This is a genomic window from Arthrobacter sp. FW306-1B-F12A (assembly GCF_058781865.1).
Map to the genome: position 1 here is coordinate 1 of NZ_JBYSXD010000022.1, position 53,353 is coordinate 53,353.

At 64.8% G+C, this 53,353-nt stretch carries 64 protein-coding genes (1 of these 64 cut by a window edge); 35 read left to right on the plus strand and 29 right to left on the minus strand.

What is annotated here, in order from left to right; all coding sequences use genetic code 11:
- Positions 1 to 67 precede the first annotated feature (67 nt).
- From AC3WJU_RS12170 to AC3WJU_RS12195, 6 genes are all read right to left on the minus strand, one after another.
- Positions 68 to 754: an IS3 family transposase gene (locus AC3WJU_RS12170; protein ID WP_492260013.1), complete on the minus strand. Its 687-nt coding sequence runs from the start codon at positions 752 to 754 to the stop codon at positions 68 to 70.
- Between the two features lie 17 nt (positions 755 to 771).
- The gene (locus tag AC3WJU_RS12175; RefSeq protein ID WP_492259972.1) at positions 772 to 1,071 is read right to left on the minus strand and encodes a transposase; all 300 of its coding nucleotides are present in this window, start codon (positions 1,069 to 1,071) and stop codon (positions 772 to 774) included.
- Positions 1,072 to 1,198: 127 nt separating this feature from the next.
- Positions 1,199 to 1,804, minus strand: a complete 606-nt coding sequence (locus tag AC3WJU_RS12180; RefSeq protein WP_284989115.1) for a DUF1326 domain-containing protein — start codon at positions 1,802 to 1,804, stop codon at positions 1,199 to 1,201.
- A 79-nt stretch (positions 1,805 to 1,883) separates the two neighbouring features.
- Positions 1,884 to 2,222: a YciI family protein gene (locus AC3WJU_RS12185; RefSeq protein ID WP_492259973.1), complete on the minus strand. Its 339-nt coding sequence runs from the start codon at positions 2,220 to 2,222 to the stop codon at positions 1,884 to 1,886.
- A complete protein-coding gene (locus AC3WJU_RS12190) occupies positions 2,219 to 3,562 on the minus strand; it encodes an RNA polymerase sigma factor (protein ID WP_492259974.1) in 1,344 nt (447 codons plus the stop codon). The genes AC3WJU_RS12185 and AC3WJU_RS12190 overlap by 4 nt, the downstream gene beginning before the upstream one ends.
- Before the next feature lie 40 nt (positions 3,563 to 3,602).
- Positions 3,603 to 3,929 carry a YciI family protein gene (locus AC3WJU_RS12195; protein WP_113990748.1) on the minus strand — a complete coding sequence of 109 codons (327 nt, stop codon included), beginning with the start codon at positions 3,927 to 3,929 and terminating at the stop codon, positions 3,603 to 3,605.
- Between the two features lie 212 nt (positions 3,930 to 4,141).
- On the opposite strand from AC3WJU_RS12195, the gene AC3WJU_RS12200 reads away from it, so the two are divergent.
- The 9 genes from AC3WJU_RS12200 to AC3WJU_RS12240 are packed head-to-tail and all read left to right on the plus strand — an operon-like array spanning position 4,142 to position 14,255.
- Positions 4,142 to 5,020 carry an FAD binding domain-containing protein gene (locus AC3WJU_RS12200; RefSeq protein ID WP_476909973.1) on the plus strand — a complete coding sequence of 293 codons (879 nt, stop codon included), beginning with the start codon at positions 4,142 to 4,144 and terminating at the stop codon, positions 5,018 to 5,020.
- A gap of 5 nt (positions 5,021 to 5,025) precedes the next feature.
- Positions 5,026 to 5,562, plus strand: coding sequence for a (2Fe-2S)-binding protein (locus AC3WJU_RS12205; RefSeq protein WP_492259975.1), 537 nt, complete (start codon positions 5,026 to 5,028; stop codon positions 5,560 to 5,562).
- Positions 5,559 to 7,952, plus strand: a complete 2,394-nt coding sequence (locus AC3WJU_RS12210) for an aerobic carbon-monoxide dehydrogenase large subunit (RefSeq protein WP_492259976.1) — start codon at positions 5,559 to 5,561, stop codon at positions 7,950 to 7,952. The genes AC3WJU_RS12205 and AC3WJU_RS12210 overlap by 4 nt, the downstream gene beginning before the upstream one ends.
- A 1-nt stretch (position 7,953) precedes the next feature.
- Positions 7,954 to 8,907, plus strand: coding sequence for an XdhC family protein (locus AC3WJU_RS12215; protein ID WP_441437491.1), 954 nt, complete (start codon positions 7,954 to 7,956; stop codon positions 8,905 to 8,907).
- Positions 8,894 to 9,835, plus strand: coding sequence for an AAA family ATPase (locus tag AC3WJU_RS12220; protein ID WP_284989122.1), 942 nt, complete (start codon positions 8,894 to 8,896; stop codon positions 9,833 to 9,835). Before AC3WJU_RS12215 ends, AC3WJU_RS12220 begins: the two co-directional genes overlap by 14 nt.
- Positions 9,828 to 11,114: a vWA domain-containing protein gene (locus AC3WJU_RS12225; protein ID WP_492259977.1), complete on the plus strand. Its 1,287-nt coding sequence runs from the start codon at positions 9,828 to 9,830 to the stop codon at positions 11,112 to 11,114. The genes AC3WJU_RS12220 and AC3WJU_RS12225 overlap by 8 nt, the downstream gene beginning before the upstream one ends.
- On the plus strand, positions 11,111 to 12,049 hold the full coding sequence (locus tag AC3WJU_RS12230; RefSeq protein ID WP_492259978.1) for an ABC transporter ATP-binding protein: 939 nt from the start codon (positions 11,111 to 11,113) through the stop codon (positions 12,047 to 12,049). The genes AC3WJU_RS12225 and AC3WJU_RS12230 overlap by 4 nt, the downstream gene beginning before the upstream one ends.
- Positions 12,046 to 13,155 (plus strand): ABC transporter permease, encoded by a 1,110-nt coding sequence (locus AC3WJU_RS12235; RefSeq protein ID WP_306960016.1) that lies wholly within the window; start codon positions 12,046 to 12,048, stop codon positions 13,153 to 13,155. The genes AC3WJU_RS12230 and AC3WJU_RS12235 overlap by 4 nt, the downstream gene beginning before the upstream one ends.
- Positions 13,155 to 14,255, plus strand: coding sequence for an ABC transporter permease (locus AC3WJU_RS12240; protein WP_492259979.1), 1,101 nt, complete (start codon positions 13,155 to 13,157; stop codon positions 14,253 to 14,255). The genes AC3WJU_RS12235 and AC3WJU_RS12240 overlap by 1 nt, the downstream gene beginning before the upstream one ends.
- A gap of 47 nt (positions 14,256 to 14,302) precedes the next feature.
- Here AC3WJU_RS12240 and AC3WJU_RS12245 read toward each other — a convergent pair whose 3' ends face one another.
- Positions 14,303 to 15,229: a LysR family transcriptional regulator gene (locus AC3WJU_RS12245; protein ID WP_492259980.1), complete on the minus strand. Its 927-nt coding sequence runs from the start codon at positions 15,227 to 15,229 to the stop codon at positions 14,303 to 14,305.
- 152 nt (positions 15,230 to 15,381) lie between these two features.
- Here AC3WJU_RS12245 and AC3WJU_RS12250 point away from each other — a divergent pair, with 152 nt between their 5' ends.
- A complete protein-coding gene (locus AC3WJU_RS12250; RefSeq protein ID WP_307053787.1) occupies positions 15,382 to 15,681 on the plus strand; it encodes a muconolactone Delta-isomerase family protein in 300 nt (99 codons plus the stop codon).
- Between the two features lie 21 nt (positions 15,682 to 15,702).
- Here AC3WJU_RS12250 and AC3WJU_RS12255 read toward each other — a convergent pair whose 3' ends face one another.
- Entirely contained in the window at positions 15,703 to 15,969 is a 267-nt protein-coding gene (locus AC3WJU_RS12255) for a GlsB/YeaQ/YmgE family stress response membrane protein (RefSeq protein WP_059388932.1), read from the minus strand.
- A gap of 95 nt (positions 15,970 to 16,064) precedes the next feature.
- Entirely contained in the window at positions 16,065 to 16,964 is a 900-nt protein-coding gene (locus AC3WJU_RS12260; RefSeq protein ID WP_284989128.1) for a diacylglycerol/lipid kinase family protein, read from the minus strand.
- Between the two features lie 290 nt (positions 16,965 to 17,254).
- Between AC3WJU_RS12260 and AC3WJU_RS12265 the strand changes: the two genes are divergently transcribed.
- Positions 17,255 to 18,154 (plus strand): transglycosylase domain-containing protein, encoded by a 900-nt coding sequence (locus AC3WJU_RS12265; protein ID WP_059388934.1) that lies wholly within the window; start codon positions 17,255 to 17,257, stop codon positions 18,152 to 18,154.
- Positions 18,155 to 18,180: 26 nt separating this feature from the next.
- Here the strand turns inward: AC3WJU_RS12265 and AC3WJU_RS12270 are convergent, their stop codons facing one another.
- From AC3WJU_RS12270 to AC3WJU_RS12280, 3 genes are all read right to left on the minus strand, one after another.
- Positions 18,181 to 18,825, minus strand: coding sequence for a hypothetical protein (locus AC3WJU_RS12270; RefSeq protein WP_148667581.1), 645 nt, complete (start codon positions 18,823 to 18,825; stop codon positions 18,181 to 18,183).
- A 77-nt stretch (positions 18,826 to 18,902) separates the two neighbouring features.
- Positions 18,903 to 19,934, minus strand: coding sequence for an aldo/keto reductase (locus tag AC3WJU_RS12275; protein ID WP_284989246.1), 1,032 nt, complete (start codon positions 19,932 to 19,934; stop codon positions 18,903 to 18,905).
- Between the two features lie 8 nt (positions 19,935 to 19,942).
- On the minus strand, positions 19,943 to 20,815 hold the full coding sequence (locus AC3WJU_RS12280) for an NAD-dependent epimerase/dehydratase family protein (RefSeq protein WP_284989130.1): 873 nt from the start codon (positions 20,813 to 20,815) through the stop codon (positions 19,943 to 19,945).
- A 392-nt stretch (positions 20,816 to 21,207) separates the two neighbouring features.
- Between AC3WJU_RS12280 and AC3WJU_RS12285 the strand changes: the two genes are divergently transcribed.
- Genes AC3WJU_RS12285 through arfB form a run of 3 tightly spaced genes read left to right on the plus strand, consistent with a single transcriptional unit; the run spans position 21,208 to position 22,566 of the window.
- Positions 21,208 to 21,462, plus strand: coding sequence for a hypothetical protein (locus AC3WJU_RS12285; RefSeq protein WP_059388936.1), 255 nt, complete (start codon positions 21,208 to 21,210; stop codon positions 21,460 to 21,462).
- A gap of 45 nt (positions 21,463 to 21,507) precedes the next feature.
- Positions 21,508 to 22,092: an HhH-GPD-type base excision DNA repair protein gene (locus AC3WJU_RS12290; RefSeq protein WP_492259981.1), complete on the plus strand. Its 585-nt coding sequence runs from the start codon at positions 21,508 to 21,510 to the stop codon at positions 22,090 to 22,092.
- A 51-nt stretch (positions 22,093 to 22,143) separates the two neighbouring features.
- On the plus strand, positions 22,144 to 22,566 hold the full coding sequence (gene arfB / locus AC3WJU_RS12295) for an alternative ribosome rescue aminoacyl-tRNA hydrolase ArfB (protein ID WP_492259982.1): 423 nt from the start codon (positions 22,144 to 22,146) through the stop codon (positions 22,564 to 22,566).
- Between the two features lie 5 nt (positions 22,567 to 22,571).
- On the opposite strand, the gene AC3WJU_RS12300 is transcribed toward arfB, so the two are convergent.
- From AC3WJU_RS12300 to trxA, 4 genes are all read right to left on the minus strand, one after another.
- Entirely contained in the window at positions 22,572 to 22,952 is a 381-nt protein-coding gene (locus tag AC3WJU_RS12300; protein ID WP_332602263.1) for a carboxypeptidase-like regulatory domain-containing protein, read from the minus strand.
- A 10-nt stretch (positions 22,953 to 22,962) separates the two neighbouring features.
- Positions 22,963 to 23,334, minus strand: coding sequence for a hypothetical protein (locus AC3WJU_RS12305; RefSeq protein ID WP_307053780.1), 372 nt, complete (start codon positions 23,332 to 23,334; stop codon positions 22,963 to 22,965).
- A gap of 46 nt (positions 23,335 to 23,380) precedes the next feature.
- Positions 23,381 to 23,770, minus strand: a complete 390-nt coding sequence (locus AC3WJU_RS12310; protein WP_492260014.1) for a heavy metal-responsive transcriptional regulator — start codon at positions 23,768 to 23,770, stop codon at positions 23,381 to 23,383.
- A 65-nt stretch (positions 23,771 to 23,835) separates the two neighbouring features.
- On the minus strand, positions 23,836 to 24,162 hold the full coding sequence (gene trxA / locus AC3WJU_RS12315) for a thioredoxin (RefSeq protein WP_307053779.1): 327 nt from the start codon (positions 24,160 to 24,162) through the stop codon (positions 23,836 to 23,838).
- Between the two features lie 410 nt (positions 24,163 to 24,572).
- On the opposite strand from trxA, the gene AC3WJU_RS12320 reads away from it, so the two are divergent.
- Positions 24,573 to 25,133, plus strand: coding sequence for a hypothetical protein (locus AC3WJU_RS12320; RefSeq protein ID WP_492259983.1), 561 nt, complete (start codon positions 24,573 to 24,575; stop codon positions 25,131 to 25,133).
- A gap of 2 nt (positions 25,134 to 25,135) precedes the next feature.
- Here AC3WJU_RS12320 and AC3WJU_RS12325 read toward each other — a convergent pair whose 3' ends face one another.
- Entirely contained in the window at positions 25,136 to 25,783 is a 648-nt protein-coding gene (locus AC3WJU_RS12325; RefSeq protein ID WP_492259984.1) for an SDR family oxidoreductase, read from the minus strand.
- Positions 25,713 to 26,348 carry a dihydrofolate reductase family protein gene (locus tag AC3WJU_RS12330; RefSeq protein WP_492259985.1) on the minus strand — a complete coding sequence of 212 codons (636 nt, stop codon included), beginning with the start codon at positions 26,346 to 26,348 and terminating at the stop codon, positions 25,713 to 25,715. Before AC3WJU_RS12330 ends, AC3WJU_RS12325 begins: the two co-directional genes overlap by 71 nt.
- Positions 26,349 to 26,600: 252 nt before the next feature.
- Between AC3WJU_RS12330 and AC3WJU_RS12335 the strand changes: the two genes are divergently transcribed.
- The 3 genes from AC3WJU_RS12335 to AC3WJU_RS12345 are packed head-to-tail and all read left to right on the plus strand — an operon-like array spanning position 26,601 to position 28,792.
- Positions 26,601 to 27,029 (plus strand): hypothetical protein, encoded by a 429-nt coding sequence (locus AC3WJU_RS12335; protein WP_492259986.1) that lies wholly within the window; start codon positions 26,601 to 26,603, stop codon positions 27,027 to 27,029.
- Between the two features lie 51 nt (positions 27,030 to 27,080).
- Complete coding sequence (locus AC3WJU_RS12340; RefSeq protein WP_492259987.1) at positions 27,081 to 27,707, plus strand: dihydrofolate reductase family protein; 627 nt, start codon at positions 27,081 to 27,083, stop codon at positions 27,705 to 27,707.
- Complete coding sequence (locus AC3WJU_RS12345) at positions 27,704 to 28,792, plus strand: DNA polymerase IV (protein WP_492259988.1); 1,089 nt, start codon at positions 27,704 to 27,706, stop codon at positions 28,790 to 28,792. Before AC3WJU_RS12340 ends, AC3WJU_RS12345 begins: the two co-directional genes overlap by 4 nt.
- A gap of 9 nt (positions 28,793 to 28,801) precedes the next feature.
- On the opposite strand, the gene AC3WJU_RS12350 is transcribed toward AC3WJU_RS12345, so the two are convergent.
- The gene (locus AC3WJU_RS12350; RefSeq protein WP_492259989.1) at positions 28,802 to 29,608 is read right to left on the minus strand and encodes an MGH1-like glycoside hydrolase domain-containing protein; all 807 of its coding nucleotides are present in this window, start codon (positions 29,606 to 29,608) and stop codon (positions 28,802 to 28,804) included.
- Between the two features lie 129 nt (positions 29,609 to 29,737).
- Here AC3WJU_RS12350 and AC3WJU_RS12355 point away from each other — a divergent pair, with 129 nt between their 5' ends.
- From AC3WJU_RS12355 to AC3WJU_RS12390, 8 genes are all read left to right on the plus strand, one after another.
- Entirely contained in the window at positions 29,738 to 30,334 is a 597-nt protein-coding gene (locus AC3WJU_RS12355) for a sulfite oxidase-like oxidoreductase (protein WP_216363205.1), read from the plus strand.
- A gap of 10 nt (positions 30,335 to 30,344) precedes the next feature.
- Entirely contained in the window at positions 30,345 to 31,082 is a 738-nt protein-coding gene (locus AC3WJU_RS12360; RefSeq protein WP_172465595.1) for a ferredoxin reductase, read from the plus strand.
- Positions 31,079 to 31,426 (plus strand): DUF6510 family protein, encoded by a 348-nt coding sequence (locus AC3WJU_RS12365; protein WP_492259990.1) that lies wholly within the window; start codon positions 31,079 to 31,081, stop codon positions 31,424 to 31,426. Before AC3WJU_RS12360 ends, AC3WJU_RS12365 begins: the two co-directional genes overlap by 4 nt.
- 90 nt (positions 31,427 to 31,516) lie before the next feature.
- A complete protein-coding gene (locus AC3WJU_RS12370) occupies positions 31,517 to 32,506 on the plus strand; it encodes an MTAP family purine nucleoside phosphorylase (RefSeq protein ID WP_492259991.1) in 990 nt (329 codons plus the stop codon).
- A complete protein-coding gene (locus tag AC3WJU_RS12375; RefSeq protein ID WP_307053770.1) occupies positions 32,503 to 33,567 on the plus strand; it encodes an NAD-dependent epimerase/dehydratase family protein in 1,065 nt (354 codons plus the stop codon). The genes AC3WJU_RS12370 and AC3WJU_RS12375 overlap by 4 nt, the downstream gene beginning before the upstream one ends.
- Before the next feature lie 116 nt (positions 33,568 to 33,683).
- Entirely contained in the window at positions 33,684 to 34,457 is a 774-nt protein-coding gene (locus AC3WJU_RS12380) for a glycosyltransferase family 2 protein (protein WP_492259992.1), read from the plus strand.
- Positions 34,454 to 35,158 carry a TIGR04282 family arsenosugar biosynthesis glycosyltransferase gene (locus AC3WJU_RS12385; protein WP_492259993.1) on the plus strand — a complete coding sequence of 235 codons (705 nt, stop codon included), beginning with the start codon at positions 34,454 to 34,456 and terminating at the stop codon, positions 35,156 to 35,158. The genes AC3WJU_RS12380 and AC3WJU_RS12385 overlap by 4 nt, the downstream gene beginning before the upstream one ends.
- The gene (locus AC3WJU_RS12390; RefSeq protein WP_284989143.1) at positions 35,155 to 35,904 is read left to right on the plus strand and encodes a methyltransferase domain-containing protein; all 750 of its coding nucleotides are present in this window, start codon (positions 35,155 to 35,157) and stop codon (positions 35,902 to 35,904) included. Before AC3WJU_RS12385 ends, AC3WJU_RS12390 begins: the two co-directional genes overlap by 4 nt.
- Here the strand turns inward: AC3WJU_RS12390 and AC3WJU_RS12395 are convergent.
- Positions 35,865 to 36,377 (minus strand): hypothetical protein, encoded by a 513-nt coding sequence (locus AC3WJU_RS12395; RefSeq protein WP_284989144.1) that lies wholly within the window; start codon positions 36,375 to 36,377, stop codon positions 35,865 to 35,867. The two genes, AC3WJU_RS12390 and AC3WJU_RS12395, sit on opposite strands and share 40 nt — an antisense overlap.
- Positions 36,377 to 37,585 carry a molybdopterin-dependent oxidoreductase gene (locus AC3WJU_RS12400; protein WP_492259994.1) on the minus strand — a complete coding sequence of 403 codons (1,209 nt, stop codon included), beginning with the start codon at positions 37,583 to 37,585 and terminating at the stop codon, positions 36,377 to 36,379. The genes AC3WJU_RS12395 and AC3WJU_RS12400 overlap by 1 nt, the downstream gene beginning before the upstream one ends.
- Before the next feature lie 121 nt (positions 37,586 to 37,706).
- Between AC3WJU_RS12400 and AC3WJU_RS12405 the strand changes: the two genes are divergently transcribed.
- Positions 37,707 to 39,101 (plus strand): glycosyltransferase 87 family protein, encoded by a 1,395-nt coding sequence (locus tag AC3WJU_RS12405; protein WP_492259995.1) that lies wholly within the window; start codon positions 37,707 to 37,709, stop codon positions 39,099 to 39,101.
- Positions 39,102 to 39,125: 24 nt separating this feature from the next.
- Here the strand turns inward: AC3WJU_RS12405 and AC3WJU_RS12410 are convergent, their stop codons facing one another.
- A complete protein-coding gene (locus AC3WJU_RS12410; RefSeq protein ID WP_059388955.1) occupies positions 39,126 to 39,608 on the minus strand; it encodes a MarR family winged helix-turn-helix transcriptional regulator in 483 nt (160 codons plus the stop codon).
- Between the two features lie 144 nt (positions 39,609 to 39,752).
- Between AC3WJU_RS12410 and AC3WJU_RS12415 the strand changes: the two genes are divergently transcribed.
- Positions 39,753 to 40,448, plus strand: a complete 696-nt coding sequence (locus AC3WJU_RS12415) for a maleylpyruvate isomerase family mycothiol-dependent enzyme (RefSeq protein ID WP_492259996.1) — start codon at positions 39,753 to 39,755, stop codon at positions 40,446 to 40,448.
- A gap of 92 nt (positions 40,449 to 40,540) precedes the next feature.
- Here AC3WJU_RS12415 and AC3WJU_RS12420 read toward each other — a convergent pair whose 3' ends face one another.
- Entirely contained in the window at positions 40,541 to 41,002 is a 462-nt protein-coding gene (locus AC3WJU_RS12420) for a GyrI-like domain-containing protein (RefSeq protein WP_284989148.1), read from the minus strand.
- A gap of 11 nt (positions 41,003 to 41,013) precedes the next feature.
- Positions 41,014 to 41,319 (minus strand): hypothetical protein, encoded by a 306-nt coding sequence (locus AC3WJU_RS12425; RefSeq protein ID WP_059388952.1) that lies wholly within the window; start codon positions 41,317 to 41,319, stop codon positions 41,014 to 41,016.
- A gap of 224 nt (positions 41,320 to 41,543) precedes the next feature.
- Here AC3WJU_RS12425 and AC3WJU_RS12430 point away from each other — a divergent pair, with 224 nt between their 5' ends.
- The gene (locus AC3WJU_RS12430; RefSeq protein ID WP_492259997.1) at positions 41,544 to 42,662 is read left to right on the plus strand and encodes an alanine racemase; all 1,119 of its coding nucleotides are present in this window, start codon (positions 41,544 to 41,546) and stop codon (positions 42,660 to 42,662) included.
- A 733-nt stretch (positions 42,663 to 43,395) separates the two neighbouring features.
- Positions 43,396 to 43,716: a hypothetical protein gene (locus AC3WJU_RS12435; RefSeq protein ID WP_307053762.1), complete on the plus strand. Its 321-nt coding sequence runs from the start codon at positions 43,396 to 43,398 to the stop codon at positions 43,714 to 43,716.
- Positions 43,717 to 43,868: 152 nt separating this feature from the next.
- Here AC3WJU_RS12435 and AC3WJU_RS12440 read toward each other — a convergent pair whose 3' ends face one another.
- Together AC3WJU_RS12440 and AC3WJU_RS12445 are read right to left on the minus strand one after the other, a co-directional pair.
- Complete coding sequence (locus tag AC3WJU_RS12440) at positions 43,869 to 44,216, minus strand: UBP-type zinc finger domain-containing protein (protein ID WP_306960054.1); 348 nt, start codon at positions 44,214 to 44,216, stop codon at positions 43,869 to 43,871.
- Positions 44,217 to 44,271: 55 nt separating this feature from the next.
- Positions 44,272 to 45,225: a DUF5996 family protein gene (locus AC3WJU_RS12445; RefSeq protein WP_441437512.1), complete on the minus strand. Its 954-nt coding sequence runs from the start codon at positions 45,223 to 45,225 to the stop codon at positions 44,272 to 44,274.
- 90 nt (positions 45,226 to 45,315) lie between these two features.
- Between AC3WJU_RS12445 and AC3WJU_RS12450 the strand changes: the two genes are divergently transcribed.
- Positions 45,316 to 46,575, plus strand: coding sequence for a phosphatidylserine decarboxylase family protein (locus AC3WJU_RS12450; RefSeq protein WP_492259998.1), 1,260 nt, complete (start codon positions 45,316 to 45,318; stop codon positions 46,573 to 46,575).
- A gap of 28 nt (positions 46,576 to 46,603) precedes the next feature.
- Here the strand turns inward: AC3WJU_RS12450 and AC3WJU_RS12455 are convergent, their stop codons facing one another.
- Complete coding sequence (locus AC3WJU_RS12455; RefSeq protein WP_306960061.1) at positions 46,604 to 47,098, minus strand: hypothetical protein; 495 nt, start codon at positions 47,096 to 47,098, stop codon at positions 46,604 to 46,606.
- Positions 47,099 to 47,343: 245 nt separating this feature from the next.
- On the opposite strand from AC3WJU_RS12455, the gene AC3WJU_RS12460 reads away from it, so the two are divergent.
- Positions 47,344 to 48,099, plus strand: a complete 756-nt coding sequence (locus tag AC3WJU_RS12460; protein ID WP_492259999.1) for an SDR family NAD(P)-dependent oxidoreductase — start codon at positions 47,344 to 47,346, stop codon at positions 48,097 to 48,099.
- A 173-nt stretch (positions 48,100 to 48,272) separates the two neighbouring features.
- Positions 48,273 to 49,181: a prephenate dehydratase gene (locus AC3WJU_RS12465; protein WP_307053756.1), complete on the plus strand. Its 909-nt coding sequence runs from the start codon at positions 48,273 to 48,275 to the stop codon at positions 49,179 to 49,181.
- 3 nt (positions 49,182 to 49,184) lie between these two features.
- Here AC3WJU_RS12465 and AC3WJU_RS12470 read toward each other — a convergent pair whose 3' ends face one another.
- On the minus strand, positions 49,185 to 50,075 hold the full coding sequence (locus AC3WJU_RS12470) for a nuclease-related domain-containing protein (RefSeq protein ID WP_492260000.1): 891 nt from the start codon (positions 50,073 to 50,075) through the stop codon (positions 49,185 to 49,187).
- 158 nt (positions 50,076 to 50,233) lie between these two features.
- Positions 50,234 to 51,082, minus strand: coding sequence for an esterase/lipase family protein (locus AC3WJU_RS12475; RefSeq protein ID WP_492260001.1), 849 nt, complete (start codon positions 51,080 to 51,082; stop codon positions 50,234 to 50,236).
- A 283-nt stretch (positions 51,083 to 51,365) separates the two neighbouring features.
- On the opposite strand from AC3WJU_RS12475, the gene AC3WJU_RS12480 reads away from it, so the two are divergent.
- Positions 51,366 to 52,475 (plus strand): fatty acid desaturase family protein, encoded by a 1,110-nt coding sequence (locus tag AC3WJU_RS12480; RefSeq protein WP_492260002.1) that lies wholly within the window; start codon positions 51,366 to 51,368, stop codon positions 52,473 to 52,475.
- Between the two features lie 279 nt (positions 52,476 to 52,754).
- A protein-coding gene (locus tag AC3WJU_RS12485) for a hypothetical protein (RefSeq protein ID WP_492260003.1) crosses the window boundary here: on the plus strand, positions 52,755 to 53,353 show its 5' portion. Its footprint extends 493 nt past the window's final position; only the first 599 of its 1,092 coding nucleotides appear in the window; its start codon is at positions 52,755 to 52,757; the stop codon falls past the right edge of the window.

Genomic DNA, 53,353 nt, shown 5'->3' on the forward strand with positions numbered 1-53,353 from the left:
CCAGCTCACAAGGAAAGTCCCATGGCATGGCGTGTCGCCGACCTGCAGAAACGACCGCATTAGCCGGTTAAGAGGGACACCCCCACCTTGCCCATGGACTGGGTGACCCCGTTCTGGGCGCACCATCGTTGGAATTCCTCCGAGGTGTACTGGACGTGCCCCGGTCGGAGTGGAAGACGACTGGGCCGCCGATGAGGTGGCCGTGGTTCCGGGCCATCCGCAGGGCCGCGGTGCACAGGCTGGCGCGCATGTGTTCGGCCATGGCCCAGCCGATGACCATCCCGGAGAACAGGTCGATGACCGTGGCCAGGTAGAGCCAGCCCTCGCCGGTGCGCAGGTAGGTGATGTCCCCGACCAGCCGGGTCCCGGGCACCGCGGAGGTGAAGTCGCGCCTGCCCTGGTCATCGAGCATGTGGTTCTGGATGTGGGCGGTCTTGGCCTGCGGGTCCTGGAGCGTGGTCTTTTTCCAGGCCTGGGTGCGGATGGCCCGCAGGCCGTGCTCGCGCATGATGGCCCCCACGGTCGGGGCGGAGACCTTGGTCCCGGCCGCGTTCAGGAGCCGGGTCAGCTGGTCCCGCCCGGCACGCCCGGACTCCTTCGTGTAGAGCTTGGTGACCGCGGTGACCAGCTCCCCGTGCCGCACGGTGCGCGGTGAAGGGCCGGCAGGTTTGCGCCACCGGTAATAGGAGGCCCGGGAGACGTTCAATTTCCGGCACAGCCACACCACGGGATGGTTGGCCTTCTCCGCTTCGATGAATTCGTAGAAGTCCTCTACTTTTGCTTCGCGGCAAAGAAGGCGCTGACTTTTCCCAGGAACTCGACCTCGGCCTTCAACCTGGCGTTTTCGGCCAGCGCTTTCTGGTGTTCATCCCACGCCACCGGGCCCCGGTCCTCGGGCTGGGCAGGGGTGTCTGGTTGCTTGTCCCGGGACTTGTGTACCCAGTTTCCCAGCGTGCTTTCCTTCACCCCGATCTCCTGCGCGATCTGCTTCACCGGCCGGTCCGAAGACAAAACCAGTCGAACCGATTCCTCCCGGAACGCGGCGTCGTATGTCTTTCTGCGGGTGGTCATCTGAAACTGAGGCTCCCATCAAGCTGTCTCACAAAACCATACGGCCGCACCCGGAATTTGACGACATATCAGAGCGAGCGTCGTGGAATTTGACCGTATAAGCGAGCGAGCGTCCAGGAAGCGGCACCTAGGCCGACCAGGCAAAGGGAGCGGAGAAGGAGTTCTTTCCGGCGTTGTCCCAGGTCATCCCGAACACGTCCACGCGGGCCGTGCTGGCTGTGCCCGCGGCCAAGGTGTCCGCCGGGAATCCTACCCCGCTGACTTTCACTCCCAGCCCTGTGGCATCCATCGGAGACACGAAGTCCTCAACGGCCAAGTCGACGGCACTGCCGACGCGGACCTGGTGCGAACGACCGTCTTCGGTGTAGGCGATTTCCAGGGATTCCATTCCCGCCATTTCACCGATCAGGGGTGTGAGGCCCTCCATTGGTCCGCCGAGCTGGCCACCGAAAACAGCGCCGAGCGCTTCGGCTTGCTCGGGTGAGGCGGCGGCGTCCATCAGCACGCCGAGTTTCCATCCCCCGTCGCTCATGAGGGCAGGCGTATCGGCGACGACGCAGACCGTCAGGCCACCGACGTCGACGCCGTTTACCTCACCTGTGTCCACATGAAAGGCCAGGGCCACGTTGCATCGATCGTTATCCGCCGGTGCGGTCAGCCCTGAAGTGGAACACGGGCAGACCATGTCGCAGTTGCAATTCTCAAAATACGTACCCTCGACGTGCCACGACATCTGGGGCTCCTTTCGGCGAGGCATCCCCAGAAAAAAGTCTCCTCGCGGCCCGGAACAGTGTCAACGCTCTCCGGATCGCTCACGGGTCCATGGGTCGTACCTCGATAGGCCACAGCCTGGACTCTCCGAACTTGCCGGCGATCTCCACAGCCCTTGCCATGTCCACGCAGTCAACCACGTAGTAGCCGGCCACGATTTCCTTTGTCTCGATGAACGGGCCGTCCGTCACCGTAGGCCCGCTGCCGTTGTTTCTCACGAACTTCGCTTCTTCACCGAGTTCATGAGCCTCCACAAATTCTCCGGAGGCCCTGAGTTCCTGCTGCAAGGAGGTGTGCGCCTCCATGATCGCGTCGATCTCGGACTCCGGAAGGGCGTTCCAGGCGTCGAAATTGTTTTGAATCAGCAAGAGATGTTTCATTTCTTCTCCTTGACGGCGGATGTCGCATTGCTATTCGGCGTGGATTCAGATGAGGACGAGGACGCAGAACCAGTCTCCGCCAGGCGTTTGCCAAGGTAGCGGCGTTCCGCCTCGGATGGTGCGAGTTCGCGGGCCCGCTGGTATTCGTCCCTCGCCTCCGACCTTCGGCCGAGCCGCCTCAGGAGGTCCGCTTTCGCGGCGGGCAGAAGGTAGTACCCCTCGAGCGAGCGGGATCGGTCCAGTTGCTCGATGAGGGCCAGCCCGGCCTCCGGACCTTGGGACATTGCGACGGCGACAGCGCGGTTGAGTTCGACAACCGGCGACGGCGCAATCTGCGCAAGGGAGTCGTACAGCGAGGCCACCCGGGCGAAGTCTGTACTTCCTGGGGTGCGGGCGGTCATATGGCATGCCGCAATAGCGGCCTGGACACGGTAGCTCCCTGGCCGGGATCGGTGTGAAATGCCAAGCCGTTCGGCAGTGGCAAGGAGCGCAACGGCCTCGGCAACCTCAGCGTGGTCCCACGATTCGCGGTCTTGCTCCTCCAACGTCACCAAGTCCCCCGCCGCGTCCGTTCGAGAGCTTCGCCGGGCATGGTGGAACAGCATGAGCGCGAGGAGGCCCATGGCCTCCGGTTCCTGCTGTGAACCGGCAAGCAACGAAACGAGCAAGCGGTTGAGGCGAATCGCTTCCCGCGCAAGGGACTCCCGGATCAAGGAATCGCCGCCCGTGGCGGAATAGCCTTCGTTGAACATGAGATAGAGCACCGCCAGGACCCCGGACGTGCGTTCGGCTCTCAGCTCCGGGGGCGGTACCCGATACGGGATTCCTGCGTCACGTATCTTGGCCCGTGCGCGGACCAGCCGCTTTGACATGGTTGCCTCCGAGACGAGGAACGCACGCGCAATCTCACCCGTCGTCAGCCCTGCGACGGTGCGCAGCGTCAACGCAACCCTTGCGTCGAGCGGGAGGGCAGGGTGGCAACAGGTGAAGATCAGCCGCAGCCGGTCGTCTTCCGCACCCGGATCATTGCTGCCCCCATCCCCCAGGCCTTCGAGTTGGGCGATGATCGCGAGTTCACGGACAGCCCTCTTTTCACTGGCCGCACTCCGCATGCGATCGATCGCCCTGTTCCTCGCCACTGTGGTCAGCCAAGCCCCGGGGTTCCGCGGAACGCCGTGCTCCGGCCAGTCGACCAATGCCTTTGCGAACGCGTCCTGGACGCAATCCTCCGCCAGGCTCCAGTCTCCCGTCACCCGGATGAGGGTTGCGGTGATCCGGGCGTTCTCCTCGGCGGAGGCAGCCTCGACGGCGGTCCGGGCATCCGTCAGTTCTCTCGCCATTTCATCTCCCCGCTCAAGACGCCGGACGCCGGGCGAACCGCTACAGCCCGAGCGGCCACACTGGCCTGATCTCGATCTTGCCGAATCGTGCCATGGGATGCTTGGACGCCACCTCGATGGCCTCATCGAGATCGGCACACGCGATGACGTCGTAGCCCGCGATCCACTCTTTCGTCTCCGCAAACGGCCCGTCCGAGACAACCACTTCGCCCGCCCGCACCGTGACGGTGGTGGCGTCCTCGACGGGACGCAGCCGGTCACCGTGACGGGTTACGCCGCGGGCTTCCATCTCGGCCACCCATTCAACGATATTGTCCTCGGCGGCGACGTATTCCGGCGCTGCCGGGTCGTTGCAAATGAAAAGCATGTACTCCACGATGACTCCTTCTTCTCGGTTGATACACCATGACGACGGGCGGGACGTCGCGAAAAGGACACTGCCTGGGAAATTCTTTTTCGGGTCAAAATGGCTGTGATCTTGCCCCTTGACTATGTTGACACCCACAATGACGCGGGCAAGACTGATCATAGGTCCGCGTCCTACGAGGTGCAGGACGTCTGGCCCCTAAGGGGTGGACAATGCAGATTCCGGCTCCATTTGATTATGAGCGCGCGAGCGACGTCGCAAACGCGCTGTCCCTCCTCGAACGCCACGGTCCCGAGTCGCGCATCATCGCCGGCGGGCACAGCTTGCTGCCGATGATGAAGCTCCGCCTGGCGCGTCCGGAGTGGCTGATCGACATCAACGACCTGACGGAACTGGAATTCATCCGCAGGGAAGGCGAGCAGTTGCGTGTGGGCGCGTTAACCCGCCACACGGCGCTCCTCGAGTCAGCCGAAGTCGCCGAGCTCTTTCCGATAATCCGCGACGCCGAGCAGGTGATCGCGGACCCTGTGGTCCGCAACCGTGGAACGATCGGCGGCTCGCTCTGCCAAGCGGATCCGGCCGAAGACCTGTCTACCGTTTGCGATGTCCTGCGCGCCGAGGCCGTGATCCGCGGGCCCGACGGCGAACGGATCGTCGCGATGTCGGATTTCCACCGCGGCCCTTACGAAACCGCCGTGGCGCAAAACGAACTGTTGTACGAAGTCCGCTTCACGATCCGCCCGCGCTCGGGCAGCGCCTATGAAAAAGTGGAGCGCCGGGTGGGTGACTGGGCAGTCGTCGCGGCCGGGGCCGCCGTCGGGCTTTCCGCAGACGGCACGGTAGAGGAGGCCGCCATCGGGCTGACGGCGGTCGGGCTGGACGGCACTATCCCCGAGGCCGAAGCCGTGCTCCGCGGACAGCAGCCGCAGGAAGACCTGTTCGCCGAGGCTGCCCGCATCGCAGCAGCCGCTTGCCACCCGGTGGACGACCAGCGCGGGCCGGTCGACTACAAACGGCACTTGGCCGATGAACTCACACGCAGGGTCCTGCGCCGTGCTTGTGCACGCGCGGCAGGCGCACAGGAAGGCTGAAAGCAATGCAGGTCAGCATGACGGTCAACGGGGACAAGGTGACCCGGGAGATCGAACCCCGCGTGTTGCTGGTCCACTTCATCCGCGAAAACCTTGGATTGACCGGCACGCACTGGGGATGCGACACGAGCAACTGCGGAACCTGCGTGGTCCTGATGGACGGACAACCGGTGAAATCATGCACCGTGCTGGCAGCCATGGCCGACGGGCACGACATTCGGACCGTCGAGGGACTGGCCGTCAATGGCACGCTCGATCCGGTGCAGCAGGGGTTCATGGAGGAGCACGGCCTGCAATGCGGATTCTGCACTCCAGGCATGATGCTCACGGCCAGGGCCCTGCTGGACCGCAACCCGCATCCCGACGGCGGCGAGATCCGCCAAGCCATTTCCGGCCAGATTTGCCGGTGCACCGGTTACGCGACGATCGTCCGCTCGGTGAAGTGGGCCGCAGCCCACCCGCCCGGTTGGGACGCTGAGACGGACGCCCAGGCGGACGACGGCGGTGCCGGAGGGACCATCGAAAAAGAGGTGACGGCATGACCACCGTCCAGGAGCATGCACCCAACCCGGCGGCCGGAGACCCGGGCCGCCCGATCGGGTTCGGCCGCCTCCAGCGCAAGGAGGACCCGCGGTTCGTCCGCGGCAAGGGCAATTACCTCGACGACATCGTGCTGCCCGGCATGCTGCATGGGGCCATTCTGCGCGCTCCCGTTGCGCATGCCCGACTGGTTTCCATAGACACGTCCGAAGCATTGGCGCATCCCGGGGTCCTCGCCGTCATCACCGGCAAGGACCTGCAGGCCCTCAACCTCGCGTGGGCGCCCACCCTGTCCGCGGACGTCCAGGCAGTCCTCGTCACGGACAAGGTCCGCTTCCAGGGCCAGGAAGTCGCCTTCGTGGTCGCGGAGGACCGCTACGCTGCCCGGGACGCCTTGGAGCTGATCGACGTCGAATACGACATGTTGCCTCCGGTGATTGATGCCCGCCGCGCCCTCGATCCCGGCGCGCCGGTCATCCGCGACGATATCGAGGGCCGGACGGACAACCGGATCTTCGACTGGGAGATCGGCGATGCGGCCGAAACCGAGGCGGTGTTCGCCGCTGCCGACGTCGTCGTCGCCCAGGAGGTTGTGTACCCCCGAGTGCACCCGGCGCCCATGGAAACCTGCGGCGCCGTGGCGGACTTCGATCCGATCGACGGCAGGCTGACCCTCTACGAAACGACCCAGGCCCCGCATGCCCACCGGACGCTGTATGCGATAGTCGCCGGCATTCCGGAGCACAAGATCCGGATCGTCTCCCCCGATATCGGCGGAGGCTTCGGCAACAAGGTGGGCATCTATCCCGGCTATGTCCTGGCCGTCGTCGGCTCGATCGTCACCGGGAAGCCGGTGAAATGGGTGGAGGACCGCTCGGAGAACCTGATGTCCACGTCGTTCGCCCGCGACTACATCATGCAGGGCGAGATCGCAGCCACCAAGGAAGGCAAGATCCTGGCAGTCCGGACCAGCGTGCTGGCAGACCACGGCGCCTTCAACGCGACCGCACAGCCCACCAAGACCCCGGCCGGCTTCTTCTCCATCTTTACCGGGAGCTACGACCTGAAGGCGGCCTACTGCAAGGTCACTGGTGTCTACACCAACAAGGCCCCCGGTGGCGTCGCCTATGCCTGTTCCTTCCGCGTGACGGAAGCGGTCTACCTCGTGGAGCGCATGGTGGACATCCTGGCCCGGAAACTCGAGATGGATCCGGCAGAGCTCCGGCTCAAGAATTTCATCAAACCCGAGCAGTTCCCCTACGCCAACAAGACTGGCTGGATCTACGACTCCGGCAACTACGAGCCTGCCATGCGGCTGTCCATGCAAATGGCCGGGTACGAGGATCTCCGGCGCGAGCAACTCGAAAAGCGGGAGCGCGGCGAGCTGATGGGCATCGGCGTGTCCTTCTTCACTGAGACCGTCGGCGCCGGGCCCCGTAAGCATTTTGACATCGTGGGACTCGGCATGGCCGACGGCGCGGAACTCCGCGTCCATCCCACCGGCAAGGCCGTCGTCAGGATCTCGGTGCAAAGCCAGGGGCAGGGCCACGAAACCACGTTCGCCCAGATCGTGGCGGAGGAACTTGGCATCCCGCCTGAGAGCATCGACGTCGTCCACGGCGACACCGACCAGACGCCCTTCGGTCTGGGCACCTACGGGAGCCGCTCGACGCCGGTCAGCGGCGGCGCGGTAGCGCTGGTGGCGCGGAAGGTACGGGACAAGGCGAGGTTCATTGCCGCTGCGATGCTTGAGACCCGGCCCGAGGACCTCGAGTGGGAAAAGGGCCGCTGGTTCGTCAAGGGCGATCCAAGCGCCGGCAAGACGATCGCCGAGATCGCCTTCGGCGCCCACGGCACGGTGGCCCTCCCGGAGGGCATCGACGGTAACCTCGACGCGGAGGTGACGTATGACCCTCCCAACCTGACGTTCCCGTTCGGCGCCTATATCTGCGTGGTGGACGTCGACGCCGGTACCGGCCACGTCAAGGTCCGTCGCTTCATCGCGGTGGACGATTGCGGGACCCGGATCAATCCGATGATCATCGAAGGCCAGGTCCACGGCGGGCTGACAGACGGCGTCGGGATGGCGCTCATGGAAATCATCGCGTTCGACGAGGAGGGCAACTGCCTCAGCGGCTCGTTCATGGACTACCTCATCCCGACGGCGATGGAAGTCCCCGACTGGGAGACCGGGTTCACCGTCACGCCATCGCCGCACCACCCCATCGGCGCCAAAGGCATTGGTGAATCCGCCACGGTCGGGTCCCCGCCGGCCATCGTCAATGCGATCGTGGATGCCTTGACGCCATATGGAGTGACCCACATGGATATGCCGTGCACGCCGGCCCGGGTGTGGGAGGCCATGCAGGGCCGGGCCAGGCCACCGGTGTGACATGCCGCTGCACGGAGAAGCCTTGGCCGCTAAGGTGCAGGAACTTGTGGAGCGCCGGGAACCGTTTGTGCGTGCCACGGTAGTCCGCGCGCAGCACCCCACCAGCGCCCACGCCGGGGACACCGCCCTGGTGCTGGCCAACGGGGACATCGACGGGTTCCTGGGTGGCACGTGCGTCGAGGCGTCCGTGCGCGAATACGGCCTGCAGACGCTTTCCAAGCACGAACCCCTGTTGCTGCGCGTCGTCCCCGGTGAACCGTCCCGCACCCGCGAGGAGGGCGCCGTCGAGGTTTCAAACCCCTGCCTCAGCGGCGGCGCCGTGGAGATCTTCCTCGAGCCGCAAATGCCCGCTCCCCGGGTGGTGGTGGTCGGCGCGACCCCCGTGGCACAAGCGTTGGGTGCCTTGGGTGCCATCCTCGACCTGGACATGGAACTCAGCGACGGAGCCACGGCGGAACCGCGGGCCGACGACGCCGCCCTCATCGTCGCGTCGCAGGGCCGGGACGAAGAACCCGCATTGGAGGCCGCGCTCCGGCTAGGGGTGCCGTACGTCGCCCTTGTCGCAAGCCGCACGCGCGGCGCCGCCGTCCTGGCCTCGCTCGACGTCGACGACGGCCAGCGTGCGCGCGTGCACAGCCCGGCGGGGCTGCTGCTGGGCGGCCGGACTCCTGCCGAGATCGCGCTGTCGATCTTGGCCGAGCTAGTGTCCGTGCGCCACCTCGGCCGGACTGCGGACACGACGACTCCGGAGGCTGCGACCGTAGAGGCTGCGACGGCGGATCCGGTGCCGGCGAGCGCCGAACCTGCGAGCGCCGTGGATCCCGTTTGCGGCATGAGCGTCGCGGCCGTGGAGTCGACGCTGCACGCCGAATATGCCGGAACGACGTACTACTTCTGTTCCCCTGGATGCAGGAGGGCCTTCCTCGCCGATCCGGAACGATATGCCGCGTCCTGAGCCCCGGACCTCCGGGCCGGTGCGGGCAGGCGCGGAAGACGAGGTGCGGCGTCTTGTCCCGGACGTTTCCGCGCTCACGTCCGCGCTCGACGACGGCGACTATCTTGCCGACGTCGGACTGGCGACCGCACTGTTCCTGTCCGTCCGCTTGCCGCAACCCATCCTGCTGGAGGGTGAGGCCGGCGTCGGGAAGACCGAGGCGGCGAAGGCACTGGCGAAGGTGCTCGACACTCCCCTGTATCGTTTGCAGTGCTACGAGGGCATCGACGTGGGCGAGGCGCTCTACGAGTGGAACCATCAACGCCAGCTCCTGGGCATCCGATTGGCGGAAGTCCGGGACGTCCGTATGGAGGAGGCCGACCTCTTCGGGGAACAGTACCTCCTGCGTCGCCCGCTACTGAAGGCGATCGAGCATCCGGGCCCGCGTCCCGCCGTCCTGCTACTGGATGAGATCGACCGGGCCGACGCGGAGTTCGAGGCCTTCACCTTCGAGCTGCTGGCCGAAGCCGCCGTGACTATTCCCGAGCTGGGCACTATCCGCGCCACGCACCCGCCCGTCGTCGTCCTGACCTCCAACCGGACCAGGGACCTGCACGACGCATTGACCCGGCGCTGCCTGTACCACTGGATTGACTACCCCCGGCCGGAGCGGATCGCCGCGATTGTTCGCCGTAGGGTGCCTGGGAGCGCCGAGCCACTCGCCCTGGATGCCGCAGCTGCAATCACCAGGCTGCGATCCTTGGACTTGGCCAAACCTCCGGGGATCGCGGAGGCAATCGACTGGGTGTCCGCCCTCACTGTGCTTGGTGTCGACCGGCTGGATCCGGTTGCGGTGAATCAGACCTGGGGTTCGGTCCTGAAGAATCGCGATGACCTGGACCTTGCGTGGGCCCGCGGCCCAGGATGGGTGGCGGGCGGCAATGCCTGAGTACGCGCCGAGTGATGGCCTGGCGGGCGTCGATGCGGCGGCTTTGGCGGTGGGGTTCAGCATGGCCCTGCGCCGTGCAGGGCTGCCGAGTTCCCCGGACCGTGCCGGCTGGCTGGCCCAGGCGCTCCGGATCGTTCCTCCTACTGCGCGTGAGCCGCTGTACTGGACCTGCCGGGTGGCGCTCGTCTCCTCGCATGAGCAACTGCCGGCATTCGATGCCGTCTTTTCGGCGGCATTTGACGGGATGCTCGATCCGGCAGACACCCGCGGTGATGCCAACAGTCCTCCAGCAATCGGCGCGGCGGAGCACGCCCGGGCCGCTGTAAGCGAGCGACGCCTGGCACGTGCCGACGGCCACGTCCCGGCGTCGCGGGCACCCCTCGCCGTCCCCGGCGTAGGGAACGACGACGAATCCAACGCACCCGGGTTCGAGGCCATCCTGGCCATGGCCTCCGCTGACGAGCACCTGCATGCGAAGTCGTTCGCCGAGCTCACCCCCGAAGAAACTGCCCAGGTGCGCCAGCTGGTGCGGCGCATCGTGCTGGCAACCCCTGAGCGCCGCAGCCGTCGGACACGCCAATGGGCCCACAACGGTGCGAAGCTCGACCTCCGGCGCACCATCCGCGCGGCCCGGCGCACCGGCGGCGACGCAAGCTCCTTGGTCTACTCCCGCCGTCGCGCGCGTCCGCGCCGCTTGGTGTTCCTGTGCGATATATCCGGGTCCATGGAACCGTATACACAGGTCTTCCTGTCCCTGTTGCAGGGAGCTGTGGCCGGTGCCCAGGCCGAGGCGTTTGTGTTTTCCACCCGGTTGACCAAGCTGACCCGGCAGCTTTCGAACCGGAATGCCGACGAGGCCCTGGCCCTCGGAGCCGCAGCCGCCCCGGACTGGGCGGGTGGCACCAGGCTGGCGGAGAGCCTCCGGCATTTCATCGACGGCCATGGACGCCGCGGGCTGGCCCGGGGCGCGGTGGTGGTGGTGCTCTCCGACGGTTGGGCCCAGGACGCGCCGGAATTGGTGGAAGCCCAGATGGCGCGGTTGCGACGCCTTGCGCACCGGATCGTCTGGGTTAATCCGAGGAAGGCTGGCACCGGCTACCAACCTTTGGCAGGCGGGATGGCCGCTGCGCTGCCCTATTGTGACGCCTTCGTGAGCGGGCACAACTACGCCGCTTTGACGGAAGCGGCCGCCGCGATTCGCGCCGAGCGGCCGCGCCCGTCGCGCCCGTCGCGAGTGGCGGCCAGTGCAACCCGCCAGCACGGGCAGGAGAAGGTATGACTGAAACGGCCATCGAGCTCGTAGGTGTGACCAAGCGTTTCGGTTCCCTCACCGCCGTCCACGATCTCAGCCTGCAGGTGGAGCGCGGGGAGATTTTCGGCCTTCTGGGGCCCAACGGCTCAGGCAAAACGACCATCATCAACATGATCAGCGGCCTCAGCCGCCCAAGTTCCGGCCGTGTCAAGGTGCTGGGCATCGATCTGCTGAAGGATCCACGCCAGATCCGGCGCTCGCTCGGGACCGTACCGCAGGAGAACGCCCTGTACGAGGAACTCACGGCCGAGGCCAACCTGCGGTTCCACGCCGATCTCTTCGACGTGCCCAGGCATGGTCTCGAGCGGAAGATCACCGCGCTCCTCGAGTTGGCGCAATTGGAGGAGCGCCGGAAGAGCCGCGTCGCCACGTTCTCCGGCGGCATGAAGCGAAGGCTGGCATTGGTCCGGGCCATGCTCCACGAACCGGAATTGCTCTACTTCGACGAACCGACCCTCGGCGTCGATGTACAGAGCAGGCATGCCCTCTGGGACCGGATCCTCGAACTTAAGGACCGCGGTACCACGGTCCTCATCACCAGCAACTACCTTGAGGAAGCGAACGCCCTGTGCGATCGCCTGGCCATCATCGACCGCGGACGGCTCGTGGCGCTCGATTCGCCGTCGAAGCTGCGGCGCAGCTTCGGTGACACGGTGGTCGAAATGCGCACCCATCCGGCGCCTGGGGAAGACATCGTTCAAAAGGTCCTCGCGCTCCCCGGCGTCGTCTCGGCAGTTACATCCGACGGCTCGCTGAAGGTCACTGTGGAAGGCGGTTCCGATGTCACCGGCAGGGTGGTGACCGCCGTCGTCGATTCCACGAGCCTTGAGGAGATCCAGAGCCGCGAGCCGAGCCTCGACGAGGTTTTCCTCAGCCTGACAGGCAAGGAGCTCCGGGAATGAGCCTCCGCCATGACCTCCGCGTGATACGGGCCGTGGCGGCGACGGACATCCGCCTCACCCTCCGGGAGCCGCTCTTCGCGATCATCGGCGTCCTCATCCCGATCAACTTCCTGCTGCTCTTCCTCCTCTTTGCGATCAGCGGGGGCCAGGCACCGATCGCCGTCGTGATGAACGACCACGGACCGCTCGCGCAACGCTTCGTCCAGGCCATGGACGGCTCGCATTCGTTCATCATCCACACCGCAACCCCGACCGAAGCGGAGAGCGAGATCCACTCCGGCAGCATCGTCGCCGTCGTCACCGTGCCGCAAGAGTTCGACGCCGCACTTGCCGCCCGAGCGCGGATCGAGATTCCCGTGGAAGTCAACAACTTGAACGTCGACTTCACCAACGACATCCGCCGGGCCGTGCCGCTGTCCATCACGTCCTTCTACGCGGACGCCTTCCCGGACCAAGTAGTAGTGACCGCCCGCGAATCCGACGTCCACGCCCAGGACACCGGCTACATTCCGTACCTCGCCGTGAGCATCATGGTTGCCGGCTTGATGCTCGCGTCCCAACTACAAGGCAGCGTCAATACCGCGAGGGACTACGAGCTCGGGACCATCAAGGAACTCGCACTGGCGCCTGTGAGCCGTTTGACCATCGGGGTAGGCAAGGTACTGGGAGCCGCGGTCCTCGCGGCGGCGTCCGCGCTGCTGCTACTCGCCGTCGTGGTCCTGTTTATCGGAGTCAATCCGCTCCATCCCCTCGAAGTATTGGGCTTCGGACTCCTGATACTGGCGGCGTTCCTCGCCCTCGGCGTCCTCGTCGGGACGCTGGTCCGCCGGAGGCAGCAGGCAATCCCCTTGTCCATCGCGGCCGTTCTTCCCCTGTTTTTCTTGAGTGGACCGTTCGGGCCGGCGAACTGGCTGGGTGCCATCCCGGGCGGGATCGCCGCGATATCGCCCCTCACGTATGCCATCGCCGCTTTCCAGCACGCCTTCCACGGCTACCAGACGGCTCCGCAGGGCCTGACTGTGGACGCGATCGTGCTGGCGGGCTTCACCGTGGTGGCCGTAGGGTTCGCGGCCTTCGTGTTCAGCCGGCGGGGGGCGAGGCACTGATGGCGTCCGGGCGTGCCGTGCTCGCTATCGCGGCGAAAGACATCCTGACCTGGTTTCGCACGCCGTCGGCGATTCTGGCCAGCCTGCTGCCGCCCGTCGCGTTCCTGCTGATCATCTTCGTAGTTGCCGGCGCGGTCGGCCGGAACCCGGTCGCCCTGGTGGTCGAGGATAACGGGCCGCAAGCGCAGAGACTCGTCTCGATCCTTGAGAACTCGGACGCCTTCCGCGTCCAGCGGGCAACTCCCTCTGAGGCCACCGAGCTGCTGGACACCCTTCAGGTTGCGGCGGTCATTACCGTGCCCGCCACGTTCGACGACGACTACCGGGCCCGGCGGCCCGACCCCGTCAGCGTGCAGATCAACAACCTGAACCTCGACTTCACCAACGATCTGCGCCGTTCAGTGCCAGCCGCTATTACGAATTTTTATGCCGGCCAGCCGGACACTCCGATCATGGTCGGCGTGTCCGAATCGGACCTGAGGCCGCACGACGTCGACCTGGTCCAGTTCCAGCTCGTGCCGATCCTCGTGCTCCTTCTCACGATCATGGGGATCGTCAACGGCGGGTTGGCCGCGGCCCGCGAATTCGAAGACCTGACCATCAAGGCGCTGTTGCTCTCGCCGATTGGCCGCGGGACACTGATTGCCGGCAAAATCCTGGCGTGCTGGGTGACGACAATGCTCGTGGCGGCGGTGGTGCTGGCCTTGTCGTTCGCCTTTGGGGTGCTCCGGCCTGCCGGCTGGTATTGGTTGCCGGCTCTGGCCGCGATCGGATTGATCGCGCTGGCGGCCGCGGGGCTTGGGACCGCTTTGGGAGGCGCGCTGCGACGCTTTTCAGCCGTTGCCGGGGCAGGCATCAACCTCTCCATCTACCTGTTTTTCCTCAGCGGAGGAATCAGTGTTGCAGCCTTCCTGCCGGATTGGATCCAGGCCATAGCGCATTTCACACCAACGTTTTATGGCGTGGATGCCTTGGAGGCCGCGATCTTCTACCAATCGACCGACAACCTCGGCCGCGACCTGGCGGTACTGCTGGCTACGGCCGCAGTCGGACTCGTCTTGGGGACGGTGTCCCTCCGGCGGCGGCTCGTCGATTACTAGGCTCCGATGGCTGCCTCAGTTCCCTTGACCTAGGTGTGCGAAACGTTTCACGCTTGCTTTTCAGTGGTTGGGGGCCAGTGGGTTTCGGTCGGGGGGATTCGCCACCCAGCCGCCGATGCACCGTCGATCAATGTTCGGATCGCGCCCGTGACGATAGGCCGTGTGTCATCCGCGCGATGCAGCAAGTCCCATGCCCACAGCGGCACCGGGGACGTGACGGGCCGGCGGGTCAAGGTGGGTGGCATCGGCGCCGCATGGCGTTTAGGCGATTGCAGCACTGGCCGCCTCAAGCGGGCCACATGTTCGAAGAATGCCGGTCCGGTAATGCCACCGTCGTCGATGTGTGTGACGGACGCCCCGCTGGCCTTCGCGAAGGCCAACGCATAGCGGTTCCACGAGTCCCAGGACGCTTCGTCAACATCGACGAGAACCGTGAGCTCGGCTGCTGGCACGCTGTCGTGACGGGTCGCGTGGTGGGCGCCTGGCATGACCGCCTGCAGTCGCTCGTACATTAGGAGCTCGGCCACCAGGTTCTGCCGCACGACGTCGGCATTCTCAATCCACGCGATGGCGAGGTCGAGGCTGCCTTCGGCCACCCGCGCCGCTTGGGTATGGGATGGCAGGACCCACTCGTCGATACGGATCCGAAGGGTGGGCATTGTCGCGATCCCCGGGGGAAGCCAACTGACATAGCCCAGCCGCAGCGGCAACTGTCGGTCTCCGTTGCGAGCCCGATCGAACGCTCGCGAGGCAGCGGCCAACACCTCGCGGGCGTCAGTCAGGAACTCGCTGCCGGCGGGCGTCAACTCGACATGCCTGCGATCACGGATGAGGAGCTGAGTCCCGAGCTCGCGCTCAAGGTTGATGATCTGCTGGGACAGCGACGGGCCGGCAATGTGGAGCCGCTCTGCGGCTCGACCGAAATGCAGCTCCTCGGCGACAGCGACAAAGTAGGTGAGCTGCCGGAGTTCCACGGGTTGATTGTACGCCGGAATGACGGCTGGGAGGCGGGGCCTACCAGTGCTCGGATACAAGTCGTGGACCGCAGACGTGTACTCGGGTTGACTCAGAGAAAGGGCACCCGCCCGCAGGCCAACAATCACACAACAAAAAAGAAATCAGTCCGATGGAATTCCTCACCACCCTCACCACGAACGTCCCGCATGGAACGCCGGAATCGACGGTCGACTCCACCAAGGATCGCGAGGCTATCCGCGCTGCCGAACTCGCGCAGATGGGCCACCTCCTGCGATTGTGGCGGCCGCCCACAGAGCCGGGCGAGTGGCGTACTGTCGGCCTCTGGAGCGCCGACACTGAAGCCGATCTCAAGGAAATCCTTGCCTCGCTCCCGTTGCACGTGTGGATGACCGTAGAGATCACGCCACTGAATCCACACCCGAACGATCCTGTGCCGGCGAAGGCCTGACCATCTGCGGGCCATCCACGTCTAGACCCTGCTTCGACGTCCTCTGAATAGGCCGAAGATCAGCAGCACGATGACGGCCCCCAGGATGGACAGCAGCCAGGTCCTCAGATCGAAGAAGTCTCCCAGTCCACCACCGAAGACGAGGGAACCGATCCAACCACCAAGAAACGCCCCGACAACTCCTAGAAGGAGGGTGAGCAGCAAGCCGCCGCCTTGCCGTCCAGGAAGAATGGCCTTTGCGATGGCGCCCGCAATCAGGCCGAGCAGAAGAAAAGCGAGAAGTCCCATGGTGCATCTCCTTTGCAACGAAGACGAGCGCCAGTTCGGCGCTTCGCCTCTGAGTCAATCAGCATGCTTACTGGCAGGCAAGGCCCCGCGCCCTCCTATCCCAGGGTGGAGAGGGCCGCCGGTGCGCACTCAATCCTGACCGGCAGGTCCGCGTCAACGGATTTCACTTCACCGTCGATCTGGTAGCTCAGGGGCTTGAGGGTGGTGAACGAGTAGCTGCTCACGCTGGGCTGGTCCCCCAGCCCCTTGGTAGCCGCCCGCAGCGCCGTCAAGAGGACCCGCCACTTTGGCTTGTGGGCAAAGAGGACCACTTCGAATTTTCCGTCAGCGAGCTTGTCGTCGGCGTCGCTGAGCGTGGCATACTTGGCCATCTCAGGAATGTTGGCGAGCACGAGGCTGTCCAAACGGCGGCGCTTGCCGTCGGCCAGGCGTATTTCGAAAGGCTCGAACTTCGAGAAGGTCCGGATCACGGAGACCATTTCCTTCAGGGCGCCCTTGCCGCCCTTTTCCAGGTCAATCGCCATTACCGGGGTCAGCCCGAAGCCGACATACGAGTGCGCGTACTCCCCCGGCGAGCCCGACCCCTTTCCCGTGTGCACGCGCAGCAAATCGATGCTCCGCACCCTGCCCGCGGCGATCGCCTCCCCGAGCGGCTGGGTGCCCGTGCTCCGCCTGTGATCATTGGCATTGCCCGCCCCCAGCACCGCGCACACCGCCTTGGGGTTGCCTCCTTGCATTACGCCGTTGACAACCTCGTTGTAGCCGCCGTCACCACTGACGGAAACCACCAACACATCCCCGCCACCGCTCACAGCGTCGCGCGCCAGCTCGACGGCATGGCCAGCATGGGCGGTTGGCTGGAGCCTGATGTCCGCGGTGTAGCTGAGAAGATTCTCCAGCTCGTTGTGGAGACCCTCAGCCAGCCTGCGTGCATCCCCCGTGCTGTTGGGATTAAAAATAATGACGATCGATTCAAAGGTCCGTGCAGAAGTCATTGCCGCTCCGATATTCGCTCGTGATGACTTCGGTAAGTGTACTTACAATCTTCTCCTGCACGCTAAGGACCGGGTTCCGGCCAACTTAGCTGGACGGAACAATCAGCAAGGCCCGGTAGACTCTCGTGCCATCCTCTCCCCCCTTCCAGGGGTAACCGCGCGGGACGAGAAGCAAAGGCAGACCGATGGACACTCCAACACCACCGACCCCGCCTCGGCGTCCGCAGCCAGGAAGACCTCCTTCAGCGGGCCGCCCTTATTCTGCCCGGGCCAAAGTCATCACCTCCCCGGTGCCTGTCCCGCTGGAGCCGCAAGAGCCGGATCGGGCCCAGCCGCCCGTACCCCCGGATGGCAAGAAGGCCAAACGATCCAAAGGGAAGTGGCGCCGCAAGCTCCTCTTGGCGCTGATCGCCCCGCTTGTTCTGGTCCAAATCGTCGCTTTCATGTTCAGCATGGGCGTGACCCCACCGCGCACCGCCTACATGCTGGAAGCGGGTGAACCCAACGTCTACCAGTTCGTCTCGATCAACCACATGAGCCGGCACTTGCTGGCGGCGACCATCGCCCATGAGGACGAACAGCTCGGCACGCGCAGCGGAGCCTTCGACGTCGGAGACCTCCAGGCGAGGGCGCAGGCGTACTTCCAGGGAAAGCCGGACCCCAGCGGTTCCACCATCCCCCAGCAGTTGGTCAAGAACATTTTCCTTTGGGACGACCAGAATGCCGTCCGCAAGGGAATTGAAGCCGTCCTGGCAACTCAGTTCAGCTACACGTTGAGCCCTCAGCGCACCTTGGAGCTCTACCTGAACTATGCCCAGTTCGGTCCCCATCTGTACGGGGTCTGCGCCGCAAGCTGGTACTACTTCGGAACACCACCGTGGAACATGTCCGATTACCAGTCGGCCCAGCTGATGGGCGTCCTTCCGCTGCCGGATCTGGTCAGGCGGGATCCCAACGGAGGCATCTACCTTGGCACAGGCGTCAACCCTGCCGTGTGGAACCTTGTGAACGGCGCCGCGAACGTCTGGGTCCCCCGGCAACTCGATGGCCTGGGCGGATGGCAAGCGGCCGTTGGAACGATCGGCATCACAGACACTGCCGACAGCCATGCCGGCCAGCGCTCCGACAACGACGCGTGCTCAACCATGCCCCAAAGCGTGAAGGACCGGATCCAAAGCGAAGCCGGCTAGGAACGCGGCCGGCGCCGTACCCGGGTTCAGCCGCGCGGCGCTGGCAAGTCCAGGTTCCAGTGGCGCGAGACCATCAGCAGCCAGTCGACGTCGTCGTCGTGGCCCGCTCCGCCGGGTCCGGGCGTGATGAAGAAGCGGGACACAACGCGCTGCGAGCCTTCGGCGTCTCCGTAGAGGACATCGACCGTGAAGCCTTCTCCGGCTGCTCCCGCGGTGGCGTTGCGGAAGTCGGCCGACTCAGGGTCCCGGATCGCAACCTGGCAGAATCCGGCGTCGTTGGCAGGCACGTAGATGTCCCGGGTCAGCCGGTGGAACTCTTCGACAGGCGCCAGCGGAGCCCTGGCGTCCGGTGGCAGGTGCCAACCATGCAGGACCGCCACTCCTGCACCGGCATTGCGCACAGACATCAACAGGTACACGGCGTTGCTGCTGATCTCCAGCGTGGCGTGGCCACCGCGCACCACCATCCACTTGCCTTCCATGAACCGCACTTTCTGCGGCGCGTCAGACCAGTTGGAGGGCAGCAGGATCGGGCGCAATCCGTTCAGCAGGGCACGCTCGGCCAGCCGCGCGGATCGGTTGGCCGATCTCGTGGAGATGAACGTCGCGACGGCGAGAACCGTCGTACCGAGGGCGGTGCCGAGGTTGGAGATCAGAACCCAATCGACCATAAGGCACATTCAACGCCTGTCCTGCCTCGCGGGCAATCGGCTGCGAGGCCGGACAGGCGTCGAACCCGGGCTCGGCGTTACCGGCCGCCCTCGATCTTCCGGCTGCGCTGGTTCTGCGCCATCGGACCGTACGGATAGACGCCGACGCGCGGTTGGCTGGCCTCCGTGAGCCGGCTGGTTTCCTCAGGGCTGAGTTCCAGGTCAGCCGCCGCCAGGTTGTCCGCCAACTGTTCCGTGGTTCGGGCGCCGAGGATCACGGAGGTCACGGCAGGCCGGTCCGCCAACCATGCCAGTGCAACTTGGGAATCACTGACGCCATGATCTGCCGCGATCTTTTCCACTGTCCCGATGACGTCCCAGGTGCGGGGGTCATCGTTGCGTGCCTGCCATGCTTCCATGCCGCGTTCCGGGTTTTCACCGAGGCGGGTGGCTCCGGTAGGCGGCACGTCGCGCTTGTACTTGCCGGAGAGCCAGCCTCCGCCCAAGGGAGACCACGGCAACAGCCCGATGCCGGCATCCAGGGAAGCCGGAACGATTTCCGATTCGATTTCACGGACCAGCAGGCTGTACTGGGGCTGCAACGTCACCGGCGCGCTCCAGCCAAAGGCTTTGGCCACGTGCACGGCCTTGGTCAACTGCCACCCCAGGAAGTTGGAAAAACCGTAGTAGGCGATCTTGCCGCTGCTGACGGAGTCGTGCAGGAAGCGCAGGGTCTCCTCCAATGGCGTAATCGGGTCCCATGCGTGCATTTGGTAGAGGTCGATCTGCTCCACGCCCAGACGGCGCAGCGAGTCGTCCAACGCCCGCGTGAGGTGGCGTCGGGAGGTGCCGACGTCGTTCGGGGCCGTCCCCATGGGGAAGCGGCCCTTGGTGGCCAGCACCACGCGGTCCCGCGCATCGGGCCGTTCGGCCAGCCAGCGGCCGATGATCTCCTCCGATACTCCGGCGCTGTAGACGTCTGCGGTGTCGATGAAGTTGCCACCGGCCGCAACGTAGCTATCCAGGATGTCGCGGGACGTTTCCTCGGTGGCCTCGGCCCCGAATGTCATGGTTCCCAGCGCGTAGTTCGACACCACGGCGCCGCTGTTGCCCAAAGTGCGGTATTGCATCATGTTCCTCAATCCTCGACGGGGGTGGTGCGGTTCGAATGGTAGGTGCGCCAGGTGTGTTCGGGCTCGAAGCCCAGCAGTCGCCTGGCCTTGTCGATGGACAGCATGGTCTCGTGCTCTCCCAGTTCCTTGATCACCTTGACGCCGGGGAATACCTCCGCAGCCAGGCTCGCACTCGACCGGCGCATGACGGTGTCCGCGTTGGCGATGATGAATGCTTCGAACCCCGGCTTGCCGTTCTCAAGGGCCCGCGCCACGGCCTGCGCGCCGTCCCGGCCGTCGATGTAACCCCACAGGTTCCACTTACGCAGCGTGGCGTCGGAGTCGAAGGATGGAAACCGTTCGTAGTCTTCCACGTCCATGACATTGGAGAACCGGAGTCCCACGATGCTGAGCTCAGGGTCCCAGCGAGTCAACTCGATGGCCATCTGCTCTTCCAAATGCTTCACCAGCGAATAGGTGCTTTCGGGCCGCGCCGGGTATTCCTCATCCACCGGAATGTAGGGAGGGTCGACATCGAACGGCAGGCCCAGCACCGTCTCACTTGAGGCGTAGACGACCTTCTTGATGCCGGCCCGGCGGGCCGCCTGGAACACGTTGTACGTGGAGAGCATGTTGTTCTCGAACGTCGCCGCATCCGGGATAATGCCGGGTGCTGGAATGGCCCCGAGATGCACCACGGCATCGAAGCCGCTGTGCCGGTCGTCCAGCCCCAGGAACACATCCAGCACTTGGCCATAGTCACGCAGGTCGACGATCGCCAGACCCGGGCTCCTTTCGCCCGCACGGTCCAGGTTCAACACCTGATGCCCGTCCCCGCTAAGCCGGCGCACCACGTGCCGGCCCAGTTTTCCGCTTCCACCCGTCACTGCAATTCTCATCAGTACTCCCTCGATACGGCTTGGTGGTCTCACATCGACACTAGGGCAGAAGCCGGCTCCTGCGCATGGCCCTCCTGATCCTAGGAACGTCAGGCACCCGCTGACACGTGAGGTGGTCCACCGATGGTGCGACCACGGGATTTTGCCGACACGCCAGACTTTTCGGCATTTCACCTTGTGCCCGGGCCGCCGATCATCCACACTAGCTACAGATCCGCAGGAAGATGCTTCCGCCGATCAAGCCCGCCGGACTCTACGGCCGTCAACCGCCCCATCACAGAATGCCGGGCAACCCCTCTCGAACCACCGCTTTCCGCCTCGCCGGGTGCGCCCGGCCCTGGAAGCCCGCGAGCGCCGAGAGCCCCGGTACTTCCGCCGAGAAAGAGACCACAATGATCAAACGCCACTCGGACGTCGTCCTGGAAGTCACCGCCCACGACCCCGACACCATCGAAAACGACCTGAACACCGCCGTCGAAATCGCCCGCGAACATGCCGTCAAGGAGAGCCGTCACGGCATCCTCGTCACGCAGCATGGGTTCACCAGGTACACCGTCGCCATCAGCCGGGACGTTCCCTTCGGGCAGACACTCGAACGACGCGAATTGCCGGCGAGCCCGCTGGCAAAGACCGAATCGGGCTCGTGAGCACGCCACCATGACGCGATTCGAAGCAGGTGGGAGGATGGGCGCATGGAACTGCACATTACTGGCGACCCCGCCGCCGACCAATTGCTCAGCGATGACGCGTTCGCACTTCTCATCGGCATGTTGCTGGACCAACAGGTGACCATGGAGTCGGCGTTCGCCGGACCCGAAAAGATCCGGACGCGCATCGGATCCGTGTCCCCTGCCACAATCGCCGAATATGACCCGGATGGCTTCGTCGACGTCTTCAAGGAACGGCCGTCCGTCCACCGTTTCCCAGGCTCGATGGCCAGCCGCGTCCAGGATCTAGCCGCAGTTGTTCAGCGCGATTGGAACGGAGACGCAACCGCCATCTGGACCCGGGACGAGCCTGACGGCCAGGAAGTGCTCAGCAGGTTGAAAGGGTTGCCCGGCTTCGGAGAGCAAAAGGCAAAGATCTTTCTGGCACTGCTCGGCAAGCAGCGCGGACTCCAAGCGCCAGGTTGGCGTGAGGCTGCGGGCGCCTACGGCCAGGAGAACGCATTTCTTTCTGTCGCCGACATCGTGGATCCGGAGTCGCTGAGAAGAGTCCGCGCCAACAAACAGGCTGCCAAGGCCGCGATCAAAGCAGCGAAGGCATCCGGGAGCTGAGAGATACGCGGCGGGGATTTGTTCCCGCCAATATCGTGAAACGCTTACGGCATGGATCTCGAAGTGTCGCCCGCGCTCACGATTCCGATGTCGGAGCTTGGCTGGCGGTTCTCCCGCTCGTCAGGGCCAGGCGGTCAACACGTCAACACCTCGGACAGCCGCGTCGAACTGTCATGGGATGTCGCCGGCTCCGCGGCGCTTTCCGATGACCAACGGCAGCAGCTCGTCACGCGTCTTGGACCACGCCTCATCGCCGGGGTGATCACCGTGACCGCCTCCGAGCAGCGGTCGCAATTGCGCAATCGTGAGATTGCCCTGGCCAAGCTCTCCCGCCTCGTGGCGGAGGGGCTTGCTCCCGAGCCTGCTGCCCGCCGGGCGAGCAAACCAACCCGGAGCTCGAAGCGCCGGCACCGGGTCACAAAGGAACACCGGGCGGCGACGAAACAACAACGAAAACGACCGTCCGCCGATTAACTGGCTTAGCGAATCCCGCTGTCAACAACCAGCGTGATGTGAACGGGGGTCTCCGAGATGACTACCGGCTCGGTCGCAGTCGAAACGTAACCGCCGACGTTGCTCGCTTTGATGACGTAACTGCCGTCAGGCAGTGTGAGTTGGAAGGCTCCGGTTCCATCGGTCCGCGTCGAGCCCCGGACAGCTTCTCCGTCCAGGGCGACAACCGCGGCCCCGGCCACGGGGCGCGGCGGACACTCGTGACCGACGCGCTCAACGGGGCACACCGGGGCCGTCAGCACAACACCGGTGACAACTCCGGTGTGGCCCGCGTCCGGACCGCCCGGGCCGGCGCACCCGGACAACCAGAGGACCGTGGCCAGCAGGGCCACGACACATCGCTTCACGTCGCTCACCTTAAGAACAGGTTCTCAGAAAGCCCGTGGCACCAGCACGTTCGTGGAAGGTCACCGTATGGCCGCCGTCGTCATGGAAGACCGCCCTTTGTCCCTCGACAGTCATGATGCCCGGCTGGTAGGGGTTGCCCCAGCCTGCCGGAGGATTGCCGTGACCGTCGTCCAGCGGTTCGTCTGCAATAAAGAATGAGCCCTGCACCTGCGCCTCGTAGATACCACAGTGCGTGAACAGAGCGAAAGGTATACCCGGGGCAGCGGATGTTGTCGGACTTCCCGGAACGTTGGTTTGCGGCGTTGCAGGCGACGCACATCCGCCCAGCACCGCCAACGTGGCCGCCGCGGCGGTGATTCCTAGGCTTAATCGAGTTGCCATGCGCAAAGCCTCCCGCTCATAGGGACTGCCGCTGCTGAGGCAGCCTTCAGATGTAGCTGCAGATCCGCTCGGCGTCGCACGCCTCCGGGTCCGCGGCAGCCGCGATAGCGTGGTAGTCGGCGACGGCGGCTCTCAGCGCGACGAGTTCTGCGATCTGCGCGTCGAGGTCTGCCAATTGACCGGCCAGAAGGTCGCGCACATGGGTGCAAGGGGCGCGGCCCGCATCGCGAAGGGCCAGGATTTCGCGGATCTGTGCAAGGGCCAGTCCAGCGGCGCGCCCGCGGCGAATGAAGTCGAGCCTGCCGATGGTTTCACTTGTGTAATCGCGATATCCGTTGGCGCTCCGTTTTGCAGCCGGCAGCAGCCCATGCTCTTCATAGAACCTCAAGGCCTTGCTCGTCATCCCCGCCGCCTGGGCGGCTTCACCGATTCGCACCATGTACCCCGTCTTCCCCCATTGACTCCCACTGTAGGGGAAGGCGCTCATGGGGTGAAGCAGGACTAGCGCAAGTATTCAGCGAATTCCACTTCGAAGTACCGCTTCGCGCCGACGCCGATCACGGAGATTCTCCGTTCGCCGTCCTTGAACAAGAACACGGACGGAATAGAGCTGATCCTGAAGGCAGCAGCGGTTTCCGGATTCTTATCGACGTTGACTTTCACAACGTCGATTTTGTCGGCGTATTCGACCGCGAGCTGTTCCAGAACCGGGGCAAGCCTGGTGCAGGGTCCAGACCAATCCGCCCAGAATTCCACGACGACGGGTTTGGCTGACTTCAGCACTTCAGCGTCGAAGGACGCGTCAGTGACCTCCTTGTTTTTTGCCATGCTTTCCCCTTCTTGAATGGCCCGAATTGTGATGCCGGGTTACTCCCCATCCCATTCATTCCGATGTCAACGCGACTGGCAGCGCCCCTGCTTCCCACCTTCGCACCTTCCCCTAAGGGAAAAGTCAAGGACGGAATCTTGTGACGGAGCTACGGTAGGCGGAGTGGCGACTTCCGTGAAAAGCCATCAAGCTAGGTACGGGGGGAACTGAGGGAAGGACCACTCCCTCCGCAGAGGAAGGCCCCGCAATTCCTAGCCCAAAACGACCACTCTCTCCATGGATCCGCACGTACCTGAAGGGTGGGGACGCGGTCCGCGCAGATGCCAAAGGCCTCGGCGCCCTCAAACCTGTCGAGCCGGCCGCGCGGCGCGAGGGTAAGCCCCTCCTCGGCGAAGACCAGGTCTACGTGATGAAGAACGGCAAGGAGTACCACCCGGCGTGGTGCCACGTTGTGGCCGACAAGTGGAGCAAGGCCCCTAGGGGACTTCTTGTGACCCTTCTGGCCGACGTGGGAACGCGCACCAAGTGCCGGGAATGCGATCTCTCGTTGAAGACGGTCACTGAACCCTTAACCGGGGAACACGAAAGGCACCCCAGGCCCACCCGGCAGCCCGACACAGTAATCCCGTTGCGAGTCGTCGGCTTCTCCCACGGCATTCTGTTCCTGGCGGCCGGGCCGAAATATCAGCATCTCCTCAAGCAGACCGCGGTTGAGCCGGCCACCCCGCTGCTCGTCGATGGACTCCGGCACGGAATGCTGCTGCGGGTGGACGCCTCACGGCAAGAGCCGCTCCTGGTTATCCAGATGGATCCGCGCGCCAAGTTCCGGAGCGGCGCTTATCAGGTGCGCTTGCGTCTTCCTCTGCAGCGCTCGGCCACCAAACCCTATGCCGTGGACTCCATTGAGCCGGCGGCGCGGGCCAGGCATGCCGCCTTGCACCCGCCGGCCGTGGACGGCATGGAAAGTTGAGCTCACCCCGGCCGCGTCACCTGCGGACAGCTCTGGACACATGCTCGGTGAGAAACTCCTCCCAGGTCCTCCGGCCGACTGACCTGTCCTCGGAAAGGTTCGCCCCTTCCCGTATTGCCTTGGCGGCACTCCCCGGCATATGAAGCGGGACGAGAAGGCGTCTCTGACCGGCCGCGGCGAGGTAGGAGCGGATGAGGCCACCCATCGGGGTAGAAGGCCGGCCCGGCGAAATCGGGTACCAGACCTGCAGGCTCACCGAGCGCGAGCTCAACGAGCTGGTCCGCGACCGCGCGGGAAGCCACGGCGACCAGGCGGCGGGCCTTGTCGCCGTCGCCCTTTTGCGCGCCCGCGCAATGCACCACCGTCCGGACACCGCTCAAGGCGGCTTCGACTCCCTCGCCGGTGTCGACGTCACACTTAACGAATTCGATGTCCTGCTCCGGTGGAGGGGCACGACGGCCTGCCACGCGTGCGGCATGGCCCCGGTCCCGAAGCCGCGAAACCACGAGCCGCCCGAGGGTGCCGGTGCCGCCCGTTACCAACATCGTCGAGTTCATGACCGATTCCCTTCGGATTGGCTCACGCCGGACCGCTGCCCGGCGGACCGCTGAGGACGGTGGGGAAGTATTCGAGCAGCTGGAGCCGGCCATCGAAGGTCCTGCTTTCCACCATCTCGAGCTTGACGTCGGGATAGCCGTCGTAGATCCGCTCCCGACCGGTGCTGCCCGTAATGACCGGGAAAACGACCACCCGGAACCTGTCCACGAGTCCAGCGGTCAGCAACGACCGGCACAGGCTCAGGCTTCCGAGAGTGCTTAAAGGCGCGGTCCGGGTCCGCTTCATCCCCGCCACGGCCCGGACCGCGTCCCCGGTGACGAGTTCCGAGTTCGGCCACGTGAGGGGATCCTGCAGCGTGGAGGAGAAAACGACCTTCGGTACCGCAGCAAGGCCGGTCAGGGCGGCCCCCTCATCCTCCGAGAATCCCGGGCCTTGGGCCTCGGCCTCCTCCGACATCCTGGACATCAGCCGGTAGGTGTTCGCCCCGAGAAGGAAGGTGTAGCCCTTCTCCCCCTCTTCAGCGAGCCATGCCAGATATTCCGGCCCCTCCAGACCCCACCAGCCGGGCCATCCCTCGGCAGATGCATATCCGTCCAGGGATATGATCAGGTCGACCATAAGGTCCGCTGATGACGCGTCCGCAGTTGTCTCGCCCATGACCGTCTCCCCGAAGTCGACCGATGTCAGTGTCCGCCCGGCCTCTCGGCCAAGGACAGCCGGGTCCGGTGGCCGCAATGCTAGCCCTCGAGCGACCGGACGTTCAAGGGTCCGCGGGCACGAGCAACTTCAGATGAACGTCCAAGCGGCCCACCGCCCGCGGGAATCATGCGGGGTTCCCGTCCGTTCTCTCCGTTGATGACCTGCTTTCACAGGCGGGAACAGACACGACAGGAAGTTTGGGGACAGACCATGACGTTGAACGAAACGATTGCCCGTCTCCGGGCCGGACACCTCATGGTCCGCGACGCCCGGGAATGGGACGAGCTTTCCATGGACCTGGGGCGCGCTTACGAAAGCAACAACGACGAACTCATCGAACAGTTGCAGCCACAGTTCCTCCAGTCATGGAGGACAGTCACACGATATGTCCTCCGCGACACCTTCGACGCGGCGGGAATCGCAGTCACGGACCCCAGCCATCCTTGGGGAATCGCACGGCTGACCGCGAAGGGAACCAGTTGCGAACCCCTCCTCTGCCACACCGACGAAGCAGGCAACGAAAGGGCAGAGCCCGGCACCGAAGGCGGACCCAGGCTTCTCACTTTCGCGGACGCAATGACCAACTATGTCGACTGCCTGTCGCGCCTGTTCGACGAGCTGGACACGGCGAATAGCTAGCTTTTGCACAGGCTCTTGCCAACTCGGCCGCGCCCGCCGAAAAATGGGCGTGTGGGAATCATCGTGGTCGACCTGTTCAGCACCCTTGACGGGGTTTACCAGGCGCCCGGCGGGCCCGACGAGGATCGCGAGGGCGGCTTCGAGTTCGGCGGCTGGCAGGCACCATACTTCGACAAGGAATCCGGTAAGGCGATCACCGCGGGAATCGAACGCCTCGACGCGCTTCTCCTCGGCCGGAAGACGTACGACATTTTCGCCGGTTTCTGGCCCACCGCACCGGCCGATGACCCGATTGCTGCCCGGTTCAACGCTGTGCCGAAATATGTCGCATCACATACCCTGAGCGACCCCGCTTGGGCCGGGACCACGGTGCTGACGGATGTCGCCTCCGAGGCCCGCGAAATCCGCGAACGGCACGCCGAGACCCACGTCATCGGCAGCGGCGACCTCTTCCAGTCCCTCCTCACCGAGAACCTCGTTGACCGGCTGAATCTCTGGCTGTACCCGGTGACTTTCGGTACAGGCAAGAAGATCTTCCGGGACGGTACCGTTCCAGCCGCCTTCACGGTCACGCAGCCGCCTCAGGCCTTCCCGAAGGGCGCAATCTGGCTCGTCTACGAGCGCGCCGGAGATGTGGTGACGGGCATCGACATCGAGGCGGAGCGCACGCAGCCATGACAGCTGGTGGCGTGGGCGGAATCCCGTGGGTGCTGCACGTTGATCTCGACCAGTTCATCGCAGCGGTCGAAGTGCTCCGACGGCCGGAACTTGCGGGCAAGCCGATCATTGTCGGCGGTCGGGGCGACCCCACGGAACGGGCCGTTGTGTCGACCGCGTCCTACGAGGCCAGGGCGTTTGGCGTGGGTTCCGGCATGCCCTTGCGCATTGCGGCCCGGAAAGTGCCCGACGCCGTGATCCTGCCCGTCGATCAGGAGGCCTATCTCGCGGCGTCCGAAACGGTGATGGCTACCCTCCGCGCGCAGCCCGGGGCCACGGTGCAGGTGCTGGGTTGGGATGAAGCCTTTGTGGGCGTCGAGACGGAGGATCCTGAAGCCTACGCCCGGCAGGTGCAGGCCGCCGTCCTGGAGCGCACACGGCTGCATTGCAGCGTGGGCATCGGCGATACCCTGGTCCGGGCCAAGGTCGCCACCGGTTTCGGCAAGCCAGCCGGCGTCTTCCGGCTCACCGCCGGGAACTGGCTCGATGTCATGGGCCGCCGGCCCGCCAAGGAACTGTGGGGCGTCGGGACCAGGGTGTCTGCCCGGCTGGCCAAGCTCGGCATCGACACAGTGGCCGAACTCGCCGCGTCCAATCCCCAGGACCTGGTCCCGGAGTTCGGCCCCAGGATGGGTCCGTGGTACGCGGAACTCGGACGCGGCGACGGCACGAGCGTCGTGGACGACACCCCGTGGGTTGCCCGCGGACATAGCCGCGAGACCACCTTCCAGCACGACCTGACCGATCCGGCCGAGGTGGAGGACGCGGTGCGGGAGCTGGCAGCGCATGTCCTTGAGGATGTTGTGGCCGAAGGACGGCCCGTCATCGGGCTGACCCTGAAGGTCCGGTATGCGCCGTTCTTGACCACGACCCAGGGGAGGAAGATTCCGGAGACCTTCGACCGGGACGAAATCCTCGCGCGGGCGTTGGATCTCGCGGCTGGAATCGAGGCGGGCCGTCCGATCCGGCTCCTTGGCCTGCGGGCCGAGATGGCAATGCCCGGCGATGCCCGGAAGGGACATACGCCCACGCGCGGCGGTTGGTGACGGCGTCGTTCACTTCCTTAAGCGGTGCGCACCTACCAGCCCGGCCCGATCCATTCGAGGCAGGCCGCGGCTGTCCAGGACTGGTTCAGGCTTCCCAGCGGTCCTCTGCGCCGCGAGCAACGACTCTTCGCCTCCGGACACCAGCGGCGCAAATCCGGAGACAGTGTCAGTAGAGATCCACTCGTTGGCCAGGACATCGCTGGAAGCGGCCATGATCGCGGAAAAGAATACGTCCCGCACCCGGAAGCCGACGACGCTCCGCACGTCGCCGTCGTCGTAGCCTACGGAAGCCATCTGCTGAACGAGCCACAGATACTTCGTGTATTCGCTGTCATCGGGCCGCTCGCTGGAGTCCGCGACGTGGAGGGTGTCACGCCGGGTGAAGGCCGGGACGGCGCCGGGCTGGACGCGGGCGTAGGGCCCGTCCCGCCGCGGAGAGTTATCGAACCCGGATTCCCAACCATGGTGGATTTCAATCAGCCCTGTAGCGTCCGGGTCGCGCACGGTGGCAAGCCAGCGGTGCCACGCCAGCCAGCCGTCGAACGATTCGTCGAGGAAGGACTCTGCCGCTTCCCGGTCGGCGCCGCCGTTCTCCCTCCCCCGGTCAAGGATGTGCCGCAAGGCAATCGAGTGGACGGGAGGCTGGCAAATGCCGCTGCTCTCGATGCCCGAAGGGCGTGCCTTCGCGGACCCGGTGCCCCAGCGATCAAAACCGGGAAAGTAGTCTGTGCTGTTCTCGCTGAAGACAATGTGCGGGATCATTCCCGTGGACCATTGGGCGGACAGCAGGGTCCGGAGCTCCGTGATGGCGAGCATGACACCTACCAAGCTACTGCAGCGGGCGTCACCCGGTCAGGCTTTGCCTAGTGTCTGGACCATGCCCGGCCGTTGCCCTATCGTGGGGGAACCGGGCACAGCCGGCTTGAGTCTCCGCATCGGAGGTACATGGTGGGCATTATCTCTTCTGGATTTCATGGAAGACGGCAGAGCGGCAATCCCGCTTTGCCACCGGGCCAATACGAGACCGGCAGCTTCCCGGTCCTAACCGCCGGCCCCGCTCCCCGGATCCGCAGAGACGACTGGGAATTCTTTATTACTACTGAGGCAGGGCAGCGCCATGCGTGGTCATGGGACGCCTTCATGGGATTGCCCCAAGTGGACATCCATACGGATATCCACTGCGTGACCAGCTGGTCCAAGCTGGGCACCTCGTGGCGGGGAGTGTCACTGGATTCTCTTTTTGAGAACGTGGAAACAAGCTGCAGGTTCACCACGGCCCACTCCTACGGCGGATACACGACCAACGTCCCGCTCCAGGACCTCCTTGGCGGCCGGGCGTGGGTGGCCTGGGAATTCGACGGTGAGCCCCTTGAACGCACCCACGGCGGACCTGCCCGTCTCCTGGTGCCGCATTTGTACTTCTGGAAGAGCGCAAAGTGGATCAACGGCATCGAGTTGACGCAGGATGATGTTCCTGGTTTCTGGGAATCCAACGGCTACCACCTCCACGGCGACCCATGGCGCGAGGAGCGCTACTCATGAGGTGCATCCGATGAGTACGCTATGGCGCGTGGCCGACGTCGTCAGCAGCATGCCCGAAACGGAAACCGCGCGAACCATCGGGCTGCGGGTGAACGGCTTGAACGGCAACCTCGCCGGACAGCACATCGACATCCGCCTCACCGCGGACGACGGTTACACGGCCGTCCGCTCATATTCCGTGGCCAGGGCAGGCCTGGACGAAACCTTGGAGATTACCGTTGACGAATTGGCCAACGGAGAAGTCTCCCCCTATCTGGTCCGGGAGCTGGCGGTCGGGGACCAGTTGGAGATCCGCGGACCAGTGGGCGGCTGGTTCGTCTGGAAGCCAACGGACACGAACCCCGTTCAGCTGATTGCCGGAGGATCCGGGGTCGTACCGCTCATGTCCATGATCCGTGCGCACCATGTTTCGGAGAATCCTGCGCAGTTCCGGCTGCTCTATTCGCTCAAATCACCCGAATCCGGATTCTATCGGGAAGAGCTCCAAGCCTTGACCCGGGAATCCCGCAAGCTCATCATCGACTACGTCTACACACGCAAGGCGCCCGCGGATTGGCCGACTCCTCCGCAACGGCTCACGGCGGAAACCCTGCTGGCCAACATCTTGCCAACGGACCCTGCCCCGGACGTCTTCATTTGCGGCCAGACGGTCTTCGTGGAAACTGTCGCGGAATGGCTCGTGCAGGCGGGATATCCCGCCGGATCGATCAAGACCGAGCGCTTCGGCGGAACAGGAGGAACCCGGTGAGTGGCAACAACGGCCCTGATTCTTCCGGTGCCAATGATCCGGGCTTCGAGGATCAGGACATCGCTGGAATCGCAGGCAATGCTATAGCCCATCTCGACGGAAACGCGGTGGCAGGACCGCTGTGGGAACTGTTCCGCTTCGATATCGTCGCAGCGATCGGACGATGCAAGCACTGCGGCGCGGTTCGGGTCTTCGGGGAGACGATGGTCTACGTTGACGCTCCGGGAATCGTTGTGCGCTGCGCTTCCTGCGAGGGCGTGCTCCTGCGCCTCGTGGAGACGCCCACACGGTACTGGCTCGATGTGAGCGGACTCAGTTATTTGCAAATCGACCGCGAGGGCTAAGTCAATCCAGTCCAGGCGTCCCGGCGCGCGTTCTGAACCCGTAAGGATTCCACGCGCGACGGCGCGGGCCGGCGTTGGCATGATGGGGTCATGTCATCGCTCCCGGAACACCAAGCAGGACACCGCGCACGGATTGCAATCATAGGCGGGACCGGACTCTACAAGCTGCCCGGGGCCGTCCTGCTCAGCACGCTCGACATCCCGACGCCGTTCGGGCCTCCCTCCAGTCCGGTCACGATTGCCCGGCTCACCGCGCCGGCCGGCACCAGCGGCGACGACGGCGGCACCGGCGCAGACGGTGACCGCGACGGCGGCCCGGTGGTCGCGTTCTTGAGCCGGCACGGCCGCGGGCACAGCGTTGCCCCGCAGCAGATCAACTACCGCGCCAACCTCTGGGCCCTCAAGAGCCTCGGGGTAGAAGCCGTCATCTCCTCCGCGGCCGTGGGCGGACTGGTCTCAAGCCACGGAACCGGTACTTTTGCCGTACCCGATCAAGTCCTGGACAAGACCTGGGGACGGGCGGACACCTTCTACGACGGCTCGCTGCCCACCGGGGTGCAGCACCTGCCTGCCGCCGAGCCCTACAGCGCCCCGCTGCGGGCGGCACTCATCGCCGCCTTGGAGCACCGGAGCGAAGACTTCGCTGGGGCGGGCACCGTGGCCGTCATCAATGGTCCGCGATTCTCCACCAAGGCCGAGTCCGCGGCCTTGATTAAGTCCGGGGCACAGCTGATCAGCATGACCCAGTACCCGGAACCGATGCTCGCGGCGGAATTGAACATGCACTTCGCCGCATTGGCATTCATCACTGATGCCGACACGGGGCACGATGGCTCCGAGCCGGTGACGGCGGAACTGGTCCTGGGACGCCTGGCGGCGGCGCAACCGCGGATCCTCGCGGTGTTGTCAGACGCGGTGCGGACTGTGTCCGCGGGGCTTGGCGGCGCAGAACCAGCGGACGACGGCGGAACGTGGCGGATGGTGCCCATGCCGCCCGGCGCTGTGGCTACCGTGATGGGAGCCGCCGGCCCTGTCCTCCCCGGCCCTCTCCTCCCCGGCTTGGGACGAACAGCGCCGTGAGGATTCTGGTCACCGGCGGAGCCGGTTTCATCGGCGGCCATATAGTCGAAGCCGCTATGGCACGCGGCTGGGAAGTCCGGATCCTGGATTCATTGGATCCGGCAGTCCACCCGGATCCACCGCCGGGAATTCCTGGCGTGTCCGTGCTGGTGGGCGACGCCGGAGACCCGGACGCGGTGGCGCAGGCGCTCGCCGGAGTCGACGTCGTCGTGCACCAGAGCGCCAAAGTGGGACTCGGCGTGGACTTCTTCGACGCACCGGACTACATCCGCAACAATGATTTGGCCACGGCCGTGCTCCTGGCAGGCATGGCAGCCGCCGGCGTCGACAAACTGGTCCTCGCTTCCTCCATGGTGGTTTACGGTGAGGGGGCCTACACCGATTCGGCAGGCAGGCCGGTGCACCCCGCCCCGCGCCGGGTGGAGGATCTGGAGCACGGAATCTTTGACCCCCGGGACCCCGCCACCGGCGAGTTGTTGCTCCCGGCACTGGTCACCGAAGACGCGGCCATGGATCCGCGGAACGTCTATGCCGCCTCCAAATTGGCCCAGGAGCACCTCGCTGCCGCGTGGGCGCGCTCAACCGGAAGCACTGCGATTGCCCTCCGGTACCACAACGTCTATGGCCCTCGGATGCCCAAGAACACCCCGTACGCGGGCGTGGCCAGCGTGTTCCGCTCTGCGCTGGCCCGTGGGGAGGCAGTGCGGGTATTCGAGGATGGCGGCCAGCGCCGCAGCTTCGTCCATGTCCGGGATGTTGCGGAGGCAAATCTGTTGTCCGTTGACGCGTTGGTTGGCGGCCGGGTTGCCTCGGGCTGCGTGAGGGCATATAACATCGGCGCGTCGGAGGTCCACACCGTAGGGCAGGTGGCGGAGGTCCTGAGTTCTGTTGCCGGGGCGCCCGCGCCGGTGGTCACAGGAGAATTCCGGCTGGGCGACGTCCGTCATATCACCGCCAGCTCGGCCCGGGCCTGGGCCGAGCTCGGTTGGATCCCCAAGCGTGGTTTCGAGGACGGAATGCGGGAGTTCGCCATTGCACCGCTGCGCGGGGATCAGGCCTAGGCCGTAGGAGGCAAACGTCCCGGTTCCGTAAGGAAATCCGCCTGTCGCACCGGGCCTGCGGATTCTACGGTCAAAGGGTGGAGAAAGAGCAAAGCGGTTCGCGCGATCGAAGAGGAATGGCCGGCCTCCCCAACGGACCGGCCCACGATGGGGGCCCACCCGCCGCACTCGTGGACGTCGTCTTACCGTGCCTCAACGAACGTTCGGCCCTTCCCAAGGTGCTGGGAGCTTTGCCGCCTGGATACCGCGCGATCGTCGTGGACAACGGATCAACCGACGGCTCCGGCGCCCTGGCCGCGAGCCTGGGGGCCACCGTCGTCGACGAACCGAGGCGCGGTTTTGGCGCAGCGGCGCATGCCGGACTGCTGGCGGCCACGGCGGAGTTTGTGGGCTTTTGCGATTGCGATGGTTCGCTGGACCCCGCCCAATTGGCCCCGATGCTCGAGCTCGTGCGCACAGCCCGTGCCGATCTGGTGTTGGGTGCCAGGCGTCCGGCCCGCGGTGCTTGGCCGATCCACGCCCGCTTGGCCAATATGGTCCTGAGCCGGCAGTTGCGCAGGCTCACGGGGATCCCTCTAACTGACCTCGGCCCCCTTCGCCTTGCCCGGCGCAGCGCACTCCTCGGCCTGGACCTCAAGGACCGACGCAGCGGCTACCCGTTGGAAATGTTCCTCAAAGCGCACCGCGACGGTTGGCGTGTGGCCGAAGTTCCGGTCGACTATGCTCCCCGGCTGGGAAAGTCCAAAGTAACGGGCACACTCCGCGGAACCGTCACTGCGCTCAAAGACATGGGGACCCAGTTGGCCGCCGCATCGCAGCGGACTCAGGCGACGAAGGGCGACGGGCCGGCCGATCGAGCACCGGCTGATCCCCATGGAGCGACGCCGTGAACCTCACCATCGCCGTCATTGCCAAAGAATGCAGCCCGGGCAAGGTCAAGACGCGCCTCACTCCCCCGCTCACCCCGGAGCAGGCCGCAGCCTTGGCCCAGACCAGCCTGAGCCAGACCCTGGAAACAGTGCGATCCCTTCCGGCGGATAGGCGTTTGCTCGTCTTTGACGGCACGCCGCACGAAAGAGATGCAGCCGGTTTTGAAGTATCCGCCCAGTGCTCCGGTGGCCTGGACGAGCGGCTGGCGGCCATCTGTTCGCTCACGGCCGGACCCCTGCTGATTCTGGGCATGGACACGCCCCAAATACGCGGGGAGCAATTGGCCCCGCTCCTGGCGGACTGGGCAGCCCCCGCTCCGGTACCGCATCGCGGCGCGTGGTTCGGCCCGGCGTCGGACGGTGGCTTCTGGGCGTTGGGCCTGTACCGGCCCGACGGCGGTTTGCTCCGCGGGGTGGACATGTCAACTCCGCGGACCGGGGCGCAGCAATTGGCCCGGCTTGCCGGCGCTGGCCTGGAGGTCGGACTGCTTCCCGTCGTGCGGGACGTGGACTACTTCGCCGATGCTCTGGCTGCCGCGCGGGAATGCAGCGGAACCCGGTTTGCCCTCGCAGTGGAGCGGTTTGGCGTCGGACTGCCCGAGGCGGGCATGCCGCTTGGGGTGCCGTCCGGCGTCGTGCCCGCGTGGGGTTCCTCGCGATGAGCATCCAGACAGCTCGCGGCGGCCCTGGTGCCCGATCCGATTCCTTTGCGCCTGACTCCCGCCCGCTCGCCTTGTTTGGACCGGCTCTCTTTGGACAGGGCGGCCACGAGCCTTATGCCCGCAGCCTGCCCCTTGGCCTGGGGCGACTGACGCTGCGTCCGGAGTCGGCATTGCCGGAGTCCATCGGGCCCGTCCACTTCAACATGCTCGGCTGGTCCGGCCCGGCCACGGCAGGTGAGCGCGAGTTGCTTCGCGCCCTCCGCGGGCCCGTTCTTGATGTGGGCTGCGGCCCAGGGCGGATGCTGGAAGCCGCCCGGGAACTGGGGCTGGCCTCCATGGGTGTCGATTCGAGCCCAGCCGCCGTGAAGCTGGCCACCGCCCGGGGCGGTGCGGCCATCCTGGGCTCCATCTTTGACCCCGTCCCACACGAGCGAGGTTGGGGTTCGGCCCTGTTATTGGATGGCAACATCGGCATCGGCGGAAACATCCGGGTGCTCCTGGAGCGTGTTGCCTCTTTGCTCGCCTCGGACGGGCAAGTGCTTGCGGAGGCCGAAGCACGCGATTTTCTCGATGTGGCCTATCTGGCGGTGCTGGAGGATTCAGACGGACGTGCCAGCGCGGCCTTTCCCTGGGCCCGTGCCGGCGCGAAAGCGCTCGCTGTCCACGCGGCCCGCGCGGGATTGGATACCGTGGCAACCCGGACGGTTCAGGGCCGGGTCTTCCTGACCTTGGAACGGCGGCCGTAGAGTCCGACGGCGGCCACAGCAGTCGCTGCGGCCACCACCAGGACCATCCAGAAAACGCCCAAGGCCAGCACATAGTCTCCCTGCAGGACGGTGCTGTTGGCGCCGCTGCCCGGCCCGGTTGGCTGGAGCACCTGCTGGGCGCGGATGAGCGGGGCCGCCACCAACGTCATCAATGCCCCCACCAGAAGGGCCCCGCGCACGATCCCCCGTTGAACGGGGCCCAGCCCATACGTCAACCTCGACAAGCCGCCGCCGGCCAACGTCGTCAACGGAACCAGCACGCCGTCGTGCACCAACAACGCCACAGCAAGCCAGGCAGCCACACCGATCAGCTGGGCAGGCGGCACATTGGCAAGGAATCCGAAGAGGGCGTATCCGAGGGCTGCCAGTCCTAGGATGCCCAGGGCTGCACGCACCCACCAGACGGTCCCGCGCCTACCGGGCGCCGACGGAATCCCCAAGGAGAGCCGCATCAGATCACCTCCACTTTGTGCACCCATTTGGTCTGCAAGACGCCCGGGCGTCCGGGTGCGATGATCCGTGCAGGATAGCCGTGGTCGAGGTCCAGGGGTTCGCCGTTGAGCTCGAGCGCCAGCAAGGTCTGCTCGTCCTGGCTGTACGCAGCGGGCATGAAGGACCGCCCGTAGACGCCGCCTTTCTCCATGCTGGAAATCTGCAACTCGGCATCAGCCGGTGCGCCCACCGTTGCCATCAGGTCCCTGACTCGGACACCGCGCCACTGGGCTCCTTGGCTCCAGCCTTCTACGCAGGCGATGGGCAATCCGTAGCTGTACTGCGGCAAGGCCGCGAGCTGCGCCAGTGTGAACGTCTTCTGCACCGATCCCGAGGACACGGTCAGCACCCAGTCGGGGCCCAGCGCAGCGTCAGCCACACCGGCCTGGGCGGCCGTCCTGTTGATGGGGACGGCCTGGGGGCCGGTATCCATTCGGCGCGGCGCGAAGAAGTTCAGGCCCGACAGCCAGGCGAAGGACTGGCCCCCAGTCGTCAAGACGACGACGCCGGTGCCAGCAGTGATTGCCGCCAGGAACCCCCTGCGGCTCCAGCCGTGCCCGGTTCGAGCCTTCGCGGATGCCGGAAGAGTCTTGCTGTCCGGCACTCCCCCTTCAGTCGCCGCAGCGTTGGTGTCCGCGTCCGATCGACGGCTCCAATGGGCCAGGATCAGGGGCATCTTGACAGCGATGTGAAGCGCCAAGGATCCGATGATGACCCAGGCCAGCCAATAGTGGACATCCCTGAAGGAAAACGGCCAGGGGTACCACTGGAAAGTGTTGAGCAGGCCGATGGTGACTTCCACCAGCGAAGCGGCCACGAAGAGCGCAATGGAGGCCCGTTCCAGGCCGTGCACCACGGACTTCAGCGGGGGCCAACGCAAGAGTTCGGGATACACGGACCAGAGCTTGGCGACGAGGAGCGGGATGGAAGCTATCCCGGTGGTGACGTGGATGCCCTGCGTAGCCACGTACAGCCATACGGGGCGGGTAAGGAAAAGCATCCACGCTGGCGGATCCTGCAGAAGGTGGCTGAACAGTCCGGTCAAGAAGCACACGGTGAAGGCAAGGCCGAGCCAACGGCCCATCACCACCGTCAGCCGCCTGCTGCGCAAGGGCGAGGAGAACCGTCCGTTCACCGCTTCCATCCGCTGTTGGAGGAAAGTGGTCAATCTGTCCATGCCTTGATCACACCACCAAGACCCTCCCGCCGTCCCGATCCAGACCTTACGAAAGGCATACGGTGCCGCGGATCGATGGCCCACCAGCCTGCACGTAGTGCACGATCGAAGGGTGAGCGAACCAACAACCCGGCGCGCGTCCGGCATTTCGGCTGCGGTGATGGCGCTGGCACTGGTGGCCCTGCTCGCCGCCGTCGTCTGGTGGACCGTCACCACCGATCCGTCCGCGGAGTGGGTGTCTCCCCTTGGCACGCTGGCCGCCTGGATTGTCTTCTTCCCGGCGGTACTAGTGGCGCGCCGGATCCCGGCGCGGCACGCGGCCTCCGTCGTCCTTCTGGGCTCGCTCTTGGTGGGAGCCGCGGCCATCGCCGCACCGCCGGCCACCAGCAACGACTCCGCACGCTATGCGTGGGACGGCATCGTCCAGAAGGCCGGAATCTCCCCATATGCCCACGTTCCGGCGGACGAAGCGCTGCGGCCGCTGCGGCCGCCGTGGCTGTTCCAAGACGCCGGGCCGGATGGAACATGCCATAGCAATCCCTTCCCCACAGGTACGGAGACCACCACCAACATTCCCGGCGGCAGTACCCTGTGCACGGCCATCAACAGGCCCGCCGTGCCCACCGTCTACCCGGCGGTGGCAGAACTCTATTTCCTGGCCGTGCGGCTCGTCCCGGGTCCCGAGGTTGGATTCATCGCCTTCCAACTGGCAGGGCTCCTGCTTAGCCTCGCCATCACCGTGGCATTGCTGGCGTTCCTGCGCCGCACCGGAAGGCCCGCGCACCAAGCCGTCTGGTGGGCCTGGTCTCCGCTGGTGGCTTTTGAAGCCATCAACGCGGCGCATGTGGATGCGTTGGGCACCGCCCTGGCCTTGGCGGCGGCGCTACTGCTGGTGGGCGGGCGCACACTGGGTTCCGGAGTCGCCTTTGGCGCGGCCGTGGCCACCAAGCTGATCCCCGTCATCAGCGCCCCGGCACTGCTGTACCGGCGGCCGTTCCGCTTCGGCGCGGCCGCCGTGGCCACGTTCGCCGTGGTGTACGTACCGTACGTCCTCGCCAGCGGTTGGGCTGTCCTGGGCTATCTTCCCGAATACCTTCGTTCGGAGGGGTACGACGGGCAGGACAGCCCGCGGTTCGCTTTGTTGAAGCTGGTGCTCCCGGCCAGTTGGGCAGCGCCGGCAGCCCTCGTGCTCCTGCTCGGCCTCGCGGGTTACGTATGGCGGACAACCGACGCCACCCGGCCATGGGACGGACAAGTCTTGATGATCGGAGGGATGCTGCTGGTCGTTTCGCCCAGCTATCCGTGGTACGCACTGCTGCTCCTTCCTTTCGTGGTGCTGAGCCGTCGCTACGAGTTCACCGCCATCGCCCCCGTGCTGGCCTTGATGTATTTCACCGGCGCCGAACCCAACGGCCCATTGGCGGCGCGACTCGGCCTGGGGACCGTCGTCGTGCTCCTGGTGGTTGCAACGGTAGTGAGACGACGGCGGCAGCACGCAGTGGCGTAAACGGGCGGCCATGCTGCTGGTGCGCTAGCTCTGCTCAGGCAGATCCTTGCTGGTTGCCGTTGACTCGTTCTCGGGCATTTCTTCGCCCCAGCGCGCAGAACCGAGCCAGCGGATAACGGCCACTAGCTTGCCGCGCAGTTCCTCCACGCCGACTTCGACGCCGGGAGTCAGATTCCGGTCAAGCGCCCGGGCCTGGACAAGGGCCGTCCGGCCCGACTCGGAAACAGCCACCCGCTGCGAGCGCCCGTCCAGGCGGCTACGTTCCCGGGTAATGTGCCCATGCGCCTCCAACCTCGAAAGCGTCTGTCCCATGGTCTGCGCCCGCACCTGGACTTTGGTGGAAAGCCGGGCCTGCACCATGGCCCCTTCCGCGTCGAGAACTTCCAACGCTATGACACCCGCATGGGTCAGGCCCAAGACAGCAAGCTTTTCATTCCAGGCATGCTCGACCAGTCGCGCTGCAGTTGAGAGCAACCGTGGAGTCGTCCAGTCGTTTAAGTCCGGCATACATCCACCATAGTAAGCCTGCTTCCTAAGTGCGGGATGCCAGTGTGAAACGACCCGCGCCAGGAGCATCGTTGGCGTGATCGCCACACCGTGTTGGAACCCGCTGGAATTCAGGGAAACCGGCCGGCCCATTATGCTCGGCATATGTCGCCGGATCGCCTTCTTGCTGAGCTGGCCAACAGCCTTGACCGCCTGAGCGTCCTCGCTCGCCAACCCGAGGACATTCTGACCCGTCCTGTCCCTGCGTGCCCTGGCTGGACACTGAGGGATCTCTTCGGGCATCTGGGGTCGATCGAACGTTGGGCAGCCCAAATAGTCCTTTCGGGCAAGTTCGTCGAGGAACCTGAACCACCGGTCACCGGAGCCGAAATGTGGTTCCTCCAAGGCGCGGACGCCTTCCTCGCGACAATGTCGGCACTCGAACCCGAGGAGCCGTGCTGGCACTTCGGCCCGCCTCCGCGCAAAGCCGGGTTCTGGCGCCGGCGCCAGGCACATGAACACGCCGTCCACCTCATCGACGCCTGCCAAACATCAGGGTTGGCAGACCCTGTTTTCGCAGAAGATTTCCTGCTCGACGGAATCGACGAAATCCTGACAATGTTCACTCCGCGACAGCTTCGCCTGGGACGGATGCCCCAGCCGAAAGGGGCAGTGATCTTCCACGTACCCGGAGCCCGGAGCTGGAAACTCGGCCAAGGGGTAGCCGAGGCCTCCATTGCCGCCCCGCTGCACGGGATGTACCTGGGGCTCTGGGGCCGCTCCAACCTCGCAGAAACTGCTCTCATCGAAGGTGACAAAGCGCTTGCCGTCCAGGTTCTGCAAGGCCCCCTCACCCCCTGACCACCTGGTTTTTCGGCCTATATGCATAGCGGCGCGCAGCCATTCCCCCGGCCATGTTCCGCGAACTCGGCGAAGGCGCCCCGGCCGGCCAGCTACTTCAGCAAGTGCACGATCGTGGTTTCAGTGTCCGCCGGATCTGGTGTCGGATCTCCGTAGATCTCCCACGAATGCCCGGCAGACTCCCTATCATTCGCCGCCATCCACTCCTCGATCGTCTTGTATGCCTCGTCCATGCGGTGGTACGGCCCACGGTGGACTGCCACGGCAGCCTGGCCCGCGGGGGTTTCGGTTGCATGAACCTCGCCCGCCGGTTCAAAGGTGCGCGTGACTTCGACGCCGAAGTCGCACACAAGGGGTGCGTCAGGCGTGTTCGGGTGGTGGTAGACGAAGACATTGTGGCCGTCCGTCCACAGACCCGGCTGACTGCGAATGAAGTCCCAGACCAGCGCCACAGCAGGGCCCCACGCCGAGCCGACTTCGCCCGGAACGACCTCACGCCGGACGGCGGCCAGCATGCGCGGGCGAACAGTCTGTACGTTGACGGGGACCGACATGCGCGAGTCGGCTAGTACTTGTCCGCAGAGTCGACCGATTCCCCGACGGTGACTTCAGGGGCCACGTTCGGGTCGCCGCCGACCGAGCCGATGAACGCCTGGATCTCGGGGTCACCGAAGAATTTCTGGAATGCTTCTGTCGATTCCCATTCATCGACTACGAGGACAAACCCGTCGCCGACCGCGAACTGATGGTGGATGGCCCCAGCAGCCCGGCCGCGCTCCCCCCATTGGCGATACTCGTCAGCGCGCTCCTCCAGCGACTTGGCGAAAACGCTCGTGTCACCGGATACCTTGGTTGCAATGATGACGGACATGATGTGACCTCCTATGGCCTGGACTCAGCTCGTGGCAGCCAGCCACGCGACGATCCGCCTGAAAGGTCTGACACGAGAAAGACCATACTCATTCCGCCCTGTAACCGCCCGAGTGGCCACTACTTGTCATTCGCGGCGACCTGCCGACGGGTTCTCTAGTTACTGAACCCGGATAGGATCTCCGGGTACCCAGCTTCCGGAACGTCCTGAAGGAACCGCATCGCATGCCGCACCTTGACCCCGCCCTCCCTCTCAACACCTTGCCGCAGATGCTCCTGGACGTTGCCGCCGTCGAGCGCAATATCGGCATCAAAGAGGCCTGGACACGGGAGCGCGGCATGGTGCTGGCCCCGCATATCAAGACCACCATGACGGGCGAGATTGTCCGCCGGCAGTTGCCCGGTTCCTGGGGCGTGACCGTGGCGACCACCGCGCAGGCCGCGCAGGCCATCGAGTGGGGTGCCACCCGGATCCTCATCGCGAACGAGGTGCTGTTCCGCGGCCACCTCGAGGAGCTCCGCGCCCGGCTGACAGCCTCGCCGGAGCTGGAGATCTACTGCCTGGCCGATTCGACGGCGGGCGTCCAAGCCATGGCCGAAGTGTTCGAACACTCGCCACGGCCGCTCAACGTACTGATCGACGTCGGGACCGCCGGCGGCCGCACCGGGATCCGCAGCGAAGCCGAAGCCGGGCCTCTCGCTGCTGAGGTTCGTGCCGCCCAGGGATTACTGTTGGCCGGCGTCAGCGCCTACGAGGGCGTGGCACCGAACACCAGGACCGATGCAAACCTGGCCGGGATCGATTCGCATTGCCGCCTGGCCCGCGACATTTTCGACGAACTGCACGCGACTTTCGAGGTGGATCTGCCGGTGTTCAGCAACGGCGGCTCGGCGTTCCAGGACCGTGCCGCCGCGTTCCTGCCGCACAGCACCTCCGTCAACGTGCTCCGGTCAGGCTGCTACGTCGTGCACGACCACGGCACCTACCAGAGCGTCTCGCCAATCCCGGGTCTCACCGCCGCCGTCGTGGTTCGGGCACTGGTCATCTCCGCCCCTGAACCCGGGCGCGTTGTCCTGAACGCGGGCAAGCGGGAGTTGGCGTACGACGCCGGCCTGCCGGTGATCGTCTCCCGATTCCGTAACGGGGCCCTCCTGCCGGACGGCGAAGGCGCCACGCTGACGCGCCTCTTCGACCACCACGCCATCGTGGACGACGCAGAAGGCCTGCAGGTCGGCGATATCGTGGATCTGGGCATCTCCCACCCTTGCTCAGTGTTCGACCGCTGGCGTGAGGTTGTCGCAGTCAGCGACGACGCCGTCGAGACCTGGCGTCCGGTGTTCTAGGCAGTCCTGCAAGCGGCTGGCATCCGGAACGTCCGTTACGACTTGTCTCTGCGCAGCAACGTCATCTGTCCTCCCAAGGGAAGGGTTCAACACGCTGCAGTGCCTTCTGAATATCTTTGGCGCGCGATTCAAGCCCGAGATCCGCGAGATGTCCCAAGCCGTACGTGAGCCACTTCCGGCCGAATTCTCGCTGCTTCGGAGACAGGACAGGCTCCCTCGAGAGATCCAGAGCCCGTAAGACACGCTGGCGAGGCGTGGGCCGCCCGTCGAACCATCCCTGGATCAGTTCTACCACCACTTGGGCAATGATGTCCGCAAGCATCTCATCGCCTCCTAGGTGGGGCACCGCCGAGGCCCGGCGGCATGCGACCACGTCCCGGTCCGCCCGGAATGGAAACGAGCTATCGGTACAGGTGTTCGCCACTCTATTTCCGAAGCCTCCCGAATATCTATCATTGCAACGATGGCAGTATCCGTATTTCAAACTTGGTGAGCCCGATGCCTTGATGCACGCGTTGGATCGGGCGAAATAGGTTCACGTAGAAAGTGGTCGAAACGCCCGGAGGAAACACGCTTTGGCCGTGCGTGGTCACCCCAATCCGGCCAATTTATTTTGAAAAGGGCGTACCTGTTCCGTGGACACAAACGATTAAAAGAGTGGACAATACCGAGCTGACCTTCGTGAAGGCTGCATGACAACGGCGCGCCGTACAACCCGGGAAAGTACACATCAATGACACTCACTGCCGAGGCCATTCATACGCTAGTAGAGATCGCCGTCCGCTTCAGCCCCGACGGCGCCCCGTTGGCCGTCCGATATGACGGCGGCATCTGGGCTGTGGATCCCGACGGCGGCGCCGCGCACTGGTTCGGACGCGGAAGCGGGCGGGATGGCGGCGACTCCGCCGCCACCGACATCGAACACCTCGCATCCGTTGAAAACTGGCGGGTACAGGCTCGCCTCAACTCAGACTCCGCATTGCTCACATTCCATCTGCAGCGGAGTCCCGGATCCCCGGACTGGTTGCTGGCTGACATCACCGACGCGTCCTAGAACAGCTCCCGGGCTCGATCGCGTGCTGCAACGAACAGACCGGCCGCTTCGGCATGGATCTCGGCTACCACGTCACCCTGGTCACAGCCTCAACCTCCGCGTTCAGCCCGGAAGCGATGCACGCCGCTCACGCTATCGTCCTTCCATCCCCGTCAGTGCAGTCGCTGCTGCCAGTCGGCCGGGACGCGTGAGGCTGGGCCCGGAACGCTTTGATCGAGCGGGTGATGCGCCGGCGGTTCAAGTTCCGGACCGGCGAAAAATGCGGAGTCGGGATAGTTGAAGAACCAGTCCTCGCCCGGCTCGAAGCTGCGGATGACCGGGTGGCCGCTGGATTGTGCATGGGCTGTGGCGTGTTGCCCCGGCGAGTTGTCGCAGCAGCCGATGTGCCCGCACTGGGCGCACCGCCGCAGGTGGAGCCACCAGCCACCGTTGGCCTCGCATTCGACGCAACCAGGTCCGCTGGGTGGAATCGAAACGTCGATTCCGTGATTTGCATTCATGTGGCTTTCCCTCGTATTGGAGTGCCTTTGGACCACCCACTACTTTACGCCCCGGCTATTTCACGCCGAAGGAATGCTGCCCTCGTCGTGAGTGCCGCCAGCGGGCCGGATCCGCCTCCAGCGCGGCCCGGTCCCAACGTCCTGTCTCCGCAGCCGCCTCGTAGGTGGACTGCAGGAACCGCAACAGCATCTTGTCGGGGTCCGAGGCAGTGCGGACGTTCTCATACGGGAGGAGGTACAGCCTGCCGTCATTGTTATAGACGGCACCGTCGGCGTCGGTCACATATTCGGCGTAGCCGGCGGGCTCGGGATAGCAGTAGGCATAGAAGGCTCCTTCGTCCCCTCCCCCGGGCCAAAACCCGCAGCTGCTTAGCTCGTGGGAGTAACCCTCCACCATCACCCAGTCGGCGCAGTTCGGGATTCCTCCGGGGTGGGTGGGCGCGTCCCGTCCGGAGAAGCGGGAGTACGCGAGGTCCATGCCTCCCCAGAAGAAGTGCACGGGACTGGCCTTGCCCCTGAAACGGGACCTGAATTCGTTCAGGACGCGGTCCGACTGGACCAATTGCCGCCAAAACAGCCCGATGGCCTCCGGATCGTAGGAGGCGTGCTGATGGTCCTCGGCGAAGGGTATGGCCGGGTCCACCTCGTTCGGAATGCCGCGGATAGACGCCTCGATACCGAGCCGGCCCAAGGCTTCGAATACCTCGGAGTGGAATTCGGCCACCGACTTGGCTCCGAGAACGACGAATGCTGAAGTTCCATTGCTGGAGCGTATGTTCAGCCGGTGTTCAAGGAAATCGAATTCGATGTCGTAGGCACCGCGGCCATACGGGATCATTGATGTCGTCAGCCCGCGCGGCGTGACGTAAAGCGTCACCTGCCACCAGTGGTTCAGCATCGGGCTGTGCGCCATGCGGATTTTTCCGACGATCTGGGTCCACATGTGCACGGTCTCCCGGGTCAGGGTCCAATCATCGGCCCGAAGCCGTGGCCATCCAGGGTGAGCCATCTGACAATTCTGCCACCTTAAGCGCCAGAACCGCCGAGGTCCCCTGCTTCGGCGCCTGGCCCGACGTCGGAGGCGCGCAGGCTCGGCACTATGACAATCAACGCTTCATCCGACCGTGTCCGACGACCGGGCGGCTGGCTGCCCGAGCGACAAGACGACCTTGAGGAATGGATTGCCGGTCACCGGGAACGGGTGGAAGCGCGGGGCGAAGACGCTGCCCTGCATCCCGTGATCGTGGAGTTCAAGGAACTGATCGCCAGCGATCCGGTTGTCCGCCTCTACATGACGGAGATGATCGAGCAGGTACCTAAATTGAAGCCCTACCGCAAACGGCATCTCACGAGCGTTGACCAGATGCTTCGGCTCATCAACGAGGTCCTGACGACTGCCCCCGAGTTCAGCGAAGGCGGCATGGTCACCACGCCGTTGACAGCGATCCTCGATTGGACCATGGGTACCGAGGCCGGGTTCGCGGCTCACCGCGATCCCCGGATCATCGCCATGTTCCGCAAAATACTGAATGCGTGGTCCGAGTTCCTGAGCAGCGAGGACTCGCTTTATGTGCTCAACGACTCGCCGTCGGGGTGGATGTCGGAGAAAGCGCGGCAAGTTCTCGGGATGGACGACTATGAACACGATCCCCTCGCCGAGCACTGGGGCTTCACGTCGTGGAACGATTTCTTCACCCGCCGGCTCACATCGACCTCCAGACCTGTCGCTGCACCCGAAGACGACAAAGTCATCGTCAGCGCCTGCGAGTCGACCCCATACAAGATAAGCTCCGACGTTCAACGCCAGAGCCGGTTCTGGGTCAAGAACCAGCCCTACTCACTCGAGGACCTGCTCGCCCGGGACGAGTCAATGGATCATTTTGTGGGCGGAACTGTGTACCAGGCGTTCCTGAGCGCGCTCAATTATCACCGGTGGCACGCTCCCGTCGCCGGAACGATCGTGCGGGCGTACGTCAAGGACGGCACGTACTTCTCCGAGGCAGACTCCGAGGGGGCCGACGCCGTCAAGCCGACCCTCTCCCAGTCATATCTGGCCCACGTCGCTGCCCGCGCGATCATCCTGATCCAGGCCGACGACCCCGTCATCGGTCTCATGGCAGTGATCCCGGTAGGCATGGTCGAAGTCTCGTCCTGCGTCATCGATCAGGAGATCGTACCGGGCCACCACGTAAACAAGGGAGACGAACTGGGGTACTTCCAGTTCGGCGGCTCGACCGAGTGCCTCGTCTTCCGGCCCGGTGTCATCGACCAGTTCGCTCTCACCGCTATCCCCCAACCGCAGGATCCGAACGCGCCCCTCGTGCGGGTCCGGTCGAAGCTGGCGACCGCTAAGTCCTGAGGCCGACGGCGGCCTCCTGAGGCACGAGCTAGTCTAGATGTGCCCTAGGGGTCTGGCCGGAGTGCCGGAACAGGGCCAACGCCCGCGTAAGCGATATGTCCGCCCGGGAGACGAGTAGCGCTGTCAGCAAAGCTGCCGCAACGTGCGTGTCCAGCATCAAATCCGGTGAGTGCCCGGCCGCGACGGATGGCGTCACGGCCAGCTGCCCAGGCTGCCATCCTGACCCTGCATGCTGATGTTGGGCTGGCGCAACAACCGAGAAGGTCCCGGAGAGCCGGCCGAAGGCCAGATGCAGGACCTGCTGGGCGACACCGCAGAGAAAGACCAATAGCCAACTCGGTAGGTTTATCCGGGCGAGCAGCGAAGCGCACATACTCAGCAGAGCCGTCAGCGCGATCAGCACCGGAACCCCGGGAGACACGCCACCCGAGACCAGGTGGGCGACCAGGCCCAGTCCGACCGCCACCGGTCCGACTTCCCACCCCGGGAATCTGGGACGTCGCCGGGACCTGTGCTCATCCACGCTGCTCTCTCTCCCTTCCATCGGTGGACGGGTTCTGCTCTCCTTCATGGTGCCGCCGTTTCGCACCTGAAGGAAGACTTTCCGGCCGTTTGCACGTTTGGGTCAAAGGACCCTCGCTGTGGAGCCAGGAGATTCGAAGTCCCGGCTTCTTCTCGCGGGACGGAGTACGGTTGCCACAAGCGAGCGGCTAAACCACCGCTCAACACTGAAATCGCGGGACCGATCCCGCCGCACGAGGAGGAATTATGAGTGACTTCAAAGGCAAGACCGCGATCGTCACCGGCGGAGGCTCCGGACTTGGGGAAGCAATCAGCAAAGACCTCGCGAAGAACGGTGTCAACGTCGTCGTCGTCGACATCAACCGAGACGCTGCAACGCGTGTGAGCAACGAGATCACCGCCGCTGGCGGCACCGCGGTTCCCTTCCAAGGCAACACTGCCGTCGCCGAGGACAGTAAGAAGGCCGTCGACTTCGCGGTCTCGCGCTATGGTGCCCTCAACTATGCCGTCAACAACGCAGGCATCGGCGGCGCAAATGCTCCTGTCGGAGACCTCGACGTTGAGGACTGGGACCGGGTCATCGCCATCAACCTGAGCGGGGTCCTCTACGGAATGCGCTACCAGGTCCCGGCCATCCTTGCCGCAGGTGCCTCCGAAGGTGCCATCGTGAACATGGCGTCGATCCACGGCGCCGTCGCTGCTCCCGGCAACGCCGCTTACACCGCGGCCAAGCACGGCGTCGTGGGCCTGACCAAGAATGCTGCGGCTGAATATGGGGCCCAGGGGTTGCGCGTCAACGCTATCGGCCCCGGCTATATCGATACGCCGCTGCTGGCCGCTGCGCCTAAAGAAGTCCTCAATGGGCTCGAGGCGAAGCATCCGCTCGGCCGCCTGGGACAGCCTGAGGAGATCGCGAACGTCACCACGTTCCTACTTTCCGACAAGGCCAGTTTCATGACCGGCTCTTACGTACTCGTCGATGGCGGCTACACCGCCGTCTAAGCTGCTGCCAGCCGGCGGCTCGTGGATCAGGGCGTAGTCCGAGTGTGGGACCCGTTCAGTGAGGGTAACCCGATACCTCCGCACACGCATCGGCGCGCTCCGAGCCGGTTCACACCCAAAGTCCGTTCTGGCGCGGCGCTTCCCACCCGGCAAAATGTGACACCATTTGCTCCATGGTTCGTAAAGTTGCATATCAAGGAGAGCCCGGCGCCAACTCCAACATCGCCTGCCTACAGATGTTCCCCGACATGGAGCCAGTACCGTGCCCCAGCTTCGAAGATGCTTTCGAACTAGTGAAATCCGGCGACGCGGACCTCGCCATGATTCCGATTGAGAACTCTATCGCCGGGCGCGTTGCGGATATCCATGTGCTCCTGCCTGAATCCGGATTGCAGATTGTGGGCGAACATTTTCTCAGGATCCGATTCCACTTGCTGGGCATACCCGGAAGCACCCTCGAACAGGCGCGAGAAGTGCACAGCCACGTTCATGCCCTCGGCCAGTGCAGGAAGCTGATCCGGTCAATGGGGCTGAAACCAGTTGTTGCCGGCGACACGGCAGGATCCGCACGGGAGGTCCGCGACTGGAATGACGCTTCCAAAGTCTCGCTCGCGCCTCCGCTCGCCGCCCAGATGTACGGGCTGGACGTCTTGGCAGAAGACGTCGAGGACGACGCCACCAACACGACCCGGTTTGTCGCCCTGTCCAGGGAGCGTCGGCAGCAAACCCGCGACGAGTTGCCCGGTCCCGTGATCACGAGCTTCGTCTTCCGGGTCAGGAACGTCCCCTCGGCCCTGTACAAAGCCCTGGGTGGTTTCGCGACGAACGGCGTGAACATGACGCGCCTGGAAAGCTACATGGTGGGTAACGAGTTTGCTGCCACCACGTTCATGGCCGACGTTGAAGGTCACCCATCCGACACCCCCGTGCGCCTCGCGCTCGAGGAGCTGGAGTTCTTCACCGATGAGGTCAGGGTTCTCGGCGTATATGCTGCTGCTCCATACCGAAGCCAGGGGTTCACCAATTCCGGCAACCCAGGCACAACGCCTGCCGGCACTCCAAAGACCACTTTGTCGCTTTAGTGGCTAGCCGTGCACGAGCATCGGAACGAACCACGCAATGATCACCGGAAGTTTGAAAACAGCGACGACGAAGCAGGCCGCGACTGCAAGCGCCCATGCCGCCCGCCGTCGTCGGGCCCCCACGACTTCCGTCCTGACAGCGTCGAAGGCCCGCTGAAGAGCGACAGCGTCCCCGGGCCCCGCAGGCTGGCGGTGCCAGGTTCCCGGCAACGCGGCAACGGCGACAATGCGGGCGATCTGCTCCGGAGTGAGGACCGGTCTGCGCCGGTTAAGCCAGCGCAACAGCTGACCATCGCTCAGCACAGTTATGCTCTCGGGCCGTTCCCGGACCGTGATGCCCTTGGGCTCCACGAACACCAGGACACCGGTGACCTCCACCGCCAGACCTGCTGCTGCGGAGAGGAGCTTGGCGGCTCGGGCCGCCTCGTGCATGGCGTTGGGAAGATAGCGCTGTCTCGTGCCGGCCACCATCAGAGTGCGGCCAGCCACCCAGATTCTCTGGTTTGAATGATTCTTGGTGTTCACTGTGTACACCCCTGCCGGCCCGATCAACACATGATCAATGTCTGACGTGCCGGCCCCGACCGGAACCGCATGAAGGACTGTCCATTCCGGTCCCAGCCGCGCCAGAACCCGAGCCACCGCCAATTCCCCGACGGCGCCCGTGTACCAGGGGCGGCTGTCTGCGGTCAGCGGGTCAAGCCCGAACACGCGCCCCAGCCGGGACCGCGGAGCGTCCCTTTCCCGCACGGCCAAGAGCTCGGCCATCACGGCCTGTCCCGGTACCCGGTCAGTCAGCAGCCCGGGACTGAGCTCGGTGCCTGGACCTTTGCCGGGAACCTCCGGCGGGTCCGGAGGCAGACCTGTACCAGTCGGGAAAGGGTCGGGGATCATGGGCTTTCGCATTGTCGTTGGTACACAGGACCGATCCTAACGGTGCCGGGCGAGAATACAGGCAGCACATTATCGGCGGCCCGACTGATCTGCGGACCGTGCATGGCCGTCGGGGCCTGCAACCTCCTGGACCAAAAGCCCAGGCGGGCCACCACCCGCTACACGCACTCCGGGCGATACCTCGGATCTGCGGGGCCGCTCTGGAGAAGCGCGTTGGAGACGAGAGACCACACGTTCGGGTCGTTGGGAGATTGATCGTGTTCGAATGTGTCGAGCGGGCAGTAGTCCTGCAGGACAAGGTTGGACACTTGCTTTAGCGGCCCAACAAGAGCCTGGCTCGTATAGGGCGTCACGACCTCGTCGTAGCGGGTCGAGATCACTGTGTACGACGGCCCCGGCACGGCGTCGCCGATCGAATTGAGCTCGGTCATGAATGCCGAGCCGGCATGCTGGTCCGCGCAGGCCTGGCACAGGGTGCTCGTTGCGGTCGTGTCGAGAATCATCCCTGCGGGCGACGGCGCGATCAGGCCTTGGGTGCCATGGTTCGACGGCGCAATGCCAACCAAATGGTGCACATACTTGGCGCCGTCGAGGAAGCCGATGTAGTAGCGCGGCATCATCCCACCTTGGCTGTGGCCGACGAGATCTACCTGCCTCGCACCCGTTGCGCCGAGAACTGAGCGAACGAACGTCGCAAGCTCAGCCGCGGAGTCCCGAATTGGCCCGCTGGCGGGGACACCGTTGACTACTCCGTAGTTGAGCGAGAAGACGCAGTACCCCTGATTCTTAAGTACGGGCGAGAACAGCGCCCAGTTCTTGTACATCGTCTCGAACGTCCCTGGGACGAGGACTACCGGGTACGGATGCACGCTCGACGGCTTGCACGTCCAGTCATTGGCTCCGGGCGGGTCCGGCGAGATCGAGTCGGCCTGAGCCGCGGGTGCGGCGAAGAGTCCAATCGTGAGCGCCGCAGCGGCGAGGACGGCGGTGAGTCGGAATCGGCGCATGGCCTTGCCTTTCTCCTGGCCGCGAACCCCTATGTCCGCGGCATCCCTAGCTACTTTGGGGTAACTTACCGCCGGGTTGCAATACCGTGCTACAAACTTGAGAAAACGTGCACCCCGCTGGTCAACCCCGGACCGTATCGAATGCCAGACCAATCACCGACTGATCGTCCCGCCCTGATCCCAATCCTCTGGACGGGTAGGGCCAGCGGCGCCTAGGCTGGTTGTGTTGCCCCGGACCCCGGCAGCGCGTCTTCAGCGCATCCGAGGAGGCAACCACTTGCCCTTGACCAACCAGCCTTCACCGTCCGTGCCCGCGTTGACGATGCCGCCACGATCCGCTCCGCCAAGGGCACGGATCAACAAGGTCACGAGCAGCTATGCGGACCTCCTGAAATCCGTCCGGGAAGCGGGTCTGCTCCGGCGGTGCCGACGCTACTACCTCCTCCTGCTGACGATCCTGGCCGTGGTGGGAACGGGGATCTGGGTGGTGTTCTTCATCTTGGGAGACTCCTGGCTTCAGCTGGCCGTGGCAGGCGCCTCCGGCGTCGTCTTCACGCAGTTCGCCTTCCTCGGCCATGAAGCAGCCCATCAGCAAGTGTTTGCGTCCCGTTCCGCGAACGAGTGGACTGCACGCCTCATTGCCACCCTGGTGGTAGGCATGAGTTTCGCGTATTGGACCGACAAGCACTCGCGGCACCATGCCCGCCCGAACATGGTCAATCATGACCCGGACATCGCACAGGGTGTGGTCATCTTCCACAACGAAGTGCCAAGCAGCCGCGGAAGACTCGGCCGTGCCCTCGGCAAGCACCAAGGCTATTTGCTCTTCCCTTTGCTCTTGTTCCTCGGATGGACGCTGCATATTGACTCGTTGAAGTATTTGCTTCGGCGAGGGCCAGTGAAGTACCGGTGGCTTGAGATCGCCCTGCTGGGTCTGCACTTCGGTGCCTACGTCGGCCTGCTTTTCCTCGTCCTGTCCCCCGCGATCGCCGTCACATTCATCGTGGTACAGGTCGCCGTGTTCGGTCTCTACATGGGAGGAAGCTTCGCGCCGAATCATAAGGGGATGCCGATCCTGTCCGAAAACAGCCGGGTGGACTTCCTGACACGGCAGGTGGTCACGTCCCGCAACATCGCCGGAGGACGATTCGTGACCTTGCTCATGGGCGGGCTTAATCACCAAATAGAACACCACTTGTTCCCCGATATGCCCCGCCCGCACCTGCGAGAGGTCCGTCAGCTGGTCAAGGCGCACTGCGATGCCGAGGGGATCGCCTACACCGAAACGGGGCTGCTGCACTCGTACGCAATCGTGGTTCGCTACCTTAATACGGTAGGACTCGCGGCAGCGGATCCGTTCACCTGTCCAGTGGCCGGCGTATACCGGCGATAACCAGCGGCCGGCGGCACAGACCCGTCAGGAAGACCACGATGCTTGCCGCCGTTTCCGGTCCCAGACAGTCCACGCGATGAGTGCCGCAAAGACGATCACTTCCAGGCGGCGGCTGGGTCGAAGGTCAAGGGATGCCCCAGACCATCACGCACCAGCACGGCGATGCTAGGTCCGGGCAAGAAGCCTGGTCAACAGGAACCGCAAACGGCGCAGCGGCCGGGGTTCCAGCAAAAGAGATTGCCTCTCGCCGCGAAAGGCGGCGGGACCTACTGTGGAGCTATGGACGCCACAGCAGCTCACGCTTTTGCGATTCCGCCGGTATCAGTCCACCGCCCCACGACTGCCGTTGAAGACGTCATTACCCTCGTGGCCGGCGTTTGGCTCCTCACCGGAACCTATGTTGACGGCTGGGCGCACAACAACCTCCGCGACCTCGAGACGTTCTTCACTCCGTGGCACGCGATCCTCTACTCGGGCTTCGCGGCGTGCGCCCTCTGGATCGCCGCCCTGACCTGGCGCCGCCACGCACCCGGCACACGGTGGACCGAAGCCATCCCCGCCGGGTATGTGGCCGCGGCAGCCGGGGTCGTCCTCTTCCTCATCTCCGGGATGGCGGACTTCGCCTGGCATTCGGTGTTCGGCATAGAGCAGGGCCTCAAGGCGCTATTCAGCCCGTCCCATCTGGGGCTCGCCACGGGAGGCTTCCTCATCCTCGGCGCGCCGTTCTCCTCGGCATGGCACTCACCCGAACGGTCATGGCCGCGGCTGATACCAGCCGTCGCGAGCGCCATGCTCTCCGGCATGGTCGCGGCATTCATCCTGCAGGAATTCACGGTGTTCGCCCGTCACGGGCTCATCCAGACGTACATCTCCGCTCC

Coding starts and splice junctions, on each gene's coding strand:
- AC3WJU_RS12175 (WP_492259972.1), bottom strand. CDS start 1,071: ATGACCACCCGCAGAAAGACATACGACGCCGCGTTCCGGGAGGAATCG.
- AC3WJU_RS12180 (WP_284989115.1), bottom strand. CDS start 1,804: ATGTCGTGGCACGTCGAGGGTACGTATTTTGAGAATTGCAACTGCGAC.
- AC3WJU_RS12185 (WP_492259973.1), bottom strand. CDS start 2,222: ATGAAACATCTCTTGCTGATTCAAAACAATTTCGACGCCTGGAACGCC.
- AC3WJU_RS12190 (WP_492259974.1), bottom strand. CDS start 3,562: ATGGCGAGAGAACTGACGGATGCCCGGACCGCCGTCGAGGCTGCCTCC.
- AC3WJU_RS12195 (WP_113990748.1), bottom strand. CDS start 3,929: ATGCTTTTCATTTGCAACGACCCGGCAGCGCCGGAATACGTCGCCGCC.
- AC3WJU_RS12200 (WP_476909973.1), top strand. CDS start 4,142: ATGCAGATTCCGGCTCCATTTGATTATGAGCGCGCGAGCGACGTCGCA.
- AC3WJU_RS12205 (WP_492259975.1), top strand. CDS start 5,026: ATGCAGGTCAGCATGACGGTCAACGGGGACAAGGTGACCCGGGAGATC.
- AC3WJU_RS12210 (WP_492259976.1), top strand. CDS start 5,559: ATGACCACCGTCCAGGAGCATGCACCCAACCCGGCGGCCGGAGACCCG.
- AC3WJU_RS12215 (WP_441437491.1), top strand. CDS start 7,954: ATGCCGCTGCACGGAGAAGCCTTGGCCGCTAAGGTGCAGGAACTTGTG.
- AC3WJU_RS12220 (WP_284989122.1), top strand. CDS start 8,894: ATGCCGCGTCCTGAGCCCCGGACCTCCGGGCCGGTGCGGGCAGGCGCG.
- AC3WJU_RS12225 (WP_492259977.1), top strand. CDS start 9,828: ATGCCTGAGTACGCGCCGAGTGATGGCCTGGCGGGCGTCGATGCGGCG.
- AC3WJU_RS12230 (WP_492259978.1), top strand. CDS start 11,111: ATGACTGAAACGGCCATCGAGCTCGTAGGTGTGACCAAGCGTTTCGGT.
- AC3WJU_RS12235 (WP_306960016.1), top strand. CDS start 12,046: ATGAGCCTCCGCCATGACCTCCGCGTGATACGGGCCGTGGCGGCGACG.
- AC3WJU_RS12240 (WP_492259979.1), top strand. CDS start 13,155: ATGGCGTCCGGGCGTGCCGTGCTCGCTATCGCGGCGAAAGACATCCTG.
- AC3WJU_RS12250 (WP_307053787.1), top strand. CDS start 15,382: ATGGAATTCCTCACCACCCTCACCACGAACGTCCCGCATGGAACGCCG.
- AC3WJU_RS12255 (WP_059388932.1), bottom strand. CDS start 15,969: ATGGGACTTCTCGCTTTTCTTCTGCTCGGCCTGATTGCGGGCGCCATC.
- AC3WJU_RS12260 (WP_284989128.1), bottom strand. CDS start 16,964: ATGACTTCTGCACGGACCTTTGAATCGATCGTCATTATTTTTAATCCC.
- AC3WJU_RS12270 (WP_148667581.1), bottom strand. CDS start 18,825: ATGGTCGATTGGGTTCTGATCTCCAACCTCGGCACCGCCCTCGGTACG.
- AC3WJU_RS12275 (WP_284989246.1), bottom strand. CDS start 19,934: ATGCAATACCGCACTTTGGGCAACAGCGGCGCCGTGGTGTCGAACTAC.
- AC3WJU_RS12280 (WP_284989130.1), bottom strand. CDS start 20,815: ATGAGAATTGCAGTGACGGGTGGAAGCGGAAAACTGGGCCGGCACGTG.
- AC3WJU_RS12285 (WP_059388936.1), top strand. CDS start 21,208: ATGATCAAACGCCACTCGGACGTCGTCCTGGAAGTCACCGCCCACGAC.
- AC3WJU_RS12290 (WP_492259981.1), top strand. CDS start 21,508: ATGGAACTGCACATTACTGGCGACCCCGCCGCCGACCAATTGCTCAGC.
- arfB (WP_492259982.1), top strand. CDS start 22,144: ATGGATCTCGAAGTGTCGCCCGCGCTCACGATTCCGATGTCGGAGCTT.
- AC3WJU_RS12305 (WP_307053780.1), bottom strand. CDS start 23,334: ATGGCAACTCGATTAAGCCTAGGAATCACCGCCGCGGCGGCCACGTTG.
- trxA (WP_307053779.1), bottom strand. CDS start 24,162: ATGGCAAAAAACAAGGAGGTCACTGACGCGTCCTTCGACGCTGAAGTG.
- AC3WJU_RS12320 (WP_492259983.1), top strand. CDS start 24,573: ATGAAGAACGGCAAGGAGTACCACCCGGCGTGGTGCCACGTTGTGGCC.
- AC3WJU_RS12325 (WP_492259984.1), bottom strand. CDS start 25,783: ATGGCCGGCTCCAGCTGCTCGAATACTTCCCCACCGTCCTCAGCGGTC.
- AC3WJU_RS12330 (WP_492259985.1), bottom strand. CDS start 26,348: ATGGGCGAGACAACTGCGGACGCGTCATCAGCGGACCTTATGGTCGAC.
- AC3WJU_RS12335 (WP_492259986.1), top strand. CDS start 26,601: ATGACGTTGAACGAAACGATTGCCCGTCTCCGGGCCGGACACCTCATG.
- AC3WJU_RS12345 (WP_492259988.1), top strand. CDS start 27,704: ATGACAGCTGGTGGCGTGGGCGGAATCCCGTGGGTGCTGCACGTTGAT.
- AC3WJU_RS12350 (WP_492259989.1), bottom strand. CDS start 29,608: ATGCTCGCCATCACGGAGCTCCGGACCCTGCTGTCCGCCCAATGGTCC.
- AC3WJU_RS12355 (WP_216363205.1), top strand. CDS start 29,738: ATGGTGGGCATTATCTCTTCTGGATTTCATGGAAGACGGCAGAGCGGC.
- AC3WJU_RS12360 (WP_172465595.1), top strand. CDS start 30,345: ATGAGTACGCTATGGCGCGTGGCCGACGTCGTCAGCAGCATGCCCGAA.
- AC3WJU_RS12370 (WP_492259991.1), top strand. CDS start 31,517: ATGTCATCGCTCCCGGAACACCAAGCAGGACACCGCGCACGGATTGCA.
- AC3WJU_RS12380 (WP_492259992.1), top strand. CDS start 33,684: ATGGCCGGCCTCCCCAACGGACCGGCCCACGATGGGGGCCCACCCGCC.
- AC3WJU_RS12390 (WP_284989143.1), top strand. CDS start 35,155: ATGAGCATCCAGACAGCTCGCGGCGGCCCTGGTGCCCGATCCGATTCC.
- AC3WJU_RS12395 (WP_284989144.1), bottom strand. CDS start 36,377: ATGCGGCTCTCCTTGGGGATTCCGTCGGCGCCCGGTAGGCGCGGGACC.
- AC3WJU_RS12410 (WP_059388955.1), bottom strand. CDS start 39,608: ATGCCGGACTTAAACGACTGGACGACTCCACGGTTGCTCTCAACTGCA.
- AC3WJU_RS12415 (WP_492259996.1), top strand. CDS start 39,753: ATGTCGCCGGATCGCCTTCTTGCTGAGCTGGCCAACAGCCTTGACCGC.
- AC3WJU_RS12420 (WP_284989148.1), bottom strand. CDS start 41,002: ATGTCGGTCCCCGTCAACGTACAGACTGTTCGCCCGCGCATGCTGGCC.
- AC3WJU_RS12425 (WP_059388952.1), bottom strand. CDS start 41,319: ATGTCCGTCATCATTGCAACCAAGGTATCCGGTGACACGAGCGTTTTC.
- AC3WJU_RS12430 (WP_492259997.1), top strand. CDS start 41,544: ATGCCGCACCTTGACCCCGCCCTCCCTCTCAACACCTTGCCGCAGATG.
- AC3WJU_RS12435 (WP_307053762.1), top strand. CDS start 43,396: ATGACACTCACTGCCGAGGCCATTCATACGCTAGTAGAGATCGCCGTC.
- AC3WJU_RS12440 (WP_306960054.1), bottom strand. CDS start 44,216: ATGAATGCAAATCACGGAATCGACGTTTCGATTCCACCCAGCGGACCT.
- AC3WJU_RS12445 (WP_441437512.1), bottom strand. CDS start 45,225: ATGGCTCACCCTGGATGGCCACGGCTTCGGGCCGATGATTGGACCCTG.
- AC3WJU_RS12450 (WP_492259998.1), top strand. CDS start 45,316: ATGACAATCAACGCTTCATCCGACCGTGTCCGACGACCGGGCGGCTGG.
- AC3WJU_RS12460 (WP_492259999.1), top strand. CDS start 47,344: ATGAGTGACTTCAAAGGCAAGACCGCGATCGTCACCGGCGGAGGCTCC.
- AC3WJU_RS12465 (WP_307053756.1), top strand. CDS start 48,273: ATGGTTCGTAAAGTTGCATATCAAGGAGAGCCCGGCGCCAACTCCAAC.
- AC3WJU_RS12470 (WP_492260000.1), bottom strand. CDS start 50,075: ATGATCCCCGACCCTTTCCCGACTGGTACAGGTCTGCCTCCGGACCCG.
- AC3WJU_RS12475 (WP_492260001.1), bottom strand. CDS start 51,082: ATGCGCCGATTCCGACTCACCGCCGTCCTCGCCGCTGCGGCGCTCACG.